We start from the raw sequence: 40867 nt of genomic DNA, 5'->3' as shown, positions 1-40867 counted from the left end.
ACCGCGGACATGGTGCGCCAGGCCCGAACGGCAGGCGTGCCCGTGCGTGAGATCGGAGTCGCCCATGACCCAGAGTAACGCCGCCGCCGAGCGCAGCGCGCATGTCGTGCGGGAGCGGGAGCGCGGCCAGGACGAGCCAGACCCGCACGGCCCCGACGGCAGCCACCCCATCGTCCAGCTTCCAGACGGACGCTGGATGTGCCGCGCCGTGTGGAGGCTGAGGCAGAAGATCGAGGGAGGCGCCGATGGGTGACGCCCTGCCCCCTACCCCGTACACGCCCGAGCGCCTGTCCGAGCGCTGGGAATGCACGCCCGATCATGTCCGCGCCCTCTGCAAGCGGGGCGCTCTCCGCCACTTCACCATCGGCCGCGGGCTGTTCCGCATCCCCGCCGATGCCGTCATGGATTACGAACGCCGATGCGTATCAAGCTCTACCGGGGATGGTGGTATGCCGTCTGGCGTGAGGGTGGAACCACCAAGCGTCTCGCTCTCCGCACGCAGGATCGTGATGAGGCCGCGCGGGCCCTAGAGGACCACAAGCGCCTGATCGCCATGCCCACGACAACCGTGGCCGGCATCATGGAAGCCTACATGGCCGCTCAGCCGAACGAGCGGGCCACCTGGGCCTGGGCGCGGATGCAGACCCGCTTCGGCCACCTGCGGCCGGACCAGATCACCAAGGCCAACACGAAGGAGTATGCCGAGGCGCGGAAGGCCCAAGGCGTGGGAGCCGGCACCATCCACACGGAGCTGACCTATCTGCGGGCGGCGCTGAAATGGAATGGGGCGGATGGCTGGCTGATCGAGATGCCCTCGAAGCCTCCGCCGAAGGATCTTCACCTGACCCGGGAGCAGTTCACCCGGCTGCTTTCCCACGCCAAGACGCCGCATGTGCGCCTGTTCCTGATCCTGGCCATCACCACGGCGGCGCGCATGGGCGCCATCCTGGACCTGACTTGGGACCGCGTGAATTTCGAGGGAGGGTTCATCCGGCTGGCGCTGGGGCCGACCACGAAGAAGGGACGCGCCACGGTGCCGATCAACGAGAGTGCGCGAATCGCGCTCGAAGCCGCCATGGCGATTCGCACCTGCGACAGCGTGATCGAGTTCGGGGGGAAGCCGGTGAAAAAAATCCGGAAGGCGTTCGAGCGCGTCGCCGTCGCGGCCGAGCTGCCATGGGTGACGCCGCACGTCCTGCGGCACACCTCGGCGGTGTGGATGGCTGAAAATGGCGTGGCTTTACAAGAGATTGGCCAGTATCTCGGCCATACGGACTACCAGACCACCTATCGGGTCTATGCCCGTTTCACGCCGGGCTATCTGAAGAAGGCGGCTGGCGCCTTGGAAGTCCTGTGACCACCTTGCCTAGCGCGCACTGTGCGGGAAGCGCGCTAAGTCATTGATAAGGTGGAATCGGAGTGAGAGGATTCGAACCTCCGGCCCCTGCGTCCCGAACACAGTGCTCTACCAGGCTGAGCTACACTCCGTGGCCGGGCGGGTTATTACGCGCCCCCCGCCGGAAGGGCAAGAGTGGGGGGTGCAGGAAATCTGCAATCCATCCCCAGCTCTTTCACGCCTTGGGCCGGGCACCCAGGATATGCGCGATGGCATAGGCCAGATCGGCCCGGTTCAGCGTGTAGATATGGAACTCGTCCACGCCGTTGGCCTGCAGCAGCCGCACCTGCTCCGCCGCCACCACGGCCGAGACCATGCGCCGCGTGTCCAGGTCGTCGTCCACGCCCTCGAACAGATGCCCCATCCAGGCGGGCACCGAGGCACCGCACATGGCCGAGAACTTCACCACCTGCTGATAGTTCGTCACCGGCAGGATGCCCGGCACGATCGGCACCTTGATGCCGGCCTTCGCGCAGCGCTCGATGAAGCGCAGGTAGACCTCGGTATCGAAGAAGTACTGCGTGATGGCGCGCGTGGCGCCCGCATCGATCTTGCGCTTCAGGAAATCGAGGTCGGCATCGGCCGAGATCGCCTCGGGGTGGGTTTCCGGATAGGCGCCGACGCTGATCTCGAAATCGCCCACCTCGCGCAGGCCGCGCACCAGGTCCTCGGCCTGGGCGTAGCCGCCGGGATGGGGCTCATACTTCGTGGCACCCGCCGGGGGGTCGCCGCGCAGGGCCACGATGTGGCGCACGCCGGCTTCCCAGTATTCGCGCGCCACCTCCTTCACTTCCTCACGCGTCGCACCCACCGTGGTCAGGTGCGCGGCGGGCGTGAGGGAGGTCTCGCGCACGATGCGCGCCACGGTGGAATGCGTGCGTGACCGGGTGGTGCCGCCCGCGCCATAGGTGACGGAGACGAAACGCGGCCCCAGCGGCTCCAGCCGGCGGATGCACTCCCACAGCTGCTCCTCCATCTTCTCCGACTTCGGCGGGAAGAATTCGAAGCTGAGTTTGGGAACGGGCATGGCCTGCGGGTTGGGCAGGGCGGCGATGCGCGGGCCGGAAAGCCAGCGATCGAGAGTTCCGGTTTCCTTGGGCGCGGCGGTCTTTTCCATGGTTCCGCTGATGGCCCAGCCCGGCACAGCACGCAAGCCGCCCCGCTCACGCAGGTGCGACTTCGTTACGTGTGCAACTGTTTCCGGCTGCGATGCGTTGCGCTATTGTAAACCAAGTCCATGTATCAGCCTCGCTATCACGACGTGTCCCAGGGGCTGGGCGCGGGCGGCATGGTTGATGCCAAGTGACACAAAAAGGATCGAGCGAAGCAGGATGCGCATCGAAAAGCTGGCCGGATCCATGGGCCTGAAGGCAAAGAGCTGGATCGCCCCCGTTGCTGCCCTGGCATTGCTTGCCGGCTGCGCGACCGCTCCCCCCGCCACCGATACCGAGGCGCTGGCCGAGTTCCGCGCGACGAATGACCCGGCGGAACCTTTCAACCGCGCCATGTTCTACGCGAACGGCTTGGTTGATTCGGTCACGCTGCGCCCTGCCGCCCAGGCCTATCGCGCCGTGGTGCCGCAGCCGGTGCGCACGGGCATCCGCAACTTCCTGCAGAACGCGCGCACGCCCGTCATCCTGCTGAACGACGTGCTGCAGGCCGAGCAGCGCCGCGGCGGCGACACGCTGGGCCGCTTCGTCATCAACACCACCCTCGGCCTCGGCGGCATCTTCGACGTGGCCGATGCCTGGTTCGGCGTGCCGCACCATGCCGAGGATTTCGGCCAGACCCTGGCGGTGTGGGGCGTGGGCTCCGGCCCCTACCTGTACCTGCCGCTGCTGGGCCCCACCAACCCGCGTGACTTCGTGGGCCTGGGCGTGGACATCGCGACCAACCCGATGACCTGGTTCGGCCAGGGCCCCACCGTGGATGCCATCGGCTACGGCGTCGTCGGCATGACCTTCCTGGACGCGCGCGAAGGCGTGCTGGATACGCTGGATGAGGTCGCGCGCTCCTCGCTCGACCCCTATGCCACCATCCGCAGCGCGACCCGGCAGAGCCGCGCCGCGGCCATCGCCAACGGGCGCGGCAGCGGCACCACGCCGTCCGATCCCTCTACGCCCGCTACACCGCAGCGCTGAGATAGAGACATGACCCTGCTTTCCCGCCGTTCCACACTCGCGCTCGTCCTCGGCATGGCGGCAACGCCTGCCTTGGCGCAGATCGACACCAGCCGCGCCAGCGCCTTCATCCAGGCCGCCGGAACCGAGCTGGTGGGCGTGATCAACAACACCGCCATGTCCGCCGACCAGCGCCGCAGCAAGGTGGCCGATATCCTGCGCCGCAGCGTCGATATCGAGGGCGTGGCGCGTTTCGTGATGGGCCGCTTCTGGCGCCAGGCCTCCCCGCAGGAGCAGCAGGAGTTCCTGTCCCTGTTCGAGGAAAGCCTGGTGAAGAACCTGGCCAGCCGCTTCGGCGAATACCAGGGCGTGCGCTTCGAGATGGGCCGCAGCCAGTCCCGCACGGATGACGATGCGCTGGTCTCCACCATCGTCACCCGCCCCGGTTCCGCGGCGTTCAACCTCGACTGGCGCATTTCCGATGTCGGCGGCCAGCCGCGCATCGTGGACCTGATCGCGGAAGGCACCTCACTGCGCCTGACCACGCGCAGCGAATATGCCTCCGTCATCCAGCGCGGCAACGGGCAGGTCTCTGCCCTCATCACCGCGCTCAGGCGCCAGCTGGGGCGCTGATTCACCCCGACTGACCGGGCCGCCCGCTTGCCGGGCGGCGCGCGGGCGCGTATCCGCGTGGAACTGATCCACGGGAGATAACGTCCATGAAGCGTCGCGCCCTGCTCGCTGCCGCCTGCGCCCCTGCCGCCGCCCCCGCGCTTGCCCCCGTCGCGGCGCATGCCCAGGAATGGCCGGCCGCGCCGGTCCGCGCCATCGTCCCCTTCGCCGCCGGCAGCGCGACCGACACCGTCGCCCGCCTTTTCGGTGAGCGCATGCGGGAGACGCTGGGCCAGCCCGTGGTGGTGGAGAACCGCGCGGGCGCCAACGGGTTGATCGGCGCCGAGGCGGTCGCGCGTTCCGCCCCGGACGGGCTGACGGTGCTGATCGGCACCAATTCGACCAATGCCGCCGCCAATGCCCTGTTCCGCCGGGTGCCGTTCAACATGGAGCAGGATTTCGTCCCGGTCTCCATGATCGCCTCGGTGCCGCTGCTGGTGGCCGTGCCTGCCAACAGCCCCTACCGCACCCTGGCCGAGCTGCTGGCCGCCGCGCGCGCCCGGCCCGAGGGGCTGAGCTTCGCGTCCGCCTCCTCCTCCCAGCGCGTGGCGTCCGAGATGCTCACCTCCATGGCCGGGGTGAAGATGCTGAACGTGCCCTATCGGTCCTCGCCGCAGGCGGTGCAGGATCTGATGTCGGGCCGCGTCGACATGTTCGTGGCCGACCAGGCCGTGATCCTGCCGGGGGTGCAGAGCGGCCAGCTTCGCGCCCTGGGCGTCACGACCAAGACCCGCAGCACGCAGCTGCCGGACGTGCCGAGCGTGGCCGAGGCGGGCAACCTGCCGGATTACGAGATCTTCGCCTGGTTCGTGCTGGCCGCGCCCGCCGGCACGCCGGCCGTGGCCGTGCAGCGCCTGAACGCCGCTGTGCGCCGCGCGGCGGAAAGCCCTGACCTGCGCAGCCGCATGACCGAGACGCTGGGCATGGCGCTGATGACCGGCACGCCCGAGGAAGCCCGCGATTTCGTGCGGCGTGAGACGGTCAAGTGGACCAACGCCATCCGCGCTGCGGGCATCGAGCCGGAGTGAGGCGGCAATGCGGTAAGGCCGCCCGCGGCCTTACCCGCGCCGCGTGACCTGCAGGAAGTTCATGGTCCGGGACGGGCCACGGAAGCTCTCCATGCCCGCGACATCATCCGCGGGCAGGCCGGCGGCCAGCCGCTCCATCTCGACCTGGGAGCGCAGCTCCGGCCGCCAGTCCAGCACCACGTCCAGATAGGCGGCGTCGGTCAGATCCTCGGCGAAGCTGCCCATGAACAGGCTGCCGCCGGGCCGAAGCAGGGCAAAGGCGCTGTCCACCGCGCGGCGCGCGGTGGCGTCATCCAGCCCATCCAGCAGCGGGCCCAGCAGCACCAGATCGAACGTGCCTCCCTGCCGGCCGCCCAGCAGCGCCCGGAGAGGATCGGCGAGATTGACGTCGAGGCCGCGCATCAGCCCGTGCATGCCCAGAAGCTGGTCCATGGAAAGGACAGACTTCTCGTAGACCGTCCATCGCGCGACATCGCCGGCGTGGCGGGCGAGTGCGGCCTCGGGCAGCAGGCCCGCGCCCAGGGACAGTACCCTGCCGTCCCCTCTGCCATCCCCCCTGCCCTCGGCCAGCGCGTCGACCATCCGGGCGGCGAAGCGGCACCGCTCCCGCAGCCCCTCGGCGAAGGGCAGATGGGAGCTGACGCTGAAAATGGTCTGGCCGGTGCGGCCCGCCTGGCGCAACCGCTGCTCCGCGCTGCGCCCCAGCACGGGATGGTCGCTGAACAGGAAAGGCATCATCTGCCCGACATCGGGGCCGTGGGACCAGCAAGCCTCGGTCAGCGGGTCCTGCATCGAGAGGTCTGCCAGGCGATGCGCGCGAAAGGCGGCACGCCGTTCGGCGGGGTCCCCGCCGCAGCCGGCCAGCAGATCAGGCAGGCTGCTCCAGCCCTGGATCAGGCCGGTCGGCGTCTCCAGCATGCCGGCAAGCCCATCCAGCCGGTCACGCAGACCGGCCAGCGGGGAAGCTGCATGCAAGAACCGCGGCTCCGCCATCGGCTTCGTCTCTCCTCAGTGCCACGCAGGACGTCGGCACGCCCGACATTATTACCCCGTCGGAGTGACGAAGCCCTTAACACCCGGCAACGATAGAGGAGAGTGCGGACTCTCTCATCCCCTTTATGGGGGAAGCCCGATAACTTCAGTTACTTTCAACCAGAAGATGTAGAATTCATGCTTTCGAATACCACCATCCGATGGCCTCGATTCATGAATTCTCCCGCTTCTCGCATCCCGATATCGCGCATCACCGCCTGGGACGACAGGTTGGTGTCGCGCGCCACCGCGATGATGCGCGAAAGCCCTGCCGAATGGCCGAATTCCAGCGCGGCGCGCGCGGCTTCCCGCGCATAGCCGAAGCCCCGCGTTTCGGGCCACAGCGCATAGCGCAGGGCGATTCCGCGCCCGTCGGGCCGCTCCATCAGCCCGCAGATACCCAGGAACTGACCGTTCTCACGCAGGAAGACCGACCAGGTGCCGTATCCGCGCACCTGCCAGAAATCCATGTCGTCCTCGAGTTCCTCACGGGTTCGTTCCGGAGAGCGAACACCATGCAGCATGTAGCCGAAGACCGATTCGTCGCCCTTCAGGCGGATCAGTTCCGGCAATTGCTCGGGGCTGGGCGGCAGCATGGACAGCCGCGCGGTCGTGATGACGCGCGGCGCCCGGAACAGAGCCGAGTTCATGCCACCCCCTTACCTGCTGAGGGGGCGGTACTTGATCCGGTGCGGCTGGTCGGCCGCGACGCCGAGACGACGTCGCTTGTCGGCTTCATAGGCCTGGAAGTTGCCCTCGAACCATTCGACGTGGCTGTCGCCCTCGAAGGCCAGGATGTGCGTCGCCAGACGATCGAGGAACCAGCGATCGTGCGAGATGATGACGGCGCAGCCCGCGAAATCCTGCAGGGCTTCTTCCAGCGCGCGCAGCGTGTCCACGTCCAGGTCGTTGGTCGGTTCGTCGAGCAGCAGGACGTTGTGCGGGTTGCGCAGCATCTTGGCCAGATGGACGCGGTTGCGCTCACCGCCCGACAGCACGCCCACCGGCTTCTGCTGGTCACCGCCCTTGAAGTTGAAGGCGGCGCAATAGGCGCGGCTGGGCACGTTGCGCTTGCCCATCATGATCATGTCCTGGCCGTCGGAGATTTCCTGCCAGACCGTCTTCTTGTCATCCAGGCTGTCGCGGGACTGATCGACGTAGCCCAGCTTCACGCTGTCGCCGATGGTCATGCTGCCGCCGTCGGGGGTCTCGACGCCGGTGATCATCTTGAACAGCGTGGACTTGCCCGCGCCGTTCGGCCCGATCACGCCCACGATGCCGCCGGGCGGCAGCTTGAAGGACAGATTGTCGATCAGCAGCCGGTCGCCGAAGCCCTTGGTGATGCGGTCCGCCACGATGACGGTGTTGCCCAGGCGCGGGGCGGGCGGGATCTGGATCTCGGTGGGGTCCGGGGCCTTTTCCTGGCTCTTGAGCAGCAGTTCCTCATAGGCCTGGATACGCGCCTTGCTCTTGGCCTGGCGGGCGGAGGGGCTGCGCCCGATCCATTCCTGCTCCTCGGCCAGCTGGCGCTGGCGGGTGCTCTCTTCCTTCTCCTCCTGGGCCAGGCGCTTGCGCTTGGCGTTCAGATAGGCGGAGTAGTTGCCCTCATAGGGGATGCCCCGGCCGCGATCGACCTCGAGAATCCAGTTGGTGACGTTGTCCAGGAAGTAGCGGTCGTGGGTGACGATCAGCACCGCGCCCTGATAGTCGCGCAGCGTCTTTTCCAGCCAGGAGACGCTCTCGGCGTCCAGGTGGTTGGTGGGCTCGTCGAGCAGCAGCATGTCGGGCTTTTCGAGCAGCAGCTTGCACAGCGCGACGCGGCGGCGCTCACCGCCCGAAAGGTTGGTCACGGGGCTGTCGGCCGGCGGGCAGCGCAGGGCATCGAGCGCGATGTCCACCGTGCGGTCCAGCTCCCAGCCATTGGCGGCGTCGATGCGCTCCTGCAGCTCGGCCTGCTCGGCCAGCAGGGCGTTCATCTCGTCGTCGGTCATCTCCTCCATGAACTTCATGGAGATCTCGTTGAAGCGTTCCAGGTCGGCCATCAGCGGGCCGAAGGCGTCGCGCACGTTCTCGCCCACGGTCTTGGTGGGGTCGAGGTGCGGTTCCTGCGGCAGGTAGCCCACCTTCGCACCCTCGGCCGCCCAGGCCTCGCCGCCGAATTCCTTGTCCTGACCGGACATGATGCGCATCAGCGTGGACTTGCCGGCGCCGTTCGGGCCCAGCACGCCGATCTTGGCGGTGGGCAGGAAGGACAGCGTGATGCCCTTGAAGACTTCTCGCCCGCCCGGATAGGCCTTGGTGAGATCCTTCATCACATAGACATACTGATAGGCGGCCATCACGTACCCTTTCGAACTCGCGGGGCTATGTATCCCAAAGGTGCGCATGTGGGGAGTCGGTAAGGCGGATGCGAGCCACCCCATCCCCGCATGAAAACGGCGCCCCATCCTTCCAGGATGAGGCGCCGATCCGTGCTTCCCGCGGGCCTTGCGGCCCCGGTGCTTACAGCAGGTCCAGGCCCACCGCGGAGAGCTGCTGGTGGCGGCCGGTGGCCTCCGCGCTGTTCAGCAGCTCATAGGCGACGACGGCCGCCGCGGCATCGCCGCCGCCGACCGCCGCGTCATAGCTCGCGTGGCCCGCCGCATCGGCCGCCCGGCCCAGGATGTTCTGGTACAGGCGCTCGACATAGGCCTCGTTGGACAGGCCGTCGAAGCGCAGCCCGTATTCGGCGCTCTCGACAAAGGCCTTGGTCACGGCGGCCTTGCTCATGCCGTGCTCCATCTGGTTGTCCCAGTGGCGCAGCTCACCGACGCTGGCTTCGCGGCCCAGCAGGGTTTTGAAGTTCCAGCCCACCCAGGCCATCTCGACATCCACCGTCACGATGCCCTTGGCGGCATAGCCCAGCGGGTCGCCGCTGGCCTCGGCGGAGCGGATGACGCCATCGGCCACGGCCGCGCGGCCGGCGGTGCCGCCGATCGCACCAGCCACGCCCGACCAGTAGCTGACCGCCCCCGCATCGGCGCCCCGGCCCAGCACCTGCTGGTACAGGTTGTCGATGTAGCTGGAGAGGCTGCTGACCGCGCCGCTGGTGTGGCCTTCGGGCGAGTCCAGCAGGTCCTTCGCCAGCGTGCCGAGCGACAGGCCCTTCTCGACGCGGCCGGCCCAGTAGGACAGGCCCTCGATGTCGGCCTCGCGGCCCAGCAGGCCGCGATACAGCGCCTCGACCTGGGCGGCAGGCGAGGAGCCGGAGAAGTCCACCTTGCCGTCCACGAACTCCAGCCGCTCGACGCTGGTGAAGTAGGTCTCGCCCTGCTTGCCGTTGATGGCGAAGGTGAAGCCGTCGATGCCGCCGTCACTGCCGATGATGAAGCCGCCATCGCCGCGCGCCAGCGTGCCGAACCGCACGATGTCGAAGCCCGAGCCGCCATGGATGGTGTCGCGGCCGATCGTGGCGTCGAACAGGTCGTTGCCCGCCGTGCCGTTCAGCAGGTCGCTGCCGTCCGTGCCGCGCGCATGGGTGGTCTGGAACACCACGTCGTCGCGCTGGGAGAGGTTGATGACGCGCAGGTCGCCCGAGGCCGCCGTGTCCGCCGCGCCATAGGCATGGGTGCCGCCGGTGTAGGTCGCGGCCATGTATTCGGCCAGCGCGTCCTGCTCGGTGCCCTTGGTGGCAAAGGTGGCCTCGCCATCGGCCAGCAGGGCATTGCCCGACAGGTCGATGCGGCTGCCGGCAATGGTCACCGCCGGGAAGGGGTAGCTGTCGCCGCCATCGGCCAGGAAGTTCAGCGTCACCATCTTGATGGCGCGGGCGGGGTCGCCCACCACCACGCCGTCACGCACCAGCTCCTGCACCACGCTGCCGTCGGCGCCGATGATGGCCGCGTTCTTGATGCGCGTGCCGGCGGTGGCGACGGTGGCCGAAGCACCGGTGCCGGTCATCACCTGGGCCGTGCCCGCCGGGTCCCAGCTGAAGGAGATGCCGCCCCACTGGCCGAACTGGCCCGGGGTGGCCGTGCCGGTCGAGGCCGCGACGGAGTGTTCCAGCAGCACCTTCAGGTTGGCCGCCGTGACCGCCACGATGGACAGCGCGTTGTTGAAGCGCAGCGAGTTCTCGATATCGAGCTGGCTGACGCCGCCCGCCTCCTTGCCGGAGGACAGGTTCTCCAGCGGGGCCAGTTCCTTGGCGATGGCGCCCGTGGAGTAGGAACCGATCTCGGCACGGATGCCGCCGCCGTTCTTGTGGCTGACCAGCACGTCGGACGCCACCTGGCGCGCGACGAACAGGTTGGCGTCGGCCGAGAGGTTGCCGAGGTTGGTCTCCTCGGTGCGGACCTCGCCGCGGCGGCCTTCCAGGAAGGTCTTGGTGGCGCCGAAGACGGAGCCGTCCTTGGCGTTGATGACCGTGCCCACCGCATTGGTGATGGCGCGCACGTCACCGCCGCGCGTGCCGGCGGCATAGGGGTCCTCGCTGCCCCACAGCGCCGCGACCGTGGCGTCGGTGGTGGCATAGGCGCCGCTGACCACGCCGTCCACGCCGCCCACGCCCAGCGGGCCCGCGCCGTCGGGGTCGGCGATCAGCACGCCGTTGCTGTCGAAGGTCGCGACCAGGCGGCCGACATAGCTGTACTCGTTGCTGGTCGAGGTGATGAGGATCGGGTTGCCGTCCGCGCCGTAGCGCAGCACCGGATAGCCCTCCAGCGCGCGGTCACCGCTGCGCAGGGCGTCGTTGCCGTCCGCGAAGATCGCGTGGCTGCCGGCGGAGATGATGATGTCCACCCCCTTCAGCAGCGGGGCCAGGGCCAGCTCATTCTGGTACTGCTGCAGGTGGCTCAGCAGGACGATCTTGTTGATGCCCTGGGCCGCCATGGCGTCCAGATAGGGCTGCAGGATCGAGGCCAGCTCCGCCATGTTGTCCACGCCGCCGTCGCGCGCGGGGTCCAGCACGGTCGTCAGGCCGGTGGAGGACAGCGAGGCCAGCATCTGGGTCGTCACGGCCAGCACGCCGATGGTCTGGCCGCCCTCGACGATGGTGGTCCAGGGCGCGATCTGCACGTCCGCCGCCTCGGCCGCCACCGCGTTGTTGTCGGCGATGTCGGCGCGGGTGGTGGCGTAGGTGGACGCCTCGCGCAGGGTATTGGTGTACAGCGCGCGGATGTTGGGGTCGTTGGCGAAGGAGAGGTTCGCCGACAGGTAGGGGAACTGCGCGCCGATATTGGTCAGGCGGGCGGCGGCGGTGGAGGCCGTGGTGTTCGCGATCACGTCGATCACGGAGGCCAGCGGGTTGGTGCCCAGGTCGAACTCATGGTTGCCCAGGGCCGAGGCCTGGATGCCGATGGCGTTCAGGATGGCGATGTCGGCCGCGAAGAAGGCGGGCGAGGTGCCGAACAGGTTGGACAGCTCGGCCGCCGTCACGCCCAACACCTTGGCGTAGTAGTCGCGCAGCACCGGGATCAGCGAGGGGTCGGTGCCGGCCGCGCCGAAGGGGCCGGGCAGGAAGTTGTCGCCGCCCGAAAGCGTGATGGAGTTGGCGACGCTGTCTTCCAGCTTGTCCACGATGGCGGCGAAGCGGTCGGCGCGCTGGGTGGCCAGCAGCCCGGCCTCGAAGTCCGAGCCGTGCAGGATCTGCAGCGTGTAGTTGCCGGCCGAGGCGGTGGACAGGTTGTGCACCGTGGTGGTGCCGCTGGTCTCATTGGCCACCACCAGCTTCGCGGGCTCACCGCCATTGGCCGGGATGAAGGTCGAGACCTCGGGGCCCGTATCGCCGCTCTTGGCCACGATGCCCTGGTAGGAAACCTGGGTCGGGCTATCGATGCGGAAGGCCATGTTGCCGTTGAAGCGCTCCATGCCCACGAAGACATGCAGCTGGCCGTTGATGGTGCCGATCGCGATGCCCTCGGGCTCCGCGCCCTTGTTGTCGCTGCGGCCGTCGTCGTAGTTCGCGGGCAGCTGGCTGGCCACGATCTGGTCGATCAGCTGGCCGCTGTCATAGACCTGGGTCAGGGTGGTGGCCGCACCCGTGCCGTTCACTTCCCAGATCGAGAAGCTGTGGCCGCCGAAGGTGACGAGCTGATCGAGGTCACCATCGCCATCCGTGTCCCCGGCCCAGCGGGAGACTTCGAGCCGGCCCAGATCGGCGTCGCCGCGGCGGGACTGGATCTGCGCCAGCAGCGTGGGGTCCAGCGCCGGCATGCCGGCAGGGGGCGTGGAGCCGGAGGACGGCACGAGAGCCGAGATGCGCACGGCCTCGACATAGGAACCCCACTCGCGCGCATCGCCCTCATTCGCGGTGACCAGATAGGTCTTGCCGTTCATGGTGAAGCTGGAGATCGCGTCCGGGTTGTACATGCCATAGACCGGCACCTGGCGGATGTTCGCCCCGCCGTCGCGGTCGGAGGTGTCGATGCCGTTGCCGGCGGTGTTGAAGTTCTTCAGCCCCAGCGGAAGGATCGCCTGCCAGCCCACCGTGCCCGAGGCCGGATCCAGGTTGAACACGCCGATCGCGTTGTTCTCCTGCAGGGTCACATAGGCGGTCCTGCCGTCGGCGGAGACGGTGATGTATTCCGGCTCCAGGTCCAGCGAGGGCAGGACGGTGTTGTAGCCGGCGCTGCCGGGGATGGCGTTGTTCAGCTTGACGCCGGCGGCGCGCAGGGCCGCGGCCTGGCTGTCGAAAGCCTCGAAGCCGTAGCTCTTGGGCGTCCAGGTGGCGGTGTTGATGATCACCAGCGCGCCGGCCGGATCGACCGTGTAGCTGGGGGCGGGCTCGCCCTCGATGGCCACCAGCAGGCGGGTGCCGTCGGCGGTGAAGGTGATCATGTCAGGCACGGCGCCGACCTGGGCGGTGGCGCGCCAGGTGGCGGCGGTGCCGGCACCGTCCACCGTGAACACCGCGACATAGCCGCTGGTGCCCGGCGTCGCGCCGTCGATGGCGATGGCCAGGTTGTTGCCGTTGATGGCAACGGAATTGGCCGTGCCCAGGCTCAGCGAGCCGCCGCCGCCCGGGGCCAGGATGGCCGACTTCGGGATGGAGAAGGCGAGCGTGCCGTTGGAGGCATGCAGCGCGTCCACGCCGTTCGGGCCCAGGATGTAGATGAGGCCGCGCGCGGCGTCATAGGTCGAGACCTCGGCCCCGCCCGCGGCGCCGCCGGCCAGCGTGCCGTTGTTGACGGTGTAGTTCGACGTGGATGTGACTGACATGACAACCCCGGTGAAAGTTTGGGGCATGGATGCTTTGTCACGCGGTCTGCGTCTTGGGCGGGACGGTTAACGGACCGTTAATGTTACATGACGTAACGGTGGCACAAACTCCGGGACTTGCCCGCTTGCGCGCATGGGATCATGAGGCGGCTGTGACTCTCGCCAACGACAAAGACCCCATCAGCCCCTTCTGGTGGGCAGCCCTCGCGCTGCTGCCGGGCATCGTGTTCCTGCTGCGCCTGATGGGCTTTCCGCCCAGCGTGATGGACTGGGACGAAAGCCTGTACCTACTGCAGGCGCGCGAATGGCTGCATGGCGGCTGGCCGCTGGTGGCGGTGTGGGACATGCACCCGATCGGCGCGCCCGCCCTGTTCACCGTCGCCATGGGCATCATGGGCGAGAGCCTGTTTTCCATCCGCATGCTGGGCGTCGTCGCGGTCTCGGCCACGGGCTGGGGCCTGTTCGCCGCGGTGCGCGCGGCGGGCGGGGCGCCGGCCCTGGGTTACGCGGCGGCCCTGATCTATGCCGGGCAGACGCTGGTGCTGGGCGGGCTGCCGGTGAACACCGAGATCCTGTTCGCCCCCTTCACCACCGCCGCCATGGCCGTGGCACTCAGCCATTTCCGCGCGCCGGGCTGGGCCGCGCTGATCGCCATGGGCCTGCTGATCGGCATCGCCCTGCTGATCAAGCCGGTGGCGGCCGCCGAGGGCTGCCTGGCCTTCCTGGTGCTGGTCGGCCCCGCGCTGTGGCGGCGCGCCCTGCCCTTCCGCCGGCTGCTGGCCTTCGCCGGCGCCTATGCCGGGCTGTGCGCGCTGCCCACCATCCTGTTCGGCATCGCCTATCTGCTGAAGGGTGAGCTCGACGCCTATCTGGACGGCAGCTTCTACGCGCCCTTCCGCTACTCCGGCAGCGGCGCCACCCTGGCCGAGGCCGGCTGGCACAGCCTGAGCGCCGTGGTCACCTGGATGTGGCCCTTCGCGCTGGCGGTGATCGCGCTGATCGCCTCTCGTCGCTGGTCCCTGGTGCTGCTGGGGCTGGCCTGGTTCGCGGCCACCACCCTGGCCGTGGCGGGGCCCAAGCACTTCTTCCACCACTATTTCCTGCTGTGGCTGCCGCCGCTGTCGCTGCTGGCCGCCGCCGGCGCGCTGGCACTGGTGCAGCGCCTGGCCGTGGGGCGCGAGAAGCTGGCACTGGCCCTCGTCGTGGGCTTCGTGACGCTGGCGCCCTGGAAGATGGAGGCCGCCCCCCGGCTGTGGAACGGTGAGCGCCTGTTCGAGCCCGACACCGCCGCCCGCATCAGCGCCATGATCGCCGAGGAACTGCCGCCCGGTGAGCCTATCTTCGTGCCCAACTACCAGCCCGTGGTCTATTTCCTGGCGCGCGCGGGCATTCCCACGCGCTTTCCCTTCCCCGTCCACCTGACCGGCAATTTCGCACGGCTGGCGGACAGTTCGACCGATGGCGAGGTGCAGCGCATCCTGGACCTGAAGCCGCGCTTCATCGTGGTGGACCGCACGAATTGGGATGCGATGCGCCCCGGCGCGGCGCAGGCCGTGGCGACGGCGATCGATGCCGGTTATGAACTGGCCTACATCTTCGACGACAACCGCAACCGCATCGAGCTGTGGCGGCTGAAGGCGCCGGAGGCCGCGCCGGCACCTGCGCCTGCGCCTGCGCCTGCGCCTGCGCCGGCACCGGCACCTGCACCGGCACCCGCAGCCCCGGCAGCCCCCGCGACCGAGTAGCCACCCTCATCCGGCCACAAAGCCGCGGCAGGATAGCGCCATGCTGAACGACGCCCTGTTCTACCTCTCCAAGGCCTTCTGGGCCGTGGCGCGCCCCAACACCCTGGCGCTGGTGTTGGCGGTGCTGGGCATGGCCCTGCTGTGGCGCGGCCGCCGCTGGGGGCGCTGGCCCGCGCTGCTGGGGCTGGGCTGGTTCGTCGCCATCGCCGCCACCCCGCTGGCCACCTGGCTGACCTGGCCGCTGGAGGACCGCTTCGCCCGCCCCGCCGAGCCACCCGCCCGCGTGGACGGCGTGGTGGTGCTGGGCGGCGCGGTGGATGTGGAGCTGACCGCGGCCCGCGGCCTGCCCGCCCTGAACGGCGCGGCGGAACGCATGACGGAGGCCGTGGCGCTTTCCCGCCGCTATCCGCAGGCGCGCATCCTGTTCACCGGCGGCGCCCCCAACCCGCTGGGCGGGGAGCTGACGGAATCGGGCGCGGCCAGGCTGATCTTCGAGGGGCTGGGCCTTTCCGGCCCGCGCGTGCTGTACGAGACGACGGCCCGCAACACCCATGAGAACGCGGTGGCCAGCCTGGCCCTGGCGCGCCCGCAGCCGGGCGAGACCTGGCTGCTGATCACCTCCGCCAGCCACATGCCGCGTTCCATGGGCGTGTTCCGGCGCGCGGGCTGGACCGGCATCGTGGCCTGGCCCGTGAACTACAGCACGGGCACCACCAGCATGTCCGCCTTCGACACGCCCTTCGGCCAAAGGCTGAGCCAGGCCGAATGGGCGCTGCGGGAGTTCACGGGGCTGGTGGCCTACCGGTTGCTGGGGCGGACGGACGCGTTGTTTCCGGCCCCCTAGGCCGGCACGAACACCACTTCCCGCCCCTGCGGGTCATGCAGCCGCCGCACGGCCATGCCATAGGCGCGGCTGATCGCTTCCTCCGTCAGCACCAGGGGGGCCGGGCCATGGGCCACCACCCTGCCCTGGGCCAGCAGCAGCACCTCGTCGCAGTACCGCGCGGCCAGGCCCACATCGTGCAGCACCAGCATCACCGCCGCCCCCTCCATCGCGCGGCAGCGCGCGGCGGCCAGGATGGCGTGCTGATGCGGCAGATCGAGGCTCGCCGTCGGCTCGTCCAGCATCAGCGCCGTCTCTCTCGGCACGGCGCCATGCAGCTGCGCCAGCACGCGGGCCAGCTGCACCCGCTGCTGCTCGCCGCCCGACAGCGCGCCATAGGGCCGGCGCGCCAGATGCGCGGCCGAGGCCACGGCCAGCCCCTCGGCGATCGCGTCCCAATGCTGTTCGCGGTCCTCGATGCCGGCCCAGGGGATGCGGCCCAGCGCCACCACCTCCGTCACCGACAGCGGCAGGCCCAGCGGGCTCACCTGCGGCAGGACCGCGCGGTGCCGCGCCAGCTCCGGCGGCCGCCAGGACTGGATGGCCCGGCCGCCGAAGCGCACCTCGCCCTCCCCCGGCCGCATCTCACCCGCCATGGCCGACAGCAGCGTGGATTTCCCCGCGCCGTTGGAGCCCAATATGCCCAGCACCCGGCCCGGAGAGACGTGCAGCTCCGGGATATCGAGCACCAGCCTGCCGCCGCGGTTCACCCGCAGCTCCTCCACCTCGATCATGCACCCTCCAGTGCCGCGCGCTGGCGCAGCAACAGCCACAGAAACATCGGCGCGCCGAGCAGCGCCGAGACGAGCCCGATCGGCAGTTCCGCCGGGGAGACAGCGACGCGTGCGAAAGCGTCGGCCGCCATCATCAGCATGGCGCCGGTCAGCGCCGCCGCCGGCAGCACCCAGCGGTGGCGCGACCCGCCCGCCAGCCGCACCAGATGCGGCGCGATGATGCCGACGAAGCCGATCATGCCCGCCGCCGCCACGGCACCACCCACGGCCAGCGCCACCATCAGCACCGCCAGCCGCTTCATCGCCTCCAGCCCGATGCCGAGCGTCAGCGCCTCGCGCTCACCCAGGATCAGCGCGTCCAGGCCGCGCGCCAGGAAGGGGGCGGCGGCCAGCAGCGGCAGCGCCGCCACGACGGCCGCACCCAGCCGGCCCCAGCTGGCGCCGGAGAAACTGCCCATGGTCCAGAACATCACGTCCCGCAGCTGCATGTCCGACGCCGCGAAGACGAAGGCCGAGGTGCCGGCGGCCGCGAAGGCATTCATCACGATGCCGGCCAGCAGCATGGAGGCGACATGCACCCGCCCCCCCACCGTCGCCAGCCGCAGCACCACCACCGTGGCCGCCAGCGCCGCCAGGAAGGCCGCCCCGGCCACCGCATAGGGGCGCAACGGCGACGGGATCAGCGCCAGCCCCACCACGATCATGCCCACGGCGCCCAGCGCGCCGCCGGCCGAAACGCCGAGCAGCCCGGGGTCTGCCAGCGGGTTGCGGAACAGCCCCTGCATCACCGCCCCCGACAGCCCCAGCACCGCGCCGACCAGCCCCGCCAGCAGCGTGCGCGGCAGGCGCAGGTTCCAGACGATGCCGGCCTCCAGCGTTTCCGCCGCCGGGTCCAGCAGCGCCGCCAGCAGCGTGGCGGGCGGAATGCGCACCGCCCCCACCGCCATGGTCAGCATAAAGACGAGCCCCGTGCCCAGCACCAGCAGCCCCAGCGCCATGGCCAGGGACAGCCGGCGGGGCATCGGCATCACCCCGGTGCGCGCGCTCATGAATCGTGCAGCCAGGGGCGGTCCGGCAAGGCGGGCAGCGGGTGGGTATGGATGGCCGTCGCCATGTCGCGCGCGGCATGGGCCGTGCGCGGGCCGAAACCCAGCATATAGGCGCTGTCGGCGGTATAGAGCCGCTTCGCCCGCGCGGCGGGCAGCATGGCCAGCGCCGGTGAGGCCAGCAGCGCATCGGCCCCGCCCACATTGTCCAGCACATGGCTGGGCGCGACGATCCAGTCCGGGTTGGCGGCCAGCGCGGCCTCGGCCGAGACGGGGCGGTAATTGTCATAGCCCGTCATGGCGTTGCGCAGACCGGCCAGGCGGAACATGGCGTCGGCGGCCGTTCTGGCGCCGGCGGCCATGGGCGCGCCGTTGCCGCCGCCCAGCAGCAGCATCACGCGCGGGCCGGGGCCCGCGGGGCGCATGGCGGCCAGGGCGCGGAAATCCTCCGCGATGGTCCCCGCCAGGCGCGTGCCGGCGGCCTGCTCGTTCAGCGCCTCCGCCACCACGGCGATGGCGGCGGACAGACTCTCCTCATTCTCGATGCGCGGCACCTGGCGCAGGCGGGGGCCGGCTGCCGCGGCCAGCTGCGCCACCACCGGCGCGGGCCCGGCATCATGGGCCAGCAGCAGGATCTCCGGCCGCAGCGACAGCACGCCCTCGGCCGAAAGCGCGCGCAGATAGCCCAGCTGCGGCAGCCGCGTCAGCGCGGAGGGGAACAGGCAGGTGCTGTCCGCCCCCACCAACGCATCCCGGCAGCCCAGCGCGCAGATGATCTCGGCCACGCCGCCGCCCGCGACCACGACGCGTGCGCCGGTCATGGCGGCGGCGGGCGCCGCCAGGAAGGGGGTGGCGAGCAGCGCCCGGCGCAGCATCACGCCACCACGGGCGAAAGCGCGTGGCGATGCGCGACATCGCCCACGATCTCGCGCCAGGCCTGCAGCTCCGGCTGGCCCGGCTTGCGGGCGCCGAAGAACAGGGCGATCACCTCGCCTGTCTCGTCCAGCAGCTCGATGCTGGTCACGGCGCCGTCCTCGGTGGGCTTCACCACGCGCCAGGCCTCGGCGATGCCGGCCTCGTTCAGGTGCAGGTTGAAGTCGGGGTCCAGCACGTTGAACCAGGGGCCGGTGCGCAGCAGCTTGGCCACCGGGCCGGTGTGGATCTGGATGTTCCCGCGATTGCCCACGAAGCACATGATGGGCGTGCCCGATACGGAGGCCGCTTCGAGCAGGGCCGAGGCCGCGCCGGGCTCCAGCGGCATGGCCAGATCCTCGCCGGCCAGGCGGAAGGCCTGGCGGCGGCTGGCCTTGTGCCGGCGCAGCAGCGGGAAGAAGTCGTGCGTGTCCTTCAGCGCCAGCCAGTCCTCGCGCAGGGCCTTCGCATCCACCAGCCCGTCGGCGGCGGGCGGCTCGGCCGGGACCGGCGCCAGGGGCGGCGCGCTGTCCGGCATGGCCGCGAATTCCTGCACCAGCCGCGCCCAGGCCGGGCGATCGGTCTCCTCGCCGGCATAGAGCTTGAACACGGCCTCTCCATCCGCCCCGAAGATCTGGATGGAGCGGCGCTGCCCGGCCAGCGCGAAGGCGTGCGCCCAGCGGCCGGGGAACATGCGCAGGTCGATGTCGGGCCCCAGCACCAGGATATGGCCCGGCCCGGTCGAGACATCCTCGAAGCGGCCATAGCGCTCATGCACCGCGTGCTCGTTGCGGGTCAGCGCCATGACGCGGCCCAGGGCGCGGAACCCGCCCACCAGCGCGCCCCATTCGGGGCGCAGCGGCGTCACATCCCCCAGCGCGCCGCTGGCGAGCAGCGCGGCCTCCGTGGTGGCCAGCAGCTTCGCCGCCTCCCGCGCGCGCGGTGGCCGTGGGCCGGCCGCGAGCTCGGCATGGCGTTGGCGCAGGTCGGCGGGACTGGTCATGCGGGGGCCTTGTTTCAGGGCTGGAGTGAGGAGGCGGCAGCGTCGGCGGTCATGGTCTCAAGGGCCCAGTAGGGAGGGACTGGGGAGGAGGACACCATGGCCGCCGCGCCGCTCTGGGCGGGGCCCTCGCGAAGAAGGGCCCCGTCCGGAAGAGGAAAGGCGAAATGCCCGAGGGCGCGGGGTGCCCCTCGGTCGGGGGCGGCGCCGGCCAGCAGATGCTCCAGCGCCAGGCCGGCATGGCCGGCGGGCGCTGCCAGCTGCAGCGCGGCGAGCATCAGCCCGCCCGCCATCAGGGGCGCGATCAGGCAGGCCGACGGCATGGCCGCCGCCTGCCCGCGCTGCGGGCGACGTCCGGGGCGCATCGGGCGCTACTTGGTCAGGATCAGCTTGCCGAGCCGCGTGCGGCGCAGCCTGTACACCTCACCGGCGTGGAGGATCTCCACCTCCGGTCCGGCGCGGAAGAGCACCTCCGCATCGAGGCGGAGGAGCGGGCGGACGACGGAGGCCGGCACCCTGGAAGCTGCCAGGGAAAGGCGCGTCGTGATCGGTCGGGCGGGTTCGTGTTCCATGGGCGGATTCCTAACGCGAATGCGAATGACTCGCAATAGCGATTCGCATCTCCGCTTGCCGAAGCGCCCCGCCCTCACGACAATGCCATCCAACAAAACACATGGAGGATGTCCCGATGCTACGCGCCCTTACCGCGGGGCTCGCGCTATGCGCGGCCGCGCTCATGTCCCAGCCCAGCCAGGCCCAGAACCTGACGGACCGGCCCATCACCCTCGTCACGGGCTATGCCCCCGGCGGGTCCACGGACATCGCCTCCCGCCTCGTCTCGGAACGATTCGCCCATCACATCGGCGCCGGCACCCGCATGGTGGTGGAAAACCGGCCCGGCGCCTCTGGCACCGTGGCGTCGGACTGGCTGCGCCGCCAGGCACCGGACGGGCACACGCTGATGCTGGTCGAGGTGTCCTCCCACGCCATCGCGCCGGCCGCGCTGCAGGGCGGCACCAATTTCGACCCGGTGAACGACTTCACCCATATCGCCATGATCGGCACGGCGCCGCTGGTGCTGATCGCCAATCCGCGCTTCCCGGCGGCGGATGCGACCGCCGCCATCGCGCGCCTGCGCGCCTCCCGGCCGGAGGAGATCGCCTATGCGACCTCGGGCGTCGGCTCCATCCCGCATCTGGCCGTCGAGATGCTGGCGGCCCAGCTCGGCACCCGCTTCACCCATGTGCCGTACCGCTCGGGCGGGCTGATGCTGACGGCCATCCACCAGGGCGAAGGCCAGTTCGGCATCGCCGTGCTGGCGAGCGCCGCCGCCCAGATCCGCGGCGACATGGTGCGCGGCCTGGCCGTGACCAGCCGCGAACGCTTCCCGAGCTTTCCTGAACTGCCTTCCCTGGCCGAGGGCGCCCTGCCCGGCTTCGAGATGACGACCTGGAACATGATCATCGGCCCGCCCGGCATGCCCCGCCCGCTGGTGGAGCGGCTGAACCGCGCCGTAGTCGCCGCCGTGGCCGAGCCCGCGCTGGCCGAACGCTTCCTGCAGGCGGGCGTGACCATCTGGCCCGGCGAGAACTCGCCCGAGACGACGCGCGACTTCATGGTGCAGGAAGTGGCCAAGTACCGGCAGATCGTGGCGCAAACGGGGGTGAGGCTGGAACGGTAAGGCCGGGGCCTTGCCCCGCGCCCCAGTCAGGGGCCCTGCCCCAGCCGCCCCCCCCCCCCCCCCCCCCCCCCCCCCCCCATCCACATCCCCCACCAAAAGGCCATCATCGCACCCCAGCCATGCCGCATTCCTGGCCGAGCGTGACAGTGCTAAAGCCCGGTGATGCCCATGCCTGACATTTCCTTCATCCATTCCGCAAAAGGGACGCGTTCATGAACGCCGCCTGGTGGAAGAACCGTCGTGTCGTGGTCACCGGCGGTGCCGGTTTCCTCGGCGCCAACCTGTGCCATGCGCTGGCCGGGCTCGGTGCCCGCGTCACCGCCATCGACGCCATGTTCGAGGAAGGCGGCGCCAACCCGCGCAACCTGGACGGCGCGGGCGTGATGCTGGTGCGCGGCGACCTGCGGGACATGGAGCTGCATTCCCTGTGCAAGGGCACGGAGGTGCTGTTCAACCTGGCAGCCCAGACCAGCCACATGGGCGGGCAGAAGGACCCGGTGGCGGACATCAACATCAACGCCGTCTCCCAGGTACGGCTGATCCAGGTGATGCGTGAGGCGGCGCCGGCCGCGCGCGTCGTCCATGCCTCCACCCGCCAGTTCTACGGCCGCCCGCTGTACCTGCCGGTGAACGAGATGCACCCGGTGAACCCGCCCGATGCCAACGGCGTGTCCAAATGGGCGGGCGAGCAGTACTGGTTGCTGGAAAGCCGCGTGCTGCACCGCCCGGTCGTCTCCCTGCGCCTGACCAACTGCTATGGCCCGCGCCTGCGCATCCGCGACGCCAAGCAGACCTTCCTGGGCATCTGGGTGCGCCGCCTGCTGGAGAATGAGCCCTTCGAGGTATGGGGCGGCGCCCAGCTGCGCGACCTGGCCTATGTGGACGACGTGACCGAGGCCTTCCTGATCGCCGCCGAATGCGCGGACCAGGAAGGGGTGAACGGCCAGGTCTTCAACCTGGGCGGCGCGCCCCCGGTTTCCTTGCTGGAACTGGCCGAGCGTGTGATCGCGGCCAATGGCGGCCAGGGCAGTTTCGGCACCAAGGAATTCCCCGCCGACCGCGCGCCGATCGACATCGGCAGCTACCACGCGGACGACCATGCCTTCCGCAAGGCAACCGGCTGGGCCCCCAGGATTTCCCTCGACGAGGGTTTGCGCCTGACGCTCGACTGGTATCGTGAACGCCTGCCCGACTACCTGTGAGGAAATGAGGACATGAACGCCACGGTAACCATGATCCCGCAGGCCGACCCCGGCGCGGGCTACCGCGCGCAGAAGGAGGAGATCGACGCCGCCGTCGCGCGCGCGCTGTCCTCCGGCTGGTATATCCTGGGGCAGGAAGGTGCGGCCTTCGAGCGCGAATACGCCCAGTGGCTGGGCGAGGGCCAGCGCGCCGTGGGCTGCGCGAACGGCACGGACGCCATCGCGCTGATCCTGCGCGGCATGGGCATCGGTGAGGGCTCGACGGTCGTCACCGTTTCCCACACCGCCGTCGCGACGGTCGCCGCGATCGAGATGGCGGGGGCGACGCCCCTGCTGCTCGACATCGACCCCGACACCTATTGCATGGACCCCGATGAGCTGGCGGCCGTGCTGGACGACCCCCCGCCGGGCATCCCGCCGATCCGCGCCGTCATCGCGGTGCATATCTACGGCCACCCCTGCGACCTGACGCCGATGCTGGCCGCCTGCGCGAAGGCGGGCGTGCCGCTGATCGAGGATTGCGCCCAGGCCCATGGCGCCCGGCATGACGGCCGGATGATCGGCACCATCGGCTATGCCGCGGCCTACAGCCTGTACCCCACCAAGAACCTGGGCGCGCTGGGCGATGGCGGCGTGCTGTCCACCGCCGACCATGAGCTGGCCGACCGCATCGGCGCGATCCGGCAGTACGGCTGGCGGGAGCGCTACATCTCCTCCCTGGTCGGCGTGAACAGCCGGCTGGACGAGGTGCAGGCCGCCATCCTGCGGGCCAAGCTGCCGCGGCTGGACGCCAACAACGCCCGCCGGCGCGAGATCGCGGCGCATTACGACGCCGCACTCGCCGGCACTTCCCTGACGCCGCCCGCGCGCGCCGAGGGGGTGGAGCATGTGTTCCACCAGTATGTGCTGCGCTCGCCCGAGCGCACCGCGATCATGGCGGCGCTGAAGGCGCAGGGCGTGGGCACGGGCATCCATTACCCGGTGCCGGTGCATGAGCAGTCGGCCTATGCCGGACGCACGGCGCTGGGCCCGGCCGCCTGCGCGGAAACCAGCCGCGCGTCGCAGGAAGTGTTCAGCCTGCCGCTGTACCCGGAGCTGACCGAGGCGCAGATCGAGCAGGTGTGCAACGCCCTGCGGGGGCTGTGAGCAGAGATCAAATCGGTTGCGGCAGATGAGAATGGGCGCCCTGGCCGGTTAGGCGGGGCGCCTTTTTTGCACACCGTGGCGGGCGCCCTTCAATCCGCCTTGATGTTCCCTTCCCGGATCACCCTTCCCCACAGCGCGTATTCATCCCTGGTCCGCCTGGCCAGCTCCGCGGGCCCGCCCGTGCCTGGGGTGGCACCCTGCTCCGCCATGCGGCGGATCGTGTCGGGTTCGGCCAGCGCAGCCTGCAAGGCGGCGGCGGTACGGGCCACCACCGCATCGGGCGTGCCGGCCGGGGCATAGAGGCCCACCCAGGTGACGACATCCAGCGCGGGCATCCCGGCTTCGACCGCGCTCGGCACACCGGGCAGCACCGCCGCCCGGCTGGGCGAGGTCACGGCCAATGCCTTCAGCCGCCCATCCCGCGCCAGCCCGGCCGCCGGGGCGATACTGGTGATGAACAGCTGGATCCGGCCCGCCAGCAGATCCTGCAGGGCAGTGCCCACGGCGCGGTAGGACACATGTGTCATGTCCAGCCCGCCCGCGAGCTGCCGGTACAGCTCCGTACCCAGATGCTGCACGCTGCCGGTGCCGGTGGAGCCGTAATTCACTTGGCCGGGATTGGCGCGGATCCAGGCCGTCAGCTCCGCCAGCGTGTTGGCGGGCACGGAGGGATGGACCATTACCGCATGCGGCGCGTCCATCATCTGCCCCACCGGGATCAGGTCCTTCAGCACATCATAGCCGAGATCGGCGCTGAGATGCGGCGTGCCCACCACATAGCCGGAATAGGCGCAGACGAAGGTATGGCCGTCCCGCGCGCGCAGGGTGGCGCGGATGGCGATGGCGCCGTCGCCGCCCGGGCGGTTCTCGACCACCACGGGTTTGCCGTCCAGGCGCGTGGCCATGCCGGCGGCGGCCAGCCGCGCGGCCAGGTCGGTCGTGCCTCCGGCGCCGTTCGGCACCATGAAGGTGATGCTCTGGCTCGGCCAGCTCTGAGCCTTGGCCGGCAGGGGCGCGCATAGCGGCGCGAGAAGCAGATGACGTCGACGCATCGGTGTCTCCCGAATGTCGCCGCGCGGCTGGCGTCATGGCCGGAACGTCCCCCCACGGGCGCCCCGGTCCTTCGTGTTGGGGCGATTCAGCCCAGGGCTTCGGCATGGCCCGCGCGCATGGCGGCGCGGGCGTGGTAGAAGAAGGTCGCCTGCACCGGCTTGGGCTTCAGGCGATAGTCATGGGCCTCGCGCGCCACCTCGGGTGGCAGGTCGCGGATGGTGCCCGCCGCCATGGCCCGCAGCTGCAACCCGGCGCAGCGTTCCATGAACAGCGCCAGCACGGCGCTTTCCTCGATGTTGGTCGTGGCCGTCAGCAACCCGTGATGGGCCAGCAGGATGGAACGGTTTTCGCCCAGCGCCTCGCTGATCAGCCGGCCTTCCTCGTCGCCGATCGGCACGCCCGGCCATTCCGGCAGCCAGGCGCAATCCTCGTAGAACATGGAAGTGTCCATGTGGCTGGGCTTCAGCGGCACGCCGATCATGGACAGGGCAGACACCTGCGGCGGATGGGTGTGCACGATGCAGTTCACCTGCGGCCGCGCTCGGTAGATCCACAGATGGAAACGGTTGGAGGGGTTGGGCATGCCCTCCCCCTGCAGGACCTTCAGGTCGTCATCGACCAGCAGCAGGTTGGTGGCCGTGATCTCGTCCAGCCCCAACCCGAAACGCATGGTGTAGTAGGTGCCGGGCTCCGGCCCGCGCGCGGTCAGCTGCCCCGCGAGGCCCGAGCCGTGCCCTTCCATCGAGAGAATCCGGCAAGCGAGCGCGAGGCGCTGACGCACGGTCCAGTCGGGAATGCCGAGGTTGCGGCGGAAATCCGCTTCCGCCTTGGCGTGATAGGCCTCCTTTGGCCGCACCACCGCATCGCCATCCATTGCCCCACCTCCAGATCGCTGAAGGCAGGTATAGCGTTCAGGACACAAAGTGTCATTAACTTTCTTCTGGTGTCTCAGAAGGCGGAGTAGCGATCACTGTCAGTACCTCGGCCGGGCGGCTGCCCAGGCTGCGGCTGCGATGCGGCAGGGAGGCATCGAAATAGGCGGTGTCCCCGGCCTCCAGCACGATGGAGCGGCCATCGAATGAAAGCTCCACCCGCCCCTTCAGGACCAGCATGAATTCATCGCCGGAATGCCGGCCGAGCGGTCCCTCGCGGAACTCCAGCGGCGGCGTGACGAGAAAGGGCTCCATCGCCTTCAGCGGCCGGCCCGGGGCCAGGGGCGTGTAATCGTCCGGCCCGCCGCCCATGAAGGAGCGGCGGTCGGCCATGCGCAGCACGGAAACGGCATGCAGGTCCGTGGCTTCCCCCAGCAGCTGCCCCACCCCGATACCGAAGGCGGAGGCGAGCTTCAGCGCGGTGGTGATGGAGGGGGTCGTTGCCGACCGCTCCACCTTCGAGAGGAAGGAGCGGGTCAGGCCTGTACGCTGGGCCAGGGTTTCCAGCGTCAGGCCCTGGCGCAGGCGCATGGCCTTCACGCGGGGGCCGAGGGTCGTGGCGGGCATGCCCCTGGGTAGCGCGATTCGCGAAGCCGCGCGAAGCGCCGCCTTGCCCGTCAGGCCCGGCTGAACAGGCGGCTGAACAATTCCGCCGCGCGGGCCTGCACCTCGGGCGAGATGGCGCGGTGCGCGAGCGCGAGCGCCGCCGCGATCACGGCCACGTCGTCACCGAAGCCCGCCAGCGGGATGGCGTCGGGCACGGCGTCCATCGGCATGACGAAATAGCCGAGCGCGCCCCAGAGCGCCGCCTTCATCGTCAGCGGCGTGCCGTTGGCGCGGGCGGCCACCCATAGCTGCAGCAGCTGCAGCACGGCCGGCCCGCCGATGCGGCGCATGCCGCTGCGCAGGCGGGACATGAAATCCTCCTCCTTCGGCGGTTCAACCGGGGCTTCGAGGGCGATTCGGGGGTCGAAGGACTGGTCCATGGCGTTCCTGTCGGAAGCCGGCTTGCGGCACGGCTGGGTTGCTAGCTAGATTGATAGCTATCGGATCATTCGATTGCAAGCAATCTTGATAGCAATTCAGGAACCCCGCATGGCCAAGACGCCCCCGCCCGAAAACCCCACCGAGGAAGCCATCTTCCAGCGCGTGCTCGATCGGCTGCTCTCGGCCGGATATGTGGTGGGAGAGGCCGCGATGCGCGGCGGCCGCCAGGTGGCCGGCGCCGCGGGCTATGTGGCCGAGACGGTGGAGCAGGCGCTGTCGGGCGCCAAGGACGCGCAGCTGTTCTTCCGCGTGCCCTCGGGCCTGCGCAACAACCTGAAGCAGCTGGCCGCCCAGCGCGGCCAGAAGATGGAGGAACTGCTGACCGAGGCGCTGGTGGAGCTGCTGATCAAGCACGGCCGCCTGCTGCCGCCCGCCGACAAGCGGGAGCCGTGACCACCACCCGCTTCGCCCCCAGCCCCACCGGCGCCCTGCACCTGGGCCATGCCTACTCGGCCCTGTTCGCGGCCGCGCGCGGGGATCGCTTCCTGCTGCGGCTGGAGGATATCGACACCACCCGCTGCCGCCCCGAATACGCGGCCTGGATCACGGAGGACCTCGCCTGGCTCGGCCTGCGCTGGGAGGAACCGGTGCGGGTGCAGACGGAACATGCGGCCGGGCATCGCGCGGCGCTTCGCCAGCTGAGCCCCTTCCTCTATCCCTGCTTCTGCACCCGGGCGGATATCGCCGCGGCCGGTGGCGCGCCGCAGGGGCCGTCGGGTGCCGTGTATCCGGGCACCTGCCGGGGGCTGCCCGCCGCCGAGCGCGAGCGTCGCATCGCGGCCGGGCACCCGCATGCCTGGCGGCTGGACGTGGCGCGCGCCCTGGACGGGCTGCCGCCGCTGACCTTCATCGACCGCGCGCGCGGCAGGCTGCGCTGCGACCCCATGGCGCATGGCGATGTGGTGCTGGCCCGCAAGGATGCGGGGCTGTCCTATCACCTGTGCGTGGTCTGCGACGACGCGGCCCAAGGGGTGGATCTGGTCACGCGCGGCGAGGATCTGCTGCCCGCCACCGACATCCATCGGCTGCTCCAGGCCCGGCTCGGCCTGCCGGAACCGGCATATGAGCATCACCCGCTGCTGCTGGGGCCCGACGGCAAGCGCCTGGCCAAGCGCGACGGCGCGCCCGCCCTGCGGGACATGCGCGCGGCCGGCATGACGGCCGAGGCCGTGATCGCGGCACTGCCGCCCTTCAGCCCCCGCGCCTGAGCGCGGCCAGGCTCAGCCCCAGCCCCGCCGAGAGCGCCAGCACCGCCAGCGCCACCGACAGCCCCGCCCCCGGCATCGCCTGCAGCACCAGCCCGCCCAGCGGCGCCCCGATCGCGCCCCCGGTCAGATAGGCGGTGTTCAGCCCCGCCATGCCCATGGCCCGCGCGGGCCCCGCGAAGCGCTGCACCGCCCGCACCATGCCCAGCGTATAGATGGCACCCGCCGCACCGCCCCACACCGACAGCAGCGGCCACACCCACTGCCCGGGCGCCAGCACCGGCCACAGCAGCGCCCCCACCGCCACCAGCACCGCACAGGCCAGCAGGGCACGATGCGTGCCGAAACGGTCCGCGAACCAGCCCACCGGGAATTGTGCCAGCACATTGCCGAAGCCGGTGGCCACAACGATGCTGGCCGCCGCGGCGGCCGACATGCCGAGGCCCAGCGCCTGCACTGGAAACACCGCCCCCGCGACACCTTCCAGCGACCCGCACATCATCGCGGCCCCGGCGGGGGCCATCATCATCAGCGCCACCGGGCGCAGGCGCGGGATGGACACGCGCATGCGGCGGGGCACCGCGCCCTGGGGCTCGCTGACCGGCAGGGTCAGCAGCGTGCCGACCAGGATGATGCAGGCCGCCGCCGCGAAGGCCTCGGTCCGCACGCCCGTCAGCCACAGCATGGCCGGCCCGCCGCCGATCGCGGCGGAGACGAAAGTCTGGTAGATGCCCAGGAACCGCCCCTCGCGGCCCGCCGGCGCCATGGCGCCCACCACCGCGTCCGAGGTGGTCCAGGTGAGGCAGGATGATGCCCCCAGCACCGGCCCCAGCAGGAACCAGAAGGGCAAGGCAGGGTCGGTGGCCAGCCCCAGCATCGCCATGGCGCAGACGAAGCCCGAGGCCCGGTGCAGCCTGACCGCACCGCCCGCGCGCCCCGCGATCCAGGGCGTGAAGGGCGCCGAGCACAGCGCCGTGACCCAGACCGAGGCGGCATAGAGCCCGACCAGCGCCGGGGCCTCCCCGCGTTCGGCCAGCAGCACGGAGGCGAGAGGCACGCTCATCCACACGCCGCCGAAGGCGCAGGTGGCAGCGGCGACGAACAGCCAGACGCCGCGCGGCGCCGCTTGGGTCATGACGGCCGACATCGCTCAGAGCTTGCGGGCAGAAGGGGCGAGGCGGCGGAACATGGGCCGGGTGTGGCATGCGGCCGGGGGCGGCTTCAACCCCGATGGCCCTTCGGCATGGCCCATGCGACGCTGGCGCATGACCATCGCCTGCCTGCACAGCGCCGCCAGCAACATCCCGCTCTTCGAACCGGCGGCGGCGCGCCACGGCCTCACGCTGCGCCACGCCGTGCGGGCGGACCTGCTGGCCGAGGCCGAGGCGGCGGGGGGCGCCACGCCCGCCATCCTGGCCGAAACCCGCGCCGAGCTGGCCCGGCTGGCGCCGGGCGCGCGTGCATTGCTGCTGACCTGCTCGACGCTGGGCCCCGCCGTCGATGACCCGTTGCCCCTGCCCGCCTGGCGTGCCGACGCGGCGCTGGCCCGCCAGGCCATGGCGCGCCCCGGCCGCCTTCTGGTGCTGTGCGCGGTCGACACGACGCTGGAGCCGACGCGCGCCCTGTTCGCGGCCCATGCGCCGGCCGGAAAGGAATGGGAGTTGCGGCTGGTGCCCGGCGCCTGGGCGCGGTTCCGCGCGGGCGATACCGAGGGCTATGCGGCCGCGATCCGGGCCGCGGCGCGGGGTGCCGGGACGGTCGCGCTGGCCCAGGCCTCCATGGCGGTGGCGAATGCCGGCGGCGACCTGCTGACGGTGCCGGACGCCGCCATGGCGGCGGCAGCCCAGGGCATGCCGCCGGCTTAGAGTGCTATTGCAGTTGCAGCCGCGTCTCGCGCACCAGGTTGCGCACCGTCTCGCGGTCGCGCGCCACCAGGGCCGCGAACTGCTCGGCGGAACCGGAAACCGGATCGTTGCCGCTGGCCGCCAGGCGTTCCCGCACGCCGGGGTCGCTGGTCGCGGCGCGCATGGCCTCGTTCATCCGCGCGATCACCGGGGCGGGGGTGCCGGCCGGGGCGAACATGCCGTTCCAGCTGGTGAAGTCGAAGCCGGGGAAGCCCGATTCCGCGATGGTCGGCAGGTTGGACAGCGTGCCGCGGCGCGTGCCGCTGGTCAGCGCGATGCCCTTGGCCTTGCCCTCGACCACAAGCGGCCGCAGGGAATTGGCCGAGGAAATGGCGCTGTCGAGATTGCCGCCCACGATGTCGCGCGCGGCCTCGGTGCCGCCGCGATAGGGGATGTGTTCCAGTTGCACGCCCGCGCGATGCGCGAGCAGGGCGCCGGCCAGATGCCCGATGGAGCCGATGCCCGGCGAGCCGAACGGAATGCCGTTCTGCCGCTTGGCCTCATTGATGTAGCCCGCGAGGTCATTGGCCGGGAAAGCGGCCTTCACCACCAGCACATAGGGCAGCTCCACCGCCTGGCCGATCGCCATGAAGGCGTGCTCGTGGTCATAGGTCAGGCTGGTCTGGATCAGCGGCTGGGTGATGAAGCCGTAGCTCTCGAACAGCAGCGTCGTGCCGTCGGCCGGCGAGGCCACGACGGCCGACGCCCCGATGGTGCCGCCGCCGCCCGGCCGGTTCTCCACCACGATGGTCTGGCCCAGGGCCTCGCTCATCTTGGGCTGGATCAGCCGCACCACGGTGTCCGACTGACCGCCGGGCGCGTAGGGCACGACGATTCTGACGGGCCGCGACTGCGCGCGGACGGCCGGCGCGGCGAGCGCCAGGACAGCGCCGCCCAGCAGGCGGCGACTCACACAGGTCATGATTCACTCCCTCCCCGGCGGGGGATGTTTACTCGGCGAATTCAGGCGCCTCGGCCATCAGCTGGCGCTTGATGCTCTCCAGATGCAGGGCCGCGCTCTCGCGGTCGCCTTCACGCATCTGCTCATAGGTCTTGCGGGCCAGCTCGGCGGGCACGGGCTTCAGCTGGCGGCCGGTGCTCATGGCCAGGCACTGGGCCTGCGCCGCGCGCTCCAGGTAATACAGGTCGTCCCAGGCCTCGGCGACGGAAGGGCCCACCACCATCACGCCGTGGTTCTTCATGAACACGATATCGGCGTCACCCATGGAGGCCGCGATGCGGTCGCCCTCGGCATTGTCCAGCGCCAGGCCGTTGTAGTTCTCGTCCACCACGGTGCGGCCATAGAACTTCAGCGCGGTCTGCCCGGCCCAGACCAGCGGCGGGCCCTCGAGCATCGCCAGAGAGGTCGCGTAGGGCATGTGGGTGTGGAAGGCGGCCTTGGCGCGCGGGTTGTTCAGGTGCAGCCGGGCATGGATGTAGAAGGCCGTGGCCTCCGGCACGCCCTGGCCCGCGACCACCCGGCCCTCCAGGTCGGTGATGAGCAGGCGGGAGGCCGTCATCTCCGCGAAGGCGTAGCCATAGGGGTTGACCAGCATCAGGTCGTCGCGCCCCGGCACCATGGCCGAGAAATGGTTGCAGATGCCTTCGTGCATGCCGAGCTTCGCGGCCATGCGGAAGCAGGCGGCGAGGTCGATGCGCGCCTGGCGCACCGCGGCGCTGTCGAGCTCGGAGTTGCGCAGCAGCGCGGGTGCGGGGGCTTCGAATGCATGTGCCATGCGGCGCATCCTGCACGGGCCCGGCGATACCGCAAGATTGGGCGCCGAAAGGCGGTTCACGCTTCGTCACATTAGGACGCACACAGCCACCGGTGGGGGGCGTAGAGATGTTCTCACCACAGGGCACTCTCCCGTGGCCTACCAACCCCGGATGGCAGCGTACTACCGGCTGCCTGTCGCCCGCGCGCCGACGTCCTCCTACCTTCCTGGCGAAGGCGCGCGGGCTGCACCTACCCTCCGGGGAAACCTCCCTCCCTCCCTCGACGATACGGCACCGGGGCACCCCCCCGGCGTCCGTCATCGCGTCAGTAGCGGTACCACCAGGCGGCCATCACCGCCTGGCCGAGGGAGACGCGGCGTCCCGCGAGCTCACGCATATAGCCCAGCTGGATGCTGTGCCGGGCGTTCAGGTCATGCACGATCGAGAACTGCGCGCGATGGATCGCGTAATCCGGCCCGTTGGGGCCGTTGTTGCGCAGGCCATAGGTGCCGAAATACTGCGCCATCACCATCCAGTCGGGCAGCGGGCGGACACCCAGCGTGACATCGGCGCGCAGCTCATCGGCCGCGCTGCCGGGGCGGAAGCGATAGGCGCCGGCGACAGAGCCGAAGGCCGACATGCCGCGCGGCAGCTCCACGCTGTGGCCGTACAGCACCCGCGCCTCGAAGCTGGGGTGCGGATCGGCGATATAGGTGTTGTGCCGCCCGCCCACGCCCGGCGTGACCACGGTGCCCTGCACCGCCAGCACGTTGAAGTCGCCGCGATACACGGTGTAGCGCGCGAAGATCGAGGCATCGGCCAGGCCGAAACCCTCATGCCGGGCAGAGCCCTGGTCCATCCAGCTGGCCTGCAGGCGCGGTGCGAAGCCCACCGTCCAGCGCTGCGTCAGGCCGTGCTCCCAATAAGGAGAGATATCGAGGCGCGTGACGGAACCCCGGCCCGGCACCCGGTTGCCGCGGCTGTCGAAGCCGTCCTGGTTGGCCCAATAGGGGGCCATCTGCAGGATGATCTGGCCGCCGCCCTCGGGCTGGGGCCATTGCGCGGCGGCGGGGCGCGCCAGGGCGCTGCCCAACAGCAGGCCCAATCCCAGCACGGCAAGCGCCTGACGCATCATGGAAAACACCCCCGCCACCGGGAGTTGCAACCCCGGAACGTCTCACATTTAAGACTTGTTTAACGAATAGAGTTGAATCGGGCAATGATTTGCGTGCGTGGTTGTATGCATCACGCCGTTCATGGCCATTGCACCGCCAACGCCCGCCCTGTATGCGGAACCCACCCGTATCCCACGCGGGAGAGAGGGCGGCCCGCGAGTCGCCCCGCCGAAGGCGCAACCGGCCCCCGGAACCGCTCAGGCAAAAGGGCCGCGTGGGCAGGGAACTCTGGAAAGCCCGGCGCCGAGAGGCAGCCGGCACCGAAGGAGTAAGTGCGGGCACAGCCTGCGCGAATCTCTCAGGTACCGGGACAGAGGGGGGTCACGAAACCCAACAGCCGCACTTCGCGGCCGGAGGATGCGTGACCGATACCTTGCTCGAAACGCCCCTGGCGAAGCTTCACGGTGAACTCGGCGGGCGGATGGTGCCCTTCGCGGGCTATTCCATGCCCGTGCAGTACCCCGCCGGCATCATGACCGAACACCTGCACACCCGCGCCGAGGCCGGGCTGTTCGATGTCTCCCACATGGGCCAGGCGGAACTCGTGGGCGAAGGGGCGGCCGCCGCGCTCGAGAAGCTGACGCCGGCCGACGTGCAGTCGCTGAAGCCGGGCCGCCAGCGCTATGGCCTGCTGCTGAACGCCGATGGCGGCATCGTGGATGATTTCATGGTCGCCAATACCGGCGGGCGGCTGTTCCTGGTGGTGAATGCCAGCCGCAAGCACATCGACCTGCCGCTGATCGAAAGCGTGCTGCCGGCCGGCGTGTCGCTGCGCCCCCTGCCCGACCGCGCGCTGATCGCGCTGCAGGGGCCGGCGGCCGTGGCCGGCATCGCCACGCTGATCCCCGAGATCGCGGCCCTTTCCTTCATGGGCGTGTGGGAAGGCGTGTGGCAGGGGCTGCCGCTCATTATCTCCCGCAGCGGCTACACCGGTGAGGATGGGGTGGAGATCTCGGTCCCCGCCGAGGCAGCCGAGGCCTTCGCCAAGACGCTGCTGGGCCTGCCCGGCGTGCAGCCCGCCGGGCTCGGCGCGCGCGACAGCCTGCGCCTGGAGGCCGGGCTGTGCCTGTACGGCAACGACATCGATGCTGCCATTTCGCCGGTCGAAGCAAATTTGGTCTGGTCCATGGGTAAGCGCCGGCGGATGGCCTGGGATTTCCCAGGCGCTGACCGCATTCGCGGCGAACTGGATAACGGGCCGAAGAGGTTACGCGTCGGCATCCTTCCTGAAGGACGACAGCCTGCCCGCTCTCACACGCCCATTCACGCCCCTAATGGCGAAGTCATTGGACTAATTACGTCCGGTGGCTTCGGTCCTTCAGTGAATGGCCCAGTGGCAATGGGCTATGTCGTTCGCCAGCATGCCGATGATGGCAGCGCACTGCAGTTGCAGGTGCGCGGGAAGTTTCTTCCCGCCCGCGTCGCCCCCACCCCTTTCCACCCCCGCCGCTACGCCCGCTGAGACAGGAGCAAGCCATGGCCGAGATGAAGTTTTCCAAGGACCACGAATGGATCCGCGTCGAGGGCGGCGTCGCCACCGTCGGCATCACCGACCACGCGCAGACCGCGCTGGGTGACGTGGTGTTCGTGGAACTGCCCGATGTGGGCCGTGACGTGACCCCCGGCGAGGCGGTCGCGGTGGTCGAGAGCGTGAAGGCGGCTTCCGACGTCTATGCCCCGGTCGCGGGCAAGGTGGTCGCGGTGAACGACGCGCTGGTGGACAACCCCGGCACCATCAATGCCGAACCGACCGGCGAGGGCTGGTTCTTCAAGGTCGAACTGTCCGGCGGCCTGCCGGATGATCTGCTGGACGAGGCTGGCTACCAGGCCTTCGTCGACAGCCTCTGATCTCAGCGGGAGGGATGGTGATGGGTCTGCTCGACCAGCTCACGGAACTTGAAGACGCGGGTGAATTCGCCCGCCGCCACGTCGCCCCCGGCGAGGCCGAGATCGCGGCCATGCTGAAGGAAGTCGGCGCCGAGAGCCTCGACGCGCTGGTGGGCCGCACGGTCCCCGCCGCGATCCGCGGCATCGACCTGTCGGCGCTTCCGGCGGCGGTGAACGAGGCGGCGGCGATCGCTGAGCTGCGCGGGCTGGCCGACAGCAACCGTCAGGTCAAAAGCCTGATCGGGCTGGGCTATCACGGCACCCACACCCCTCCCGTCATTCTGCGCAACATCCTGGAGAATCCGGGCTGGTACACGGCCTACACGCCGTATCAGGCCGAGATCGCGCAGGGCCGGCTGGAGGCGCTGGTCAATTTCCAGACCATGATCGGCGACCTGACGGGCCTGCCGGTCGCCAATGCCTCGCTGCTGGATGAAGCCACGGCGGCGGCCGAGGCGATGGCGCTGGCCCATTCGGCCACCCGCGGCAAATCCACCACCATCGTCGTCGCCGACGACGTGCTGCCCCAGACCCTGGCGGTGGTGCAGGTCCGCGCGGAGCCGCTGGGCTACAAGGTCGTCACCGCCGCCCCGTCCGAGATCAAGGCGGTGGTGGAGGCGGAGGCACCCTTCGCCCTGCTGCTGCAATACCCCGGGCGCGACGGCGCGGTGCGCGACCTGGCGCCCGAGATCGCGGCCGTGCAGGCCAAGGGCGGCCTGGCGATCGTGGCGGCGGATATCCTGTCGCTCGTCGCCCTCAAGCCGCCCGGTGAGATGGGTGCCGACATCGCCGTGGGCTCGTCCCAGCGCTTCGGCGTGCCGCTGGGCTATGGCGGGCCGCATGCCGGCTACATGGCGGTGAAGGACGCGCATAAGCGCCTGCTGCCCGGGCGCCTGGTCGGCGTTTCCGTCGATGTCGCCGGCGCGCCGGCCATGCGCCTCGCACTGCAGACGCGCGAACAGCACATTCGCCGTGAGAAGGCGACCAGCAACATCTGCACCGCCCAGGTCCTGCTGGCGGTGATGGCCAGCATGTACGCGGTGTGGCACGGCCCCGAGGGGCTGAAGCGCATCGCCGCGCGCGTGCATCTGCAGGCACGGCTGCTGGCCGGTGCGTCGCGCTTCGCGCTGCGCCATGCCGAGTTCTTCGACACCATCGTGCTGGAGACCGGCATCGAGACCGGCGCCGTGATGGCCGAGGCCCTGCAGAAGGGCTTCAATCTGCGCGACGTCGGCGGCGCGGTCGCCATCGCGCTGGATGAGACGGTGACGCGGGAGGATCTCGCCGCCCTCGCCGCCATCCTCGGCGGCACGCTGGGCGAGGCGAAGGGCGGCATTCCCGCCGCCCTCGCGCGCAGCAGCGGCTTCCTAACGGCGGAAGTGTTCTCCACCCATCACTCCGAACACGCGATGCTGCGTTACCTCAAGCGGCTTGAGGACAAGGACGTGGCGCTGAACCGCAGCATGATCGCGCTGGGTTCCTGCACCATGAAGCTGAACGCGACGGCGGAGATGATCCCGATCACCTTCGGCGGCTTCGCGAACATCCATCCCTTCGCGCCGGTGGACCAGGCACAGGGCTACATCACGCTGATCCGTCGCCTCGAATCCTGGCTGGCGAGCGTGACCGGCTTTGCCGCCGTGTCGCTGCAGCCCAATGCCGGCAGCCAGGGCGAATATGCCGGGCTGCTCGCGATCCGCGAATGGCACAAGGCGCGCGGCGAAGGCCACCGCAACATCTGCCTCATCCCGTCCTCCGCGCACGGCACCAACCCCGCCAGCGCGGCGATGGCCGGCATGAAGGTGGTGGTCACCGCCTGCGACCGCGACGGTAACATCGACGTGGCCGACCTGAAGGCCAAGGCCGCCGAGCACGCGGCGAACCTGTCGGCGCTGATGGTGACCTATCCCTCGACCCATGGCGTGTTCGAGGAAGCGATCCAGGAAATCTGTGAGACCATCCACGCCCATGGCGGGCAGGTCTACATGGACGGCGCCAACATGAACGCCCAGGTGGGCCTGACCGCGCCGGGCCGGATCGGCGCCGACGTGTGCCACCTGAACCTGCACAAGACCTTCTGCATTCCGCATGGCGGCGGCGGGCCAGGTGTGGGCCCGATCGGCGTGGCGGCGCATCTGGCCCCGCACCTGCCCAACCACCCGCTGGTGGCCGAGGCCGGCCCGGCGACGGGCTATGGCCCGGTCTCGGCCGCGCCCTTCGGTTCGGCCGCCATCCTGCCCATCAGCTACGCCTATATCCGCATGATGGGTGCGGATGGCCTGACGAAGGCCACCCAGGTCGCGATCCTGAACGCCAACTATGTCGCGAAGCGCCTCAGCGGCCATTTCCCCATCCTGTATCGCGGGAAGCAGGGGATGGTGGCGCATGAGTGCATCCTGGATTGCCGCGGCTTCCAGCAGGGCGGCGGCGTGCTGGTCGAGGACATCGCCAAGCGCCTGCAGGATTACGGCTTCCACGCCCCCACCATGTCCTGGCCGGTGGCCGGCACGCTGATGGTCGAACCGACCGAGAGCGAGCCTAAGGCCGAGCTCGATCGCTTCGTCGAGGCGATGATCCAGATCCGCGCCGAGATCCGCGCGGTGGAACAGGGCCGCTCCGACAAGCAGGACAACCCGTTGAAGAACGCGCCGCACACGGCGTCCGAAGTCATGGGCTCCGACTGGTCGCACGGCTACAGCCGCGAGGAAGCGGCCTTCCCGCTGCCCTGGGTGCGCGCGGGCAAGTACTGGCCGCCGGTGAAGCGGGTGGACAATGTCTATGGCGACCGCAACCTGATCTGCACCTGCGCGCCGCTGGAAGACTATGCGCATAAGGCGTTCGCGCAGGCGGCGGAGTGAATGCAGGGGCTTTGCCCCTGAACCCGGCCAGGGGCTCTGCCCCCGGCACCCCCGCCAGGAGATAATATCTCCTGGACCTGATAAGAGTTTGGCGCCTTACCTTCGCAGGTGGGGCGCCAGTTTCATTATAAAAATCAATGCTTCAAAGGCTTGATGCCAACTCCCCGGGGTCCAGGGCCGCTACGGTCCTGGCGGGGATCCAAGGGGCAGAGCCCCTTGGTGGGGGTTCAGGGGGCAATGCCCCCGGTCACCGCCCTCACCTGCCGAACAGCCTCGCCACCCAGCTTTTCAGCACCATCCACCCCAGCCGCATCACGCTGACGCCCTGGGCCGGCGCGGGTGCGGCCGGCGGCGGCGCGGCCTCGGCCGGGGCCAGCTTCGCTTCCAGGTTCCGCACGAACTCACCCACCAGGATGTTGGCTGTCTCCTGGATGATGCCGGTGCGGCCGAACTGGGCAATGGCGCCCGAGAGTGTCACGTCGGCATCCACCGCGACCTCGGTGTTGCCGGGGGCGGGTTCGGTCAGCGCGAAATCCACCACCATCTTGCTGCGGCTGCCGCCGCGCTTGTCCACGCCCTTGCCCTCGACATGGCCGGTGCGGGCGGCCTCGTCGAAGGCGACGGCGGCCTCACCCTCGAAGCTGGCGCCGAACGGCCCGAGCTTGAGGGAAACCTTGCCGGTATAGACGCCCGGGGATTTCTCCCCGGTCATCTCGGCGCCGGGCAGGCAGGACGCCACGGCCGGGATGTCGTGGAAGAAGGCCCAGACATCCCCGATCGGCCGCGCGACGGTGAAGCGCTGCTCGACCTTCATGCCTAGCGGCCGGAGCGGTTGAAGATGGCCTTCGCCACGTCGCCCACGGCCTCCACGCTCTCGCCCGCGTCTTCCATGCACAGGATGCGGCAGGGCGAGGCTTCCAGCCCCTCATACCGCCAGGGGAAGGCACCGATGATGCAGCGCTTGTTCAGCATCATCTCGATGTCGCCGCCGATGTTCTCGGCATGGATCAGCCCTTCCTGGAAGGCGATGGAGTGGAAGGGGAACACGTCGTCCCGCACGATGCGGCCCGACTTGTTGTGCTTGTACTCGAAGGTGCCGAAATACTCCGAGCAGCTCATGCCCACCTTCTTCTCGAACTGCGCCGCGAGGTCGGGGCGCATGTAGCGGATGGAGGTGTTCATGGAGTGGTCGCAGGAACCGGTGTCCATGCCGAACCACTTGATCTTCTTCTTCAGCATCCAGTCCAGCATGGCCATGCCGGGGCCGGGGTGCATGCAGAAGTAGCGCACCAGGTCCTGCTGCGGCTGGCCTTCCCAGTACCGATGCCAGCCGGTGTGCAGGATCAGGATGTCGCCTTCCTTGATCTCGACCGGGGCGCTCTCCAGCATCTCGGGCGTGATCAGCGCCCAGTCGTCCATGTGCTGGCTGATATCCACCACGGCGCCGGGGCCGACCAGGAAGTCCATCGGGTAGCTGGCCATGTCACCCATGCCGTCGGTGCCGTGCATGGCGCCGTCGATGTGGGTGCCGCAATGCAGCGCCATGTCCACGCGCTGGGCGACGATGCGCTTCGTCTGCAGGTTCTGCGCGTAGTACATCTTGTTCTCGGCATACCCCACCCAGCCGGGGGTGTGCACGTTCATCAGATGCGTCAGGTCGGTGATTTTCATCGGATCAATCCTTTAAAATGCCAGCGGCGCGCAGCAGGCCTTTATCGGCGGGGCAGGGCCCGCCGACGCTGATCGTGCTGACGCCCTTGTCGGCATAGACGGCGTGCTTGCGGCCCACCGGCACATGGATGGCCTGGCCCGCGCGGAAGGGCAGCTCCGTGCCGCGGTCGTGGTCGCGCACCGTGCCCTCGCCTTCGAGGACGAAGATCGTGTCCTCGGATTCGGCGTGGATGTGCGGCACGTTCTGCTCGCCGGGCTCCATGAGCACGTAGTTCATGTTGGCGGTCTCGGCGCCCTCACCCAGCCAGATCACGAAACGCGCATCCTTGGAGATGAGCGGCAGCCGCATGCTGGGGGTGTCGCGGTGGAAGATCTTGATCGCCATGGTCAGGCCGCCTTGGTCAGATGGGCATACAGCGCGGGGTCATGCGGGGCGGGGCCGCCCAGCAGCTCCATCCCTTCCTCGCCGGCGGTGAAGACATAGGCCGTGCCGGGCTCGACCAGGATCATGGACCCGGTGATGAGCGGGTCGGTTCCGGCCTCGGGGTCGGTCACGCTGCCGCTGCCGGATTTCACGAAATAGACCGCCTCGCCGGGGTGGCGCTGCTGCACGGTGCGCCCGCCTGCCTCCAGCGCGAAATGGTGCATGGAGCGCAGCGTGGCGCCCGTGCCCGGCCAGACCAGGGCGACGGCGCGCCCGCCTGCCTCGACAAGCGGCAGTTCGGGGCAATTCGCATCCAGCGTGATCACCTGCACCTCATCTGCCTTGCCTGTCATGCCATTCCTGTCCTTTGCCAATCGGGGCGGCTTACCGGCATCATCATCCGGCAGGGGCCTGGGGGCGCTTGAGTAGCACTGAAAGCCTATCGTTTGAATTTCATTGAAGCAAGGCGTTAGTTTGATTGAAATCGCTCCGCATAGTCGCGAAGATCGCGTCACGCTGGCGACTTCCGGGCCGCTGTGGCATGGAAGCCAGGCAGGCCATCGCTTGAGCCTGCATGAAGCCCGGCCCTCTCGCCGGGCCAGTTCCAGGGGGTTCGCGGTGGAGCAGTTGGACGAACAGCGTGTGATGGAAAAGACGGCCGGCGTGCTGTCCACCATCGGGCAGAACATCCGCGCCCTGCGCACCGAGAAGGGCCTGACCCTGCAGAGCCTGGCCGAGCGCACCGGCCTCAGCCCCTCCATGCTGTCGCTGCTGGAACGCGGCAAGACGGGCCCCTCGATCGGCACGCTGGTGGTCATCGCCTCGGCGCTGGGCGCACAGATGAGCGAGCTGCTGGACCGTTCCTCCCTGCCGGAGGAGGACATCGTCTCCCGCGCCGACGGCCAGCAGGTGATCGAGACCGAGCCCGGCGTGCGCCGCCGCATCCTGAAGCAGGACCGCCTGCGCGGGGTCGAGGTGGCGCTGAACGAGTATGAGCCCGGCACCAGCAACGCCCCCACCCCCGCCGGGCATGAGGGCTATGAATACGGCGTCGTGCTGGACGGCAGCCTGGAGGTGGTGGTGAACGACCGCACCCATGTGCTGAACCCGGGCGACCTGATCTCCTACCCCTCGCCCCACCCGCACCGCTTCACCAATACCGGCAAGAAGCGGGTGCGCACGCTCTGGATCAATCTGCGCAAGG

General features: G+C 69.7%; 40 protein-coding genes, 1 tRNA gene and 2 riboswitches (1 of these 43 running past the window's edge). Of the genes, 17 read left to right on the top strand and 24 right to left on the bottom strand.

The features are described 5' to 3' along the window. Positions 1 to 64 precede the first annotated feature (64 nt). A complete protein-coding gene (locus EOD42_RS19265; protein WP_127789202.1) occupies positions 65 to 253 on the top strand; it encodes a hypothetical protein in 189 nt (62 codons plus the stop codon). Between the two features lie 165 nt (positions 254 to 418). Then, entirely contained in the window at positions 419 to 1357 is a 939-nt protein-coding gene (locus EOD42_RS19260; protein ID WP_164868025.1) for a tyrosine-type recombinase/integrase, read from the top strand. Between the two features lie 57 nt (positions 1358 to 1414). Here the strand turns inward: EOD42_RS19260 and EOD42_RS19255 are convergent. Continuing rightward, positions 1415 to 1488, bottom strand: a tRNA-Pro gene (locus EOD42_RS19255). Positions 1489 to 1571: 83 nt separating this feature from the next. Next, positions 1572 to 2513 (bottom strand): methylenetetrahydrofolate reductase, encoded by a 942-nt coding sequence (metF, locus tag EOD42_RS19250; protein ID WP_127789200.1) that lies wholly within the window; start codon positions 2511 to 2513, stop codon positions 1572 to 1574. A gap of 214 nt (positions 2514 to 2727) precedes the next feature. On the opposite strand from metF, the gene EOD42_RS19245 reads away from it, so the two are divergent. The 3 genes from EOD42_RS19245 to EOD42_RS19235 all read left to right on the top strand — a co-directional run bounded on the left by EOD42_RS19245 (position 2728) and on the right by EOD42_RS19235 (position 5216). Beyond that, complete coding sequence (locus EOD42_RS19245) at positions 2728 to 3537, top strand: MlaA family lipoprotein (protein WP_164868024.1); 810 nt, start codon at positions 2728 to 2730, stop codon at positions 3535 to 3537. A 9-nt stretch (positions 3538 to 3546) separates the two neighbouring features. After that, complete coding sequence (locus EOD42_RS19240; RefSeq protein ID WP_127789198.1) at positions 3547 to 4149, top strand: MlaC/ttg2D family ABC transporter substrate-binding protein; 603 nt, start codon at positions 3547 to 3549, stop codon at positions 4147 to 4149. A gap of 86 nt (positions 4150 to 4235) precedes the next feature. Continuing rightward, positions 4236 to 5216, top strand: a complete 981-nt coding sequence (locus EOD42_RS19235; protein ID WP_127789197.1) for a Bug family tripartite tricarboxylate transporter substrate binding protein — start codon at positions 4236 to 4238, stop codon at positions 5214 to 5216. 30 nt (positions 5217 to 5246) lie between these two features. Here EOD42_RS19235 and EOD42_RS19230 read toward each other — a convergent pair whose 3' ends face one another. The 4 genes from EOD42_RS19230 to EOD42_RS19215 form a co-directional block, all read right to left on the bottom strand. Beyond that, on the bottom strand, positions 5247 to 6191 hold the full coding sequence (locus EOD42_RS19230; RefSeq protein ID WP_127789196.1) for a hypothetical protein: 945 nt from the start codon (positions 6189 to 6191) through the stop codon (positions 5247 to 5249). 173 nt (positions 6192 to 6364) lie between these two features. Next, positions 6365 to 6898 (bottom strand): GNAT family N-acetyltransferase, encoded by a 534-nt coding sequence (locus EOD42_RS19225; protein WP_127789195.1) that lies wholly within the window; start codon positions 6896 to 6898, stop codon positions 6365 to 6367. A gap of 9 nt (positions 6899 to 6907) precedes the next feature. Then, positions 6908 to 8587, bottom strand: coding sequence for an energy-dependent translational throttle protein EttA (gene ettA, locus EOD42_RS19220; RefSeq protein WP_127789194.1), 1680 nt, complete (start codon positions 8585 to 8587; stop codon positions 6908 to 6910). A 163-nt stretch (positions 8588 to 8750) separates the two neighbouring features. Continuing rightward, the gene (locus EOD42_RS19215) at positions 8751 to 13442 is read right to left on the bottom strand and encodes a choice-of-anchor I family protein (RefSeq protein ID WP_127789193.1); all 4692 of its coding nucleotides are present in this window, start codon (positions 13440 to 13442) and stop codon (positions 8751 to 8753) included. A 152-nt stretch (positions 13443 to 13594) separates the two neighbouring features. On the opposite strand from EOD42_RS19215, the gene EOD42_RS19210 reads away from it, so the two are divergent. After that, positions 13595 to 15187, top strand: coding sequence for an ArnT family glycosyltransferase (locus EOD42_RS19210; RefSeq protein WP_164868023.1), 1593 nt, complete (start codon positions 13595 to 13597; stop codon positions 15185 to 15187). A gap of 40 nt (positions 15188 to 15227) precedes the next feature. After that, positions 15228 to 16031: a YdcF family protein gene (locus tag EOD42_RS19205; protein ID WP_127789191.1), complete on the top strand. Its 804-nt coding sequence runs from the start codon at positions 15228 to 15230 to the stop codon at positions 16029 to 16031. Here EOD42_RS19205 and EOD42_RS19200 read toward each other — a convergent pair. The 6 genes from EOD42_RS19200 to hemP are packed head-to-tail and all read right to left on the bottom strand — an operon-like array spanning position 16028 to position 20334. Beyond that, positions 16028 to 16804 (bottom strand): heme ABC transporter ATP-binding protein, encoded by a 777-nt coding sequence (locus EOD42_RS19200; protein ID WP_127789190.1) that lies wholly within the window; start codon positions 16802 to 16804, stop codon positions 16028 to 16030. The genes EOD42_RS19205 and EOD42_RS19200 overlap by 4 nt on opposite strands. Continuing rightward, the gene (locus EOD42_RS19195; protein ID WP_206020400.1) at positions 16801 to 17853 is read right to left on the bottom strand and encodes a FecCD family ABC transporter permease; all 1053 of its coding nucleotides are present in this window, start codon (positions 17851 to 17853) and stop codon (positions 16801 to 16803) included. Before EOD42_RS19195 ends, EOD42_RS19200 begins: the two co-directional genes overlap by 4 nt. Then, on the bottom strand, positions 17850 to 18725 hold the full coding sequence (locus tag EOD42_RS19190) for a heme/hemin ABC transporter substrate-binding protein (protein WP_127789189.1): 876 nt from the start codon (positions 18723 to 18725) through the stop codon (positions 17850 to 17852). Before EOD42_RS19190 ends, EOD42_RS19195 begins: the two co-directional genes overlap by 4 nt. Further along, positions 18725 to 19765 (bottom strand): hemin-degrading factor, encoded by a 1041-nt coding sequence (locus EOD42_RS19185; RefSeq protein ID WP_127789188.1) that lies wholly within the window; start codon positions 19763 to 19765, stop codon positions 18725 to 18727. Before EOD42_RS19185 ends, EOD42_RS19190 begins: the two co-directional genes overlap by 1 nt. 14 nt (positions 19766 to 19779) lie before the next feature. Continuing rightward, the gene (locus EOD42_RS19180; protein WP_127789187.1) at positions 19780 to 20127 is read right to left on the bottom strand and encodes a hypothetical protein; all 348 of its coding nucleotides are present in this window, start codon (positions 20125 to 20127) and stop codon (positions 19780 to 19782) included. 6 nt (positions 20128 to 20133) lie between these two features. Beyond that, entirely contained in the window at positions 20134 to 20334 is a 201-nt protein-coding gene (gene hemP, locus EOD42_RS26540; protein ID WP_127789186.1) for a hemin uptake protein HemP, read from the bottom strand. A gap of 116 nt (positions 20335 to 20450) precedes the next feature. Between hemP and EOD42_RS19170 the strand changes: the two genes are divergently transcribed. The 3 genes from EOD42_RS19170 to EOD42_RS19155 all read left to right on the top strand — a co-directional run bounded on the left by EOD42_RS19170 (position 20451) and on the right by EOD42_RS19155 (position 23791). Continuing rightward, positions 20451 to 21443, top strand: coding sequence for a Bug family tripartite tricarboxylate transporter substrate binding protein (locus tag EOD42_RS19170; protein WP_164868022.1), 993 nt, complete (start codon positions 20451 to 20453; stop codon positions 21441 to 21443). A 212-nt stretch (positions 21444 to 21655) separates the two neighbouring features. Next, entirely contained in the window at positions 21656 to 22645 is a 990-nt protein-coding gene (locus EOD42_RS19160; RefSeq protein WP_127789184.1) for an NAD-dependent epimerase/dehydratase family protein, read from the top strand. Positions 22646 to 22657: 12 nt separating this feature from the next. Beyond that, positions 22658 to 23791 carry a DegT/DnrJ/EryC1/StrS family aminotransferase gene (locus EOD42_RS19155; RefSeq protein ID WP_240655214.1) on the top strand — a complete coding sequence of 378 codons (1134 nt, stop codon included), beginning with the start codon at positions 22658 to 22660 and terminating at the stop codon, positions 23789 to 23791. A gap of 89 nt (positions 23792 to 23880) precedes the next feature. Here EOD42_RS19155 and EOD42_RS19150 read toward each other — a convergent pair whose 3' ends face one another. The 4 genes from EOD42_RS19150 to EOD42_RS19135 all read right to left on the bottom strand — a co-directional run bounded on the left by EOD42_RS19150 (position 23881) and on the right by EOD42_RS19135 (position 26693). Next, positions 23881 to 24843, bottom strand: a complete 963-nt coding sequence (locus tag EOD42_RS19150) for a Bug family tripartite tricarboxylate transporter substrate binding protein (protein ID WP_127789183.1) — start codon at positions 24841 to 24843, stop codon at positions 23881 to 23883. Between the two features lie 86 nt (positions 24844 to 24929). Beyond that, entirely contained in the window at positions 24930 to 25718 is a 789-nt protein-coding gene (locus EOD42_RS19145; RefSeq protein WP_127789182.1) for an aldolase, read from the bottom strand. Positions 25719 to 25773: 55 nt separating this feature from the next. After that, positions 25774 to 26343 (bottom strand): helix-turn-helix domain-containing protein, encoded by a 570-nt coding sequence (locus EOD42_RS19140; RefSeq protein WP_127789181.1) that lies wholly within the window; start codon positions 26341 to 26343, stop codon positions 25774 to 25776. A gap of 50 nt (positions 26344 to 26393) precedes the next feature. Further along, positions 26394 to 26693, bottom strand: coding sequence for a YkvA family protein (locus EOD42_RS19135; RefSeq protein ID WP_240655213.1), 300 nt, complete (start codon positions 26691 to 26693; stop codon positions 26394 to 26396). 178 nt (positions 26694 to 26871) lie between these two features. On the opposite strand from EOD42_RS19135, the gene EOD42_RS19130 reads away from it, so the two are divergent. Then, positions 26872 to 27216 carry a hypothetical protein gene (locus EOD42_RS19130; protein WP_127789179.1) on the top strand — a complete coding sequence of 115 codons (345 nt, stop codon included), beginning with the start codon at positions 26872 to 26874 and terminating at the stop codon, positions 27214 to 27216. Further along, a complete protein-coding gene (gluQRS, locus tag EOD42_RS19125) occupies positions 27213 to 28031 on the top strand; it encodes a tRNA glutamyl-Q(34) synthetase GluQRS (RefSeq protein ID WP_127789178.1) in 819 nt (272 codons plus the stop codon). The genes EOD42_RS19130 and gluQRS overlap by 4 nt, the downstream gene beginning before the upstream one ends. Here the strand turns inward: gluQRS and EOD42_RS19120 are convergent. After that, entirely contained in the window at positions 28015 to 29163 is a 1149-nt protein-coding gene (locus tag EOD42_RS19120; protein WP_127789177.1) for an MFS transporter, read from the bottom strand. The two genes, gluQRS and EOD42_RS19120, sit on opposite strands and share 17 nt — an antisense overlap. A 115-nt stretch (positions 29164 to 29278) precedes the next feature. Between EOD42_RS19120 and EOD42_RS19115 the strand changes: the two genes are divergently transcribed. Next, on the top strand, positions 29279 to 29893 hold the full coding sequence (locus tag EOD42_RS19115; RefSeq protein ID WP_127789176.1) for an Asp/Glu racemase: 615 nt from the start codon (positions 29279 to 29281) through the stop codon (positions 29891 to 29893). A 4-nt stretch (positions 29894 to 29897) separates the two neighbouring features. Here the strand turns inward: EOD42_RS19115 and EOD42_RS19110 are convergent, their stop codons facing one another. The 3 genes from EOD42_RS19110 to EOD42_RS19100 all read right to left on the bottom strand — a co-directional run bounded on the left by EOD42_RS19110 (position 29898) and on the right by EOD42_RS19100 (position 32783). Further along, a complete protein-coding gene (locus EOD42_RS19110) occupies positions 29898 to 30854 on the bottom strand; it encodes a tripartite tricarboxylate transporter substrate binding protein (protein WP_127789175.1) in 957 nt (318 codons plus the stop codon). 28 nt (positions 30855 to 30882) lie between these two features. Continuing rightward, positions 30883 to 31668 carry an aldolase gene (locus EOD42_RS19105; protein ID WP_127789174.1) on the bottom strand — a complete coding sequence of 262 codons (786 nt, stop codon included), beginning with the start codon at positions 31666 to 31668 and terminating at the stop codon, positions 30883 to 30885. A gap of 305 nt (positions 31669 to 31973) precedes the next feature. After that, the gene (locus tag EOD42_RS19100; RefSeq protein WP_127789173.1) at positions 31974 to 32783 is read right to left on the bottom strand and encodes a hypothetical protein; all 810 of its coding nucleotides are present in this window, start codon (positions 32781 to 32783) and stop codon (positions 31974 to 31976) included. A gap of 167 nt (positions 32784 to 32950) precedes the next feature. Then, a riboswitch (glycine riboswitch) is annotated at positions 32951 to 33046 on the top strand. A 3-nt stretch (positions 33047 to 33049) separates the two neighbouring features. Beyond that, positions 33050 to 33139: riboswitch (glycine riboswitch) on the top strand. A 45-nt stretch (positions 33140 to 33184) separates the two neighbouring features. On the opposite strand from EOD42_RS19100, the gene gcvT reads away from it, so the two are divergent. From gcvT to gcvP, 3 genes are read left to right on the top strand one after another with little or no spacing between them, the layout of a single operon-like run. After that, positions 33185 to 34285, top strand: coding sequence for a glycine cleavage system aminomethyltransferase GcvT (gcvT, locus tag EOD42_RS19095; RefSeq protein ID WP_127789172.1), 1101 nt, complete (start codon positions 33185 to 33187; stop codon positions 34283 to 34285). Positions 34286 to 34299: 14 nt separating this feature from the next. After that, on the top strand, positions 34300 to 34671 hold the full coding sequence (gcvH, locus tag EOD42_RS19090; RefSeq protein ID WP_127789171.1) for a glycine cleavage system protein GcvH: 372 nt from the start codon (positions 34300 to 34302) through the stop codon (positions 34669 to 34671). A 20-nt stretch (positions 34672 to 34691) separates the two neighbouring features. Then, on the top strand, positions 34692 to 37568 hold the full coding sequence (gene gcvP, locus EOD42_RS19085; protein ID WP_127789170.1) for an aminomethyl-transferring glycine dehydrogenase: 2877 nt from the start codon (positions 34692 to 34694) through the stop codon (positions 37566 to 37568). A gap of 256 nt (positions 37569 to 37824) precedes the next feature. On the opposite strand, the gene EOD42_RS19080 is transcribed toward gcvP, so the two are convergent. From EOD42_RS19080 to EOD42_RS19065, 4 genes are read right to left on the bottom strand one after another with little or no spacing between them, the layout of a single operon-like run. After that, complete coding sequence (locus EOD42_RS19080) at positions 37825 to 38382, bottom strand: SRPBCC family protein (RefSeq protein ID WP_127789169.1); 558 nt, start codon at positions 38380 to 38382, stop codon at positions 37825 to 37827. 2 nt (positions 38383 to 38384) lie between these two features. Next, on the bottom strand, positions 38385 to 39239 hold the full coding sequence (locus EOD42_RS19075) for a cyclase family protein (RefSeq protein ID WP_127789168.1): 855 nt from the start codon (positions 39237 to 39239) through the stop codon (positions 38385 to 38387). Positions 39240 to 39243: 4 nt separating this feature from the next. Further along, positions 39244 to 39624, bottom strand: coding sequence for a cupin domain-containing protein (locus tag EOD42_RS19070; RefSeq protein ID WP_127789167.1), 381 nt, complete (start codon positions 39622 to 39624; stop codon positions 39244 to 39246). 2 nt (positions 39625 to 39626) lie between these two features. Beyond that, positions 39627 to 40016, bottom strand: coding sequence for a cupin domain-containing protein (locus EOD42_RS19065; protein ID WP_127789166.1), 390 nt, complete (start codon positions 40014 to 40016; stop codon positions 39627 to 39629). A gap of 292 nt (positions 40017 to 40308) precedes the next feature. Here EOD42_RS19065 and EOD42_RS19060 point away from each other — a divergent pair, with 292 nt between their 5' ends. Then, positions 40309 to 40867, top strand: the 5' portion of a protein-coding gene (locus EOD42_RS19060; protein WP_164868021.1) for a helix-turn-helix domain-containing protein. The gene runs 5 nt beyond the window's last position; the window shows 559 of its 564 coding nt (coding positions 1–559); its start codon is at positions 40309 to 40311; its stop codon lies off the right edge, out of view.

Source organism: Rhodovarius crocodyli (assembly GCF_004005855.1).
GTDB lineage: Bacteria > Pseudomonadota > Alphaproteobacteria > Acetobacterales > Acetobacteraceae > Rhodovarius > Rhodovarius crocodyli.
The sequence above is the reverse complement of the archived record's forward strand: the minus strand, read 5'-3'. Positions and strand labels throughout refer to the sequence as shown.

Excerpts from the sequence above, each read along its gene's own strand:
- EOD42_RS19155 (WP_240655214.1), top strand. The coding sequence starts at position 22,658 with ATGAACGCCACGGTAACCATGATCCCGCAGGCCGACCCCGGCGCGGGC.
- EOD42_RS19170 (WP_164868022.1), top strand. The coding sequence starts at position 20,451 with ATGCTACGCGCCCTTACCGCGGGGCTCGCGCTATGCGCGGCCGCGCTC.
- EOD42_RS19105 (WP_127789174.1), bottom strand. The coding sequence starts at position 31,668 with ATGGCACATGCATTCGAAGCCCCCGCACCCGCGCTGCTGCGCAACTCC.
- EOD42_RS19205 (WP_127789191.1), top strand. The coding sequence starts at position 15,228 with ATGCTGAACGACGCCCTGTTCTACCTCTCCAAGGCCTTCTGGGCCGTG.
- EOD42_RS19225 (WP_127789195.1), bottom strand. The coding sequence starts at position 6,898 with ATGAACTCGGCTCTGTTCCGGGCGCCGCGCGTCATCACGACCGCGCGG.
- EOD42_RS19115 (WP_127789176.1), top strand. The coding sequence starts at position 29,279 with ATGCGACGCTGGCGCATGACCATCGCCTGCCTGCACAGCGCCGCCAGC.
- EOD42_RS19235 (WP_127789197.1), top strand. The coding sequence starts at position 4,236 with ATGAAGCGTCGCGCCCTGCTCGCTGCCGCCTGCGCCCCTGCCGCCGCC.
- EOD42_RS19080 (WP_127789169.1), bottom strand. The coding sequence starts at position 38,382 with ATGAAGGTCGAGCAGCGCTTCACCGTCGCGCGGCCGATCGGGGATGTC.
- EOD42_RS19120 (WP_127789177.1), bottom strand. The coding sequence starts at position 29,163 with ATGACCCAAGCGGCGCCGCGCGGCGTCTGGCTGTTCGTCGCCGCTGCC.
- EOD42_RS19145 (WP_127789182.1), bottom strand. The coding sequence starts at position 25,718 with ATGGATGGCGATGCGGTGGTGCGGCCAAAGGAGGCCTATCACGCCAAG.
- EOD42_RS19160 (WP_127789184.1), top strand. The coding sequence starts at position 21,656 with ATGAACGCCGCCTGGTGGAAGAACCGTCGTGTCGTGGTCACCGGCGGT.
- EOD42_RS19265 (WP_127789202.1), top strand. The coding sequence starts at position 65 with ATGACCCAGAGTAACGCCGCCGCCGAGCGCAGCGCGCATGTCGTGCGG.
- EOD42_RS19195 (WP_206020400.1), bottom strand. The coding sequence starts at position 17,853 with ATGAGCGCGCGCACCGGGGTGATGCCGATGCCCCGCCGGCTGTCCCTG.
- EOD42_RS19185 (WP_127789188.1), bottom strand. The coding sequence starts at position 19,765 with ATGACCAGTCCCGCCGACCTGCGCCAACGCCATGCCGAGCTCGCGGCC.
- EOD42_RS19070 (WP_127789167.1), bottom strand. The coding sequence starts at position 39,624 with ATGGCGATCAAGATCTTCCACCGCGACACCCCCAGCATGCGGCTGCCG.
- EOD42_RS19065 (WP_127789166.1), bottom strand. The coding sequence starts at position 40,016 with ATGACAGGCAAGGCAGATGAGGTGCAGGTGATCACGCTGGATGCGAAT.
- EOD42_RS19245 (WP_164868024.1), top strand. The coding sequence starts at position 2,728 with ATGCGCATCGAAAAGCTGGCCGGATCCATGGGCCTGAAGGCAAAGAGC.
- hemP (WP_127789186.1), bottom strand. The coding sequence starts at position 20,334 with ATGGAACACGAACCCGCCCGACCGATCACGACGCGCCTTTCCCTGGCA.
- EOD42_RS19180 (WP_127789187.1), bottom strand. The coding sequence starts at position 20,127 with ATGCGCCCCGGACGTCGCCCGCAGCGCGGGCAGGCGGCGGCCATGCCG.
- EOD42_RS19240 (WP_127789198.1), top strand. The coding sequence starts at position 3,547 with ATGACCCTGCTTTCCCGCCGTTCCACACTCGCGCTCGTCCTCGGCATG.
- EOD42_RS19075 (WP_127789168.1), bottom strand. The coding sequence starts at position 39,239 with ATGAAAATCACCGACCTGACGCATCTGATGAACGTGCACACCCCCGGC.
- metF (WP_127789200.1), bottom strand. The coding sequence starts at position 2,513 with ATGGAAAAGACCGCCGCGCCCAAGGAAACCGGAACTCTCGATCGCTGG.
- EOD42_RS19135 (WP_240655213.1), bottom strand. The coding sequence starts at position 26,693 with ATGTCCCGCCTGCGCAGCGGCATGCGCCGCATCGGCGGGCCGGCCGTG.
- ettA (WP_127789194.1), bottom strand. The coding sequence starts at position 8,587 with ATGGCCGCCTATCAGTATGTCTATGTGATGAAGGATCTCACCAAGGCC.
- EOD42_RS19110 (WP_127789175.1), bottom strand. The coding sequence starts at position 30,854 with ATGACCTGTGTGAGTCGCCGCCTGCTGGGCGGCGCTGTCCTGGCGCTC.
- EOD42_RS19100 (WP_127789173.1), bottom strand. The coding sequence starts at position 32,783 with ATGATGCGTCAGGCGCTTGCCGTGCTGGGATTGGGCCTGCTGTTGGGC.
- EOD42_RS19200 (WP_127789190.1), bottom strand. The coding sequence starts at position 16,804 with ATGATCGAGGTGGAGGAGCTGCGGGTGAACCGCGGCGGCAGGCTGGTG.
- EOD42_RS19190 (WP_127789189.1), bottom strand. The coding sequence starts at position 18,725 with ATGCTGCGCCGGGCGCTGCTCGCCACCCCCTTCCTGGCGGCGCCCGCC.
- EOD42_RS19260 (WP_164868025.1), top strand. The coding sequence starts at position 419 with ATGCGTATCAAGCTCTACCGGGGATGGTGGTATGCCGTCTGGCGTGAG.
- gcvP (WP_127789170.1), top strand. The coding sequence starts at position 34,692 with ATGGGTCTGCTCGACCAGCTCACGGAACTTGAAGACGCGGGTGAATTC.
- gcvH (WP_127789171.1), top strand. The coding sequence starts at position 34,300 with ATGGCCGAGATGAAGTTTTCCAAGGACCACGAATGGATCCGCGTCGAG.
- EOD42_RS19140 (WP_127789181.1), bottom strand. The coding sequence starts at position 26,343 with ATGCCCGCCACGACCCTCGGCCCCCGCGTGAAGGCCATGCGCCTGCGC.
- EOD42_RS19130 (WP_127789179.1), top strand. The coding sequence starts at position 26,872 with ATGGCCAAGACGCCCCCGCCCGAAAACCCCACCGAGGAAGCCATCTTC.
- EOD42_RS19150 (WP_127789183.1), bottom strand. The coding sequence starts at position 24,843 with ATGCGTCGACGTCATCTGCTTCTCGCGCCGCTATGCGCGCCCCTGCCG.
- EOD42_RS19215 (WP_127789193.1), bottom strand. The coding sequence starts at position 13,442 with ATGTCAGTCACATCCACGTCGAACTACACCGTCAACAACGGCACGCTG.